General features: G+C 70.4%; 38 protein-coding genes (1 of these 38 running past the window's edge). 36 read left to right on the top strand and 2 right to left on the bottom strand.

From position 1 onward, the window contains the following. The 7 genes from PKE79_RS06695 to PKE79_RS06665 form a co-directional block, all read left to right on the top strand. A protein-coding gene (locus PKE79_RS06695; RefSeq protein ID WP_271172905.1) for a discoidin domain-containing protein crosses the window boundary here: on the top strand, nt 1-1,798 show its 3' portion. 995 nt of this gene lie to the left of the window's left edge; only the last 1,798 of its 2,793 coding nucleotides appear in the window; the start codon falls outside the window, past its left edge; the stop codon is at nt 1,796-1,798. Nucleotides 1,799-1,989: 191 nt separating this feature from the next. After that, nucleotides 1,990-2,925, top strand: a complete 936-nt coding sequence (locus PKE79_RS06690) for an ABC transporter permease (protein WP_271172904.1) — start codon at nt 1,990-1,992, stop codon at nt 2,923-2,925. Further along, a complete protein-coding gene (locus PKE79_RS06685; protein ID WP_271172903.1) occupies nt 2,912-3,901 on the top strand; it encodes a carbohydrate ABC transporter permease in 990 nt (329 codons plus the stop codon). The genes PKE79_RS06690 and PKE79_RS06685 overlap by 14 nt, the downstream gene beginning before the upstream one ends. A gap of 45 nt (nt 3,902-3,946) precedes the next feature. Then, nucleotides 3,947-5,497, top strand: coding sequence for an ABC transporter substrate-binding protein (locus PKE79_RS06680; protein ID WP_271172902.1), 1,551 nt, complete (start codon nt 3,947-3,949; stop codon nt 5,495-5,497). A 78-nt stretch (nt 5,498-5,575) separates the two neighbouring features. Beyond that, a complete protein-coding gene (locus tag PKE79_RS06675) occupies nt 5,576-6,217 on the top strand; it encodes a YesL family protein (protein ID WP_271172901.1) in 642 nt (213 codons plus the stop codon). 4 nt (nt 6,218-6,221) lie between these two features. Continuing rightward, nucleotides 6,222-8,603, top strand: coding sequence for a glycoside hydrolase family 2 TIM barrel-domain containing protein (locus PKE79_RS06670; protein WP_271172900.1), 2,382 nt, complete (start codon nt 6,222-6,224; stop codon nt 8,601-8,603). Between the two features lie 91 nt (nt 8,604-8,694). Beyond that, complete coding sequence (locus tag PKE79_RS06665; RefSeq protein ID WP_271172899.1) at nt 8,695-9,927, top strand: ROK family transcriptional regulator; 1,233 nt, start codon at nt 8,695-8,697, stop codon at nt 9,925-9,927. A 188-nt stretch (nt 9,928-10,115) separates the two neighbouring features. Here the strand turns inward: PKE79_RS06665 and PKE79_RS06660 are convergent, their stop codons facing one another. After that, a complete protein-coding gene (locus PKE79_RS06660; RefSeq protein WP_271172898.1) occupies nt 10,116-11,138 on the bottom strand; it encodes a LacI family DNA-binding transcriptional regulator in 1,023 nt (340 codons plus the stop codon). Between the two features lie 179 nt (nt 11,139-11,317). Between PKE79_RS06660 and PKE79_RS06655 the strand changes: the two genes are divergently transcribed. The 28 genes from PKE79_RS06655 (at nt 11,318) to PKE79_RS06520 (ending at nt 55,789) form a co-directional block, all read left to right on the top strand. Continuing rightward, entirely contained in the window at nt 11,318-12,616 is a 1,299-nt protein-coding gene (locus PKE79_RS06655; RefSeq protein WP_271172897.1) for an ABC transporter substrate-binding protein, read from the top strand. 64 nt (nt 12,617-12,680) lie between these two features. Beyond that, nucleotides 12,681-13,589, top strand: a complete 909-nt coding sequence (locus tag PKE79_RS06650) for a carbohydrate ABC transporter permease (RefSeq protein ID WP_271172896.1) — start codon at nt 12,681-12,683, stop codon at nt 13,587-13,589. A 1-nt stretch (nt 13,590) separates the two neighbouring features. After that, nucleotides 13,591-14,490 (top strand): carbohydrate ABC transporter permease, encoded by a 900-nt coding sequence (locus PKE79_RS06645; RefSeq protein WP_271172895.1) that lies wholly within the window; start codon nt 13,591-13,593, stop codon nt 14,488-14,490. Between the two features lie 2 nt (nt 14,491-14,492). Continuing rightward, entirely contained in the window at nt 14,493-16,439 is a 1,947-nt protein-coding gene (locus tag PKE79_RS06640) for a glycoside hydrolase family 127 protein (protein ID WP_271172894.1), read from the top strand. Nucleotides 16,440-16,677: 238 nt separating this feature from the next. After that, entirely contained in the window at nt 16,678-17,721 is a 1,044-nt protein-coding gene (locus PKE79_RS06635) for a LacI family DNA-binding transcriptional regulator (protein WP_271172893.1), read from the top strand. Between the two features lie 111 nt (nt 17,722-17,832). After that, on the top strand, nt 17,833-19,182 hold the full coding sequence (locus PKE79_RS06630; RefSeq protein ID WP_271172892.1) for an ABC transporter substrate-binding protein: 1,350 nt from the start codon (nt 17,833-17,835) through the stop codon (nt 19,180-19,182). A 62-nt stretch (nt 19,183-19,244) separates the two neighbouring features. Continuing rightward, nucleotides 19,245-20,231 (top strand): carbohydrate ABC transporter permease, encoded by a 987-nt coding sequence (locus PKE79_RS06625; protein WP_271172891.1) that lies wholly within the window; start codon nt 19,245-19,247, stop codon nt 20,229-20,231. Further along, complete coding sequence (locus PKE79_RS06620; protein ID WP_271172890.1) at nt 20,228-21,106, top strand: carbohydrate ABC transporter permease; 879 nt, start codon at nt 20,228-20,230, stop codon at nt 21,104-21,106. The genes PKE79_RS06625 and PKE79_RS06620 overlap by 4 nt, the downstream gene beginning before the upstream one ends. Continuing rightward, nucleotides 21,103-21,807, top strand: a complete 705-nt coding sequence (locus PKE79_RS06615; RefSeq protein ID WP_271172889.1) for a hypothetical protein — start codon at nt 21,103-21,105, stop codon at nt 21,805-21,807. The genes PKE79_RS06620 and PKE79_RS06615 overlap by 4 nt, the downstream gene beginning before the upstream one ends. Beyond that, complete coding sequence (locus PKE79_RS06610; protein WP_271172888.1) at nt 21,804-23,891, top strand: glycoside hydrolase family 36 protein; 2,088 nt, start codon at nt 21,804-21,806, stop codon at nt 23,889-23,891. Before PKE79_RS06615 ends, PKE79_RS06610 begins: the two co-directional genes overlap by 4 nt. Next, complete coding sequence (locus PKE79_RS06605) at nt 23,888-24,781, top strand: family 43 glycosylhydrolase (RefSeq protein WP_271172887.1); 894 nt, start codon at nt 23,888-23,890, stop codon at nt 24,779-24,781. Before PKE79_RS06610 ends, PKE79_RS06605 begins: the two co-directional genes overlap by 4 nt. Further along, nucleotides 24,778-25,743, top strand: coding sequence for an NAD(P)-dependent oxidoreductase (locus PKE79_RS06600; protein WP_271172886.1), 966 nt, complete (start codon nt 24,778-24,780; stop codon nt 25,741-25,743). Before PKE79_RS06605 ends, PKE79_RS06600 begins: the two co-directional genes overlap by 4 nt. Before the next feature lie 142 nt (nt 25,744-25,885). Further along, nucleotides 25,886-29,407, top strand: coding sequence for a discoidin domain-containing protein (locus PKE79_RS06595; protein WP_271172885.1), 3,522 nt, complete (start codon nt 25,886-25,888; stop codon nt 29,405-29,407). Between the two features lie 106 nt (nt 29,408-29,513). Further along, the gene (locus tag PKE79_RS06590; RefSeq protein WP_271172884.1) at nt 29,514-30,533 is read left to right on the top strand and encodes a LacI family DNA-binding transcriptional regulator; all 1,020 of its coding nucleotides are present in this window, start codon (nt 29,514-29,516) and stop codon (nt 30,531-30,533) included. After that, nucleotides 30,530-32,068 carry a sugar ABC transporter ATP-binding protein gene (locus tag PKE79_RS06585; protein WP_271172883.1) on the top strand — a complete coding sequence of 513 codons (1,539 nt, stop codon included), beginning with the start codon at nt 30,530-30,532 and terminating at the stop codon, nt 32,066-32,068. The genes PKE79_RS06590 and PKE79_RS06585 overlap by 4 nt, the downstream gene beginning before the upstream one ends. A gap of 155 nt (nt 32,069-32,223) precedes the next feature. Next, nucleotides 32,224-33,207: an ABC transporter substrate-binding protein gene (locus tag PKE79_RS06580; RefSeq protein ID WP_271172882.1), complete on the top strand. Its 984-nt coding sequence runs from the start codon at nt 32,224-32,226 to the stop codon at nt 33,205-33,207. A 91-nt stretch (nt 33,208-33,298) separates the two neighbouring features. Beyond that, nucleotides 33,299-34,858: a sugar ABC transporter ATP-binding protein gene (locus PKE79_RS06575; RefSeq protein WP_271172881.1), complete on the top strand. Its 1,560-nt coding sequence runs from the start codon at nt 33,299-33,301 to the stop codon at nt 34,856-34,858. Further along, the gene (locus PKE79_RS06570) at nt 34,855-35,919 is read left to right on the top strand and encodes an ABC transporter permease (protein ID WP_271172880.1); all 1,065 of its coding nucleotides are present in this window, start codon (nt 34,855-34,857) and stop codon (nt 35,917-35,919) included. Before PKE79_RS06575 ends, PKE79_RS06570 begins: the two co-directional genes overlap by 4 nt. Continuing rightward, nucleotides 35,916-36,962: an ABC transporter permease subunit gene (locus PKE79_RS06565; RefSeq protein ID WP_271172879.1), complete on the top strand. Its 1,047-nt coding sequence runs from the start codon at nt 35,916-35,918 to the stop codon at nt 36,960-36,962. The genes PKE79_RS06570 and PKE79_RS06565 overlap by 4 nt, the downstream gene beginning before the upstream one ends. Nucleotides 36,963-37,106: 144 nt before the next feature. Then, nucleotides 37,107-39,998, top strand: coding sequence for an immunoglobulin-like domain-containing protein (locus tag PKE79_RS06560; protein WP_271172878.1), 2,892 nt, complete (start codon nt 37,107-37,109; stop codon nt 39,996-39,998). A 302-nt stretch (nt 39,999-40,300) separates the two neighbouring features. Then, a complete protein-coding gene (locus PKE79_RS06555; RefSeq protein ID WP_271172877.1) occupies nt 40,301-43,786 on the top strand; it encodes a family 43 glycosylhydrolase in 3,486 nt (1,161 codons plus the stop codon). Between the two features lie 251 nt (nt 43,787-44,037). Then, a complete protein-coding gene (locus tag PKE79_RS06550) occupies nt 44,038-48,387 on the top strand; it encodes a family 43 glycosylhydrolase (protein ID WP_271172876.1) in 4,350 nt (1,449 codons plus the stop codon). Between the two features lie 100 nt (nt 48,388-48,487). Then, nucleotides 48,488-49,099, top strand: coding sequence for a hypothetical protein (locus PKE79_RS06545; protein ID WP_271172875.1), 612 nt, complete (start codon nt 48,488-48,490; stop codon nt 49,097-49,099). Between the two features lie 109 nt (nt 49,100-49,208). Continuing rightward, on the top strand, nt 49,209-50,270 hold the full coding sequence (locus PKE79_RS06540; protein WP_271172874.1) for a WxL protein peptidoglycan domain-containing protein: 1,062 nt from the start codon (nt 49,209-49,211) through the stop codon (nt 50,268-50,270). Nucleotides 50,271-50,387: 117 nt separating this feature from the next. Beyond that, on the top strand, nt 50,388-52,115 hold the full coding sequence (locus PKE79_RS06535) for an ABC transporter ATP-binding protein (protein WP_271172873.1): 1,728 nt from the start codon (nt 50,388-50,390) through the stop codon (nt 52,113-52,115). Continuing rightward, a complete protein-coding gene (locus tag PKE79_RS06530) occupies nt 52,112-54,283 on the top strand; it encodes an ABC transporter ATP-binding protein (RefSeq protein WP_271172872.1) in 2,172 nt (723 codons plus the stop codon). Before PKE79_RS06535 ends, PKE79_RS06530 begins: the two co-directional genes overlap by 4 nt. Continuing rightward, nucleotides 54,283-54,924 carry a DNA-3-methyladenine glycosylase I gene (locus tag PKE79_RS06525; protein ID WP_271172871.1) on the top strand — a complete coding sequence of 214 codons (642 nt, stop codon included), beginning with the start codon at nt 54,283-54,285 and terminating at the stop codon, nt 54,922-54,924. Before PKE79_RS06530 ends, PKE79_RS06525 begins: the two co-directional genes overlap by 1 nt. 4 nt (nt 54,925-54,928) lie before the next feature. Then, entirely contained in the window at nt 54,929-55,789 is an 861-nt protein-coding gene (locus PKE79_RS06520) for an aminoglycoside phosphotransferase family protein (RefSeq protein ID WP_271172870.1), read from the top strand. Between the two features lie 46 nt (nt 55,790-55,835). Here the strand turns inward: PKE79_RS06520 and PKE79_RS06515 are convergent, their stop codons facing one another. Then, nucleotides 55,836-56,243, bottom strand: coding sequence for a RidA family protein (locus PKE79_RS06515; protein ID WP_271172869.1), 408 nt, complete (start codon nt 56,241-56,243; stop codon nt 55,836-55,838). A 61-nt stretch (nt 56,244-56,304) separates the two neighbouring features. Here PKE79_RS06515 and PKE79_RS06510 point away from each other — a divergent pair, with 61 nt between their 5' ends. Next, nucleotides 56,305-56,913, top strand: a complete 609-nt coding sequence (locus PKE79_RS06510; RefSeq protein WP_271172868.1) for a GrpB family protein — start codon at nt 56,305-56,307, stop codon at nt 56,911-56,913. Nucleotides 56,914-57,671: the final 758 nt, after the last annotated feature.

The raw sequence follows: 57,671 nt of genomic DNA, 5'->3' as shown, positions 1-57,671 counted from the left end.
CGCGCTCTTCCAGCACGGCGGCCGGTACTACGTGGTCGCATCGGGCGCGACGGGCTGGGCGCCGAACCCGCAGACGTACCACACGGCCGACACCATCCTCGGGTCGTGGATCCGCGGCGTCCAGGCCGACGACGCCTACGAGAACGTCGCGTACAACGCGATCCCCGAGGGCGGCGACGGCCTCCTCTCGGTCGGCGACGTGCGCCGCACGACGTTCGGCTCGCAGTCCACGAACGTGCTCGACCTGGGCGGTGGCCGCTTCGTCTACATGGGCGATCGCTGGAACTCCGGCGCCGCCGACTCGACCTACGTGTGGCTGCCGATCACCATCGGCGAGAACGGCCGGGCCGAGATGCGCAATCCCGCGACGGAGGACCCGGAGCGCTGGGGTGCGGGCTGGGATGCGTCGTACTTCGACGAGCACGGTCTGGGGGACGGCATCTGGTCGGTCGTCGACGACCGCCTGCCGGAGACCGTCGAGCCGGGGGAGGACTTCTCCGCGAAGCTGCCCGAGACCGTTCCGGTCGCCGTCGACGGTGCGACGGCCGAGGTCGCGGTGACCTGGAGCGCGACGTCGTTCGATGAGCGGGGCCCGCAGCTCATCACCGGCACCCTGGCGGCCGATGCGACGTTCACGGCGGGGCGCACGTTCACCCGCACGATCGAGGTCGCGACGCCCGGCATCGTGAACCTCGCGCTCGACGCCGCGGTGGCGGCATCGAGCCGCCAGGATCTCGCCGGCACGACGGCCGACGGCAACGTCAAGGGCAAGGGCTGGGACGACTGGGTCGGGGGCGGCGTGTACCCCAAGAGCAGCTGGCTGTCGTACACCTGGGCCTTCCCGCAGGACGTCGACGAGGTCGTCGTGCACACCTACAAGGACGGCGCAGGCGCGACGTGGCCGTCGACCATCGCCGCAGAGTACCTCGACGCATCGGGGGCCTGGGTGTCGGCGAACGCGAGTGTCGACCTCGCGCAGGACGCCTCGGCCACCGCACCCGTCGCGAAGCTCGACGTGTCGGGCATCCCGGCGACCAGCGGGGTCCGCCTGCAGCTGAAGACCGCGACGAACGTGTGGCAGTCGATCTCCGAGGTGCAGCTGTGGGGCGCCGAGGGAGTGCGGGATGTGTGCGGTGCCGACGGCACGACGGTCACGGCGAGCTTCCACCAGACGCAGTACGAGACGATGCCGCCCGCGAACGCGTGCGACGGCAGCGCCGCGACCTCGTGGTCGACGTGGGACAGCACGAAGCGCGACCAGGCGACGCTCACGATCGAGCCCGTCGAGGCCCACATCGTGGATCGGGTCGGCTTCACCAACCGCGAGGGCACCATCACGGGCGTGAGCGTCGAGTACCGCGACGCGCACGGCACCTGGCACCCGACGACCGCGCAGGACGTCGTCCCGAGCGCGAACGGCTCGCCGACGTCGTTCACCTTCAAGCCGGTCCTCGCCTCGGCTGTGCGTCTCGTCTTCGCGACGCCGGGCTCGTACCTCAAGATCCCTGTGCTCGCGGTCGGCGCGGTCGACGCCGCGGTCGAGCCCGCCGTGACGAGCCGCTGCGTGGGAGGCAAGGTCCAGCTCGTCGCGACCGCGCGCAACACGGCGGACGGCCCGGCGGATGTCGCGGTGCAGAGCGCGTACGGAGGGCGCGTCCTCGACGAGCTCGCGCCAGGACACGCGGCCTCGGCCGCGATCGCCGTCCGAGCCGCCTCGGCGACGGCAGGCGAGACCACCTTCACGGGAGCGGATGGCGTGCCCGTGACGGTGGGCTACCCCGCCGCCAGCTGCGGTTGAGCGCGCGGGTGCCCCGGCCGCGGCCGGGGCACCCGCGACCGATTCCGACCGCTTCCCGAAGGCGGCTCTTGCCAAGCCGGCAGGGGATCGCTACTGTCTTCCTAGTTTCATCGACGGTTAGATTTATCGTCGAAGAGACACCCGTCGGCGATGGAGCCGACGCTCCGACTGCAGAGAGGCAGAGGATGTCCGTGACGGACAGGGTGCAGCCCAGACGACGGCTGCTGAAGGATCTCAGGCACAGCAGGGTGCTCATCCTCATGTGCATCCCGGCGATCGTGTTCTTCGCGATCTTCAGCTATGCGCCGCTCCCCGGGATCTGGATCGCGTTCACCAACTTCAACTACCGCGACGGCATCTTCGGCAGCCCGTTCGTGGGGTTCCAGAACTTCGAGTTCCTCATCAAGTCGGGCCAGCTCTGGCTGCTCACGCGGAACACGATCCTCTACAACCTCGCGTTCATCGTGCTGGGGAACATCCTGCAGATCGCGCTCGCGATCATGCTCAGCGAGATCGCCTCGAAGTACTTCAAGAAGGTCACGCAGACGGTGATGTTCCTGCCGTACTTCATCTCGGTCGTGCTCATCGGCGTGATCGCGTTCAACCTGCTCAACTACGACACCGGCGCGCTCAACGCCCTCATCGAGTCGACCGGCGGCGACCCGATCAAGATCTACAGCACGGCGGGCGCGTGGCCGCTCATCATCATCCTCGTCCACCTCTGGCAGAGCACCGGGTACGGGTCGATCGTGTACTTCGCGGCGATCATGGGCATCGACCGGACGCTGTTCGAGGCCGCGGCGATCGACGGGGCCTCGGCGTGGCAGCGGATCCGCTACGTCATCCTGCCGAGCCTCAAGCCGACGTTCATCATCCTGCTGCTGTTCTCGCTGGGCGGGATCATGAACGGCAACTTCGGCCTGTTCTGGAACCTCATCGGCAACAACGCCGCCCTGTTCTCGACCACCGACATCATCGAGACCTCGGTGTACCGGATGGTCATGTCGCAGAACAACTTCACGACGTCGACCGCGGTCGGCCTCTACCAATCCCTCTTCGGTTTCGCCCTCGTGATGACGGCGAACTGGGTCGTGCGAAGGATGAACAAGGACTATGCAATCTTCTGAGACGCTCGTCCCCCCGCCCACGGTCACCGAGGCGGTCACGACCGCGAACGCGAGGAAGCGCCGCGGCGGCCCGACCGGGCGGCCGACGACCATCAAGCTCGCGAAGAGCGACTACACGCTCAAGGCGATCTCGTATGTGACGATCTCGCTCTTCTCGCTGTTCTGCGCGCTGCCGTTCATCCTCATCATCTCGGCGTCGTTCTCGAGCGAGTCCGAGATCATGAAGAGCGGGTTCGGACTGTGGCCGAAGGGCTTCACGCTCACGGCGTACGAGTACATCTTCAACTCGCCCCGGCAGATCCTCGGCTCCTACGCCGTGACGATCATCATGACGGTCGCGGGCACGGCGATCGGGCTCTTCATCATCTCGATGACGGGGTACGCCCTGTTCCGCCGGGACTTCCGGTACCGCAACGTCATCTCGTTCTTCATCTACTTCACGACGCTGTTCTCCGCGGGCCTCGCGCCGACCTTCCTCTGGGTGGGGCGTGACCTGGGGCTGCGCGGCAGCTACCTCGCGGTCTTCCTGCAGCTGCTCATGACGCCGTGGCTCATCATCCTCATGAAGAACTTCATGCGGACGGTCCCGTACGAGATCGTCGAGTCGGGCAAGGTCGACGGCGCGGGCGACTTCCGGATCTTCGCGCAGCTCACGCTCCCGATGATGAAGCCGGCCCTCGCGACGATCGGCCTCTTCCTCGCTCTCGGCTACTGGAACGAGTGGTACCTGTCATCGCTCTACCTCGGCAGCTCCGTGGAGTTCAAGCCGCTGCAGTACTACCTCTACAACGTCATCAACACCGCGAACGCGCTGCGCAACTCGGTCGCCGGCGACAACGTGGTGATCTCCGAGCTGCCGAGCAACACCCTCAAGATGGCGAGCGCCGTGATCGCGACCGGCCCGATCCTCCTCGTCTACCCGTTCGTCCAGAAGTACTTCGTCACCGGCATCACCGTCGGCGCCGTCAAGGGCTGAACCCGATCCCACCCCTCCACCAGGAATGAGCCGAAGGAGTCTCACATGAGAAGGAACATCGTCCGAGCGGGAGCAGCGCTGCTCGCCGTGGGCGTCAGTGCGGGCATGCTGTCGGCGTGCACCGCCGGCAACGGCGAGCAGTCGAGCGGCACCGCCGAGATCACGATGCTCGTGCTCGGCGACAAACCGACCAACGGGCGCGTCGAGGCCATGCTCGAGAAGCTCAACGAGCGCCTCGCCGAGGAGGTGGGCGCGACGCTCGACCTCTACTACGTCGAGTGGGCCGACTGGCAGACGCAGTACAACGTGCAGTTGCTCTCCGGCGACTCGAACATCGACCTCATCACCACGGCCACGGACTGGCTGTTCGCGTGGGAGAACGCGGAGAAGGGAGCCTTCCTGCCGCTGTCGGAGGAGATGCTCCAGGAGCACGCGCCGAAGACGTGGGAGCAGGTCGAAGCCGACGGGCACTGGGATCTCACGAAGCTCGACGACGGGCAGATCTACTTCATCCCCGAGGACAACTTCACCCAGTGGACGAACCACGGGTTCTTCTACCGCGGGGACTGGGCGGCCGAGGCCGGCTTCGAGAACGGCGAGATCACGGCCTTCGAGGACTTCACGACCTACTTCCAGTGGGTCAAGGAGAACAAGCCGGAGGCCTACCCGTGGGATGTCGCCGGCACGAACGAGGCCGCCCTCACGGGCTATCTGCAGGGGCACACCGACCTGCAGACGATCCAGCAGATCAGCGCGGGCATCTACTACCCGTTCCAGACGTCGGAGTCCGACCCGTACACGGTCACGTCCTGGTACATGGAGGGCGACGAGCTGCTCGAGGCCGCCGAGCTCGCCAAGGAGTGGAACGACATCGGGGTGTGGCGCGAGGACGCGCTCAACTACGACGGCGACACCCGCGAGCTCTTCTACTCGGGTCTGTCGGGCGCCGACCAGCACCACACCCAGACGTTCGTGGGCGGCATCGTGCACAACATGAACGAGCGCCAGCCCGGATCCGACCCCAAGTTCTTCTACTGGGGCCAGGAGAACGGCAACTACTTCCGCGACATCCTCACGCACGGCGCGATGGCCGTGAGCGCGACCTCGGCGAACCCGGAGAAGGCGCTCGAGGTGTACGACATGCTCCGCAACGACGAGGAGTCGTACCGCCTCATCAACTACGGCATCGAGGGCACCGACTACGTCATCACGGACGACGGCAAGCTCGACAACCCTGAGGGCTACGACCCGTCGACCGACGCGCTCGGCGCCAACTTCTGGGCCGGCCGCATGGACGAGTACGAGCTGCCGCGGGTCACCGACGCGGAGAACAAGCAGGAGCTCTACGACCAGCTCGACGCCGAGGCGAAGGACTACCCGTACTCGACCCTCCTGTTCAACAAGGACGCGATCGATCCGACTCTCGCCGCCATGGGCGCGGTGTTCTCGGAGTACATCCCGCAGCTGCAGTACGGCAAGTTCGACGACCCCGAGGCCGCGATCGAGGAGATGCGCCAGAAGCTCCGCGACGCGGGCTACGAGGACGCCCTCGCCTCGGTCCAGGCCGACACGGACGCCTGGGCGGAGAGCCAGTGACCGCAGGCGACTGAGCGCCTGCATCGGCAAGGGCGGGCCCGCGCACCGCGGGCCCGCCCGATCTCGAAAGGGGAGAGGATGAACGGCATCTTCGCGGCGGACTCCGCGCTCATGCGGTTTCTAACGCGCGTCGCCGACGCGATGATCCTCAACGGCCTGTTCATCGTGGCGTCGCTGCCCGTCGTGACGATCGGCGCATCGCTCACCGCGCTGAGCTTCACGGGGCGGAGGCTCGCGACGGGCGCGTGCGAATCGGTCACGGGCGACTTCCTCCGGTCCTTCCGGCGGAACCTCCGCCAGGCGACGGCCCTGTGGCTGCTCATGCTGCTCGTCGGCGCGGCGCTCGCCGCATGGTTCGTCGTCGTGAACGGCGTCGGGGTCCCGCCGATGCTCGAGTTCGCCCTCCTCGCGATCTGGTACGTCGTCGTGTTCTTCTGCGTCGCGTGGGCCGTCTACGTCTTCCCCTATCTCGCGACCTTCGAGGGGACCATCCCCGAGGTCCTCCGGAACGCGCGGCTCCTCTCCCTGCGGCACCCGCTCTCGACGTTCCTCATCCTGACCGTCCTCGTGCTGTCGGCGGTCGTCACGATCTTCTCCCCGCAGGCCACCGGCTACGGCCTGCTGTGGCTCCTCATCGGATTCGGCGGGCTCGCCATCGTCATCGGCAGCGTGCTCGACCGGGTCTTCAGCCGGTACATCGACTCTTCGAGCGAGAGGTAGGCGCGTGCGCGCGAACCCCATCATCCCCTGGCGCTTCCACCTCGGCGACGAGCCCGACGCGTGGAAGAAGGGCTTCGACGACACCGCATGGCGTGCCGTGAGGGTGCCGCACGACTGGAGCGTCGAGCAGGAGTTCTCGCGCGACTGCTCGAGCGGCACGGGATATCTGCCGGGCGGCGTCGGCTGGTACCGCGCCCACGCGCCGATGGGCGAGCTCGCCGACGCCCCGCATGTGCGCCTCGTGTTCCACGGGGTCTACAAGAACGCGCAGGTCTGGGCGAACGGATACCACCTCGGCGGACGGCCGTCGGGGTACGCCGCGTTCTCGTTCGACCTGACCGAGATCCTCTCGTACGCGCCCGACGACGACCTCGTGCTGAGCGTGCGGGTCGATCACTCCGACCTCTCCGACTCGCGCTGGTACAACGGCGCGGGGATCACCCGCGGCGTCGAGATCGAGGTGCACGAGGCCGTGCGCCTCCGTGAGCACGGCACAGCCTTCACGACCCTGTCGGCGGACGCCGACGAGGCCGTCGTGCGCGTCGTCCAGACCCTCGTCAACGACGGCCCCGAGCCGGTATCGGTGCAGGTCCGGCACGAGCTGCGCTCCCTGACATCGGGGCGCGTGCACGCCTTCGACGCGGCCGTCGAGGTGCCAGCGGGCGGCGCGGCCGACGTCGAGAGCGAGACGCGCGTGCCCGATCCCGAGCTCTGGTCCGACACCGATCCGCATCTGCACCGTCTGTCGACGACCCTCGTGCCCGATCGGGGGCCATCCGCCCGCTACACGCAGACCGTCGGGATCCGCACGGTCGCCTTCGACTCCGACGCGGGCTTCTCGGTCAACGGCGAGCCGCGCACGCTCACGGGCGTGTGCCTGCACGAGGACGCGGGGCCGTTCGGCACCGCCGTGCCTCCGGCCGTGTGGCTGCGGCGCCTGCTGCGGCTGAAGGAGATGGGCGCGAACGCCGTGCGCATGGCCCACAATCCGCACGCCCCCGAGCTGTACGCCCTCTGCGACGCGCTCGGCCTCTTCGTGATCGACGAGGCCTTCGACGAGTGGGAGAACCCGAAGAACAAGTGGTGGCAGGGGCACAACGTGTACCCGCCGCGGCACGAGGGCTACGCCAAGGACTTCCCGGAGTGGCACGAGCGCGACCTCGCGGCCATGATCGACGCGCATCGCGGCCATCCGTCGATCATCGCGTGGAGCATCGGCAACGAGATCGACTACCCGAACGACCCGTATGCGAGCCCCCTCTTCGACGAGATGACCGGCAACAACGACGCGAGCAAGCCCGCGGCCGAGCGCGTCTACGATCCGTCGCGCCCGGACATCCGGCGCCTGACGACGATCGCTCGGCGGCTCGCGGCGATCGTCCGCGCGAAGGACCCGACGCGGCCCGTGACGATCGCGGCGGCCTTCCCCGAGCTGTCGAGCCTCACGGGCTTCCTCGACGACATCGACGTCGTCGGTTACAACTACAAGGAGCACCTGTACGAGGCCGACCACGCGCGGTTCCCCGACAAGCCTCTGCTGGGCAGCGAGAACGGCCACGGCTACGCCGAGTGGCAGCACGTCGTGCGGGCCGACTACGTGGCGGGGCAGTTCCTGTGGACCGGCATCGACTATCTCGGCGAGGCCCACGGATGGCCCGTGCACGGCTCGGGGGCGGGGCTGCTCACGCTCGCGGGCTTCGCGAAGCACACGTGGCACCTGCGGCGCAGCTGGTGGACCGACGAGCCCGTCGCGCATCTCGTGACCCGGCCGGCAGGGGAGGGCCCGCGCAGCTTCTGGAGCCGTCCCGTCTCGCGCGCATGGGAGGGCGGGGAGCGGGTCGAGGTGCTCTGCTTCGCGGGCGGCGGCGAGCCGCGGCTCACGTGCGGAGGCGACGCGATCCCGCTCGCATGGGACGACGAGGGCGGCTTCTGGACGGCCGAGATCGACGTGCGCTCCGCGCCGCTCGTGCTCGAGATCGTCCGCGACGGCGCCGTCGTCGCACGGGACGAGCTCCGCGCGCGCGGGGCGGCCGCCCGCCTCGACGCGGTCGTCTGGGAGGCCCCGGAGCATGCGGCGCGCCGCTGCGCCGACGCCGGCCTCGCTCTCGACGGCGCCCCGTTCGACGGTCTCGTGCAGATCGAGTGCGCGCTGCGCGACGCCGACGGAGGATCGGCGCGGGACGAGCGGATGGTCTCAGTCGAGGTCTCCGGCGGCGAGCTGCTCGGGATCGAGAACGGCGACCTCGCCGACGTCACGCCCTACGCGAGCTCGCAGCGGCGGACCCTCGAGGGGCGGCTCGCCGTGTTCGTGCGCGCGGACGCCGGCGCCGTCGTGCGCCTCCGGGCCGAGGGGCTCCCCGAGACGATCGTGGAGTGCGGGCCGTGACATACTGGCGACGACCGGCGGGGGACCGGTCGCCGGGATCGCCCGCCGCGGCGGCGGACCCGATGCGGATGGCCGCGGTGCGGGAGTGAACATGGCTGTCTCGAGGCGCACGTCGCGCGACATCCGGAGCGAGTCGCGGCTCGACGTGCTGCATGTCCTGCTGTCGCAGGGCGAGACCACGCGCAACGAGATCGCCCGCACGACGGGACTCAGCCCGGCGACCGTCGCCACGGTGGTGGGCGAGCTCCTCGTCGAGGGCATCGTCGTCGAGACCAAGGTCACGGTCGGCCGGATCGGGCGGCCGACGGCGACACTCGCGATGAACCCCGATCGCGGCCGGGTGGTCGGCATCGACGTCGCCGAGACCTACGTGCGCGCCGAGCTGTTCGACACGGCGCTCACCCAGATCGCGCTCGTCGACGTCGAGCGCGACGAGCACCTCCTCGACCCCGACTCAGTCGTCGAGGCGATCGGCAGCGCGCTCGACCGCGTGCTCGAGCAGGGCGGCGTCGACCGGCGCGATGTGCTCGGCGTGGGGGTCTCGCTCCCGGGCCTCGTGCAGGCGCCCGCCGGCGTCTCGGTGCTCGTGCCGAACTGGACCTGGCACACCGTCGAGCTCGACCGCCTGCGCGAGCGGGTGGGGCTGCCGCTCGTCATCGACAACCCGCTCAAGGTCATCGCGACGGCCGAGCTGTGGCTCGGGCGCGGCCGGTCGCACTCGAGTCTCGTCACCGTGAACCTCGGCACGGGCGTCGGCGCCGCGATCGTGCTCGAGGGGCGCATCCTGCGCGGAGCGACGAATCTCGCGGGGGAGTGGGGGCACTCGCTGCTCGCGCTCGACGGCCGCGGGTGCCGCTGCGGCCGCCGCGGCTGCGTCGAGGCGTACGTCGGAGCGCCCGGGATCCGGCAGACGCTCCGCGAGATCGCCCCGGACCATCCGCTTCTCGCGCTCGACTCGCAGCGCGACTTCATCGAGGCGATGGCCGGGGCGGCGGATGGGCCCGAGCACGATGCGGCGGTCGACGGGACGATCGCGCGCACCGCCTGGTACCTGGGCTCGGCGCTCGCCGATCTCGTCGCGGTCGTCAACCCCGAGGTGGTGACGCTCACCGGCTGGACGGCCTGGGCGCTCGGCGACCGCCTGCTGCCGGCGACCCGCGAGCACCTGCGCGACCAGGCGCCCGGGACGGCCGGGGCCGACGTCGAGCTCGGCGTGTCGACGATCGGCGGGAGCACCGTGTCCACCGGCATCGCCGTCATCGCGCTCGAGCGCTTCCTCGCCGACGCGGGCCTTCTGACGAGTCGGACGCCGATCGCGCTCTGACGCCCCTGCATGTCTCACTCTTCTCGGTTCTGGCGGGCGCGAAGCCGCCGAGAGTGAGACATGCAGAGCCTGCCGCGGGCATCGGGGTGCGTGTGCGGGACACAGTGCAGGAGTTCTCGGCGGCCTGCGCTGCGGGAACCGGATTCCGGGGCGTGTCGGCCGCGGATCTCCTGCGTCGTGTCCCGCGCTCAGCCGACCGGGATGGTCGTTCCGCGCACGACGAGCTGGACGGGCGTGTGCAGGACGCCGCTCTCGATCCCGTTGTCGTCGAACGCGTGGAAGAGGTGCTGCGCGGCGGTGCGACCCAGCGCCTCGAAGTCCACGCCGACCGTCGTCAGGCGCGGACGCGAGTTCTCTGCGAGCACCGTCCAGTTGTCGAAGCCGATCACCGCGAGGTCGCGCGGCACGTCGCGTCCGAGGTCGCGCGCCGCGTCGAGCACGCCGCGCGCGATCTGGTCCGAGCCGCAGAAGACGGCGTCGATCTCCGGATCGCGCTCGAGCAGAAGGGCCGCAGCCGCCCGCCCCCAGTGCTCCGACCACTCGCCGAGCATCGGCTCCGCCGCGAAGGCCGTGCCGGCCGCGGCCAGCGCCTCCTGTGCTCCGCTCAGGCGATCCTGCGCGGCGGCATAGGAGGGGTCGCCTCCGATATGCACGATGCGGCTGCGGCCGCACGCGAGCAGATGGCGGATGGCCAGACGGCCGCCCTCGACGTTGTCGGGCGTGAGCGACAGGTCGCGCGGATCGCTGGACGGTGCATAGACGTACACCACGGGGACCGGCAGCGCGCGGCCGAGGCTCCTGCGGGGATCGGTGCGGTCGCCCACGACGATGATCCCGTCGACCCTGCGGCTGAGCAGCGCGCGCAGGTGATGCTGCTCCCGGACGGCGTCGCCGCGCGCGTCGCACAGGAACACGTCGATGCGCCCCGCGCCGAAGGCGTCCTCGGCACCCATGAGGATGGGCAGGACGAAGCGGCCGTCGAGGTCGCTCGTGAGGAGTCCCACCGTGCTCGTGCGCCCGGCGGTGAGGCCGCGCGCGACCGCGTTGGGGGTGAACCCGACCTCCTCGGCTGCCGCCAGCACGCGAGCCCTCGTCGCCGCTGCGACGTCGGTGCGGCCGTTGAGTGCCTTGGAGGCGGTCGCCGCCGAGACGCGCGCGCGCTGCGCGACGTCGTTCAGGGTGGCGGCCCGCCCGTTGCGCTCCGTGCTCATCGCTCTAGCGTGCCACAGTCTCGAAACCGTTACATGGATTTCTGCGCGGTCGTGCTTGACGGCCCGAAGTGTCGCCGCTAGATTCAACGAAAGCCGTTTCGAAAGCTTTCGTGCGGCGTGTCGAGCATCGGCGGCAACGGCGGCGTGCTCGCTCAACGAAGAGCCAGAGGAGCAGACACATGATCACGACCATCCGGCGCGGCACAGCGATGCGCGCCGCAGGACTCGCCGTCGCGGGCGCGCTCGCGGTGGGCCTCACGGCGTGCTCGGGCGGAAGCGGGGGCCAGGCCGCGGTCGACGAGATCCCCGCCGAGGGCGTCGACGACGGCTCCACCCTCTCGCTGTGGACGCGTGCGCCGATCGAGGCGCAGGCCAAGCTGCTCGTGGAGGAGTACAACGCCACGCACGAGAACCAGGTGGAGCTCACGGTCGTCCCGAACGACGACTACGTGGCGAAGGTCGGCGCGGCCGCGGGGTCCGGCGGGCTGCCGGACCTGTTCGCCGCCGACGTCGTCTACGTGCCGAACTGGGCGGGCCAGGGGCTCTTCCAGGACATCTCGCCGCTCGTCGAGCAGCTCGACTACGCCGACGACATCAACGCGGGCCACATGTCGGCCGGCACGATCGACGATGCCGAGTACACGCTGCCCTTCGTGCTCGACCTCTCGGTCATGATGTGGAACAAGGAGCTCGTCGAGCAGGCGGGCCACGACCCCGAGAAGGCCCCCGAGACGATCGCGGAGTTCGCCGAGATCGCGCGTGACGTCGACGCGCTCGGCCTGGACGGCGTCTCCGGCACCTCGACCGGCCTCAACTGCGGCGGCTGCCTGCTCTTCACGTGGTTCCCGTCGATCTGGGCGTCGGGTGAGGAGGTCCTCAGCGAGGACGGCACCGAGTCGCTCCTCGACGGCGAGGCGGCGCAGGAGATCTACCGCACGTGGAAGGGCCTCGTCGACGACGGCGTCGTCGCGCCCGGGTCCGAGGACGAGACCGGCGCCACGTGGGTCGCCGGCTTCCAGGAGGGCAAGGTCGGCATCATGCCGTACCCGGCGACGCTCCTCCCGGCCCTCGAGTTCGACGCGGGCGTCGCGGGCCTCCCCGCCGTCGACGGCGGCGCCTCGACCTTCGTCGGCGGCGACAGCATCGGCATCTCGAAGGACTCCGAGCTCTCTGCGCAGGCGTGGAACTTCCTCGCGTGGATGATGTCGGAGGAGACGCAGGTCGACGTCCTCGCGGCGAACGGCAACGTGGTCTCCCGCGGAGACCTCGCCGACAACGAGCACGCATCGGCCGACCCGCGCCTCGTGACGATCAACGAGGTCGCCGCCCAGGGCGACACCCCCGTGGCCGTCAACTTCCAGCAGGCCTTCAACGCCGCGGGAAGCCCCTGGCTCACCCTCGTGCGCAACGAGGTGCTCGGCGAGGGCGGAACCCTCGAAGAGGACAACGCCGCGATCACCGAGATCCTCTCGCAGTGACAGCCGCCGTCGGGGTGCTCCCCGCAGCGGAGCGCCCCGACGGCATCGGACAGAAGGATCCACGATGACCACCGCCGCCACGACCGCGCGACGTCCCGGGCGGACCCGCGCGCAGCGCGCGCACGCCATCCAAGGATGGCTGTACGCCTCGCCCACCGCCCTCTTCGTCGGCGTTCTCTTCGTCGTCCCGCTCGTCCTCGTCGTGGCCATGTCACTCGGCGACTGGCCGCTGCTCGCGGGCTTCCGGGGCTGGAACTTCCCCGACAACTACGTCGCCGCCGTCGACCACCGCCTGTTCTGGGAGGCCATCCGCTTCACGGTGATCTACACGATCGCCGCGACGGTCCTCCTCATCGGCCTCGGCCTCGGGCTGGCCCTGCTCGTCCAGGAGTCGTCGCGGTGGCGGTCGTTCCTGCGCACCGCCTTCCTCGTGCCCAGCGCCCTCGGCCTCGCCTCGGCGTCGCTCCTCTTCTATGTCCTGTACTCGCCGATCGCGGGTCCGTTCGCGGAGTGGATGGAGTCATCCGGCTTCACGATCCTCGGGACGCCGGGCGGCGCGCTCTGGGCGACGGTCTTCCTCATCGTGTGGCGCTTCACGGGGTTCTACATGCTGCTCATGCTCGTCGGCCTCCAGGCGATCCCGGGCGAGGTGTACGAGGCGGCGCGCATCGACGGGGCCTCGAAGCTGCAGACCTTCCTGCACGTCACGATGCCCCTCATGCGGCCCACCTTCGCGCTCACGATCGTCATGTGCGTCACGGGCTCGCTGCTCGCGTTCGAGCAGTTCTACATCCTCACCAAGGGCGGTCCCGACAACTCCACGATGACGGTCGTGCAGCTCATGTACTCCATGGCCTTCCAGGGGCAGAACGACCTCGGGATCGCGGGGGCGCTGTCGGTCATCGTGCTCATCGCCCTCGTCGTCATCAACGTCTTCCAGCTGCGGGTGCTCCGCGGCGGAGAGGAGAGCTGACATGACCGCGCTCGCTCCGACCGAGACCGAGGTCATCGTCACGGAGGGCCGCGGCGCGTCGCGCGCGCCGCGGCAGGGCGGATGGCGCCGGCTGCTCGCGAGGGCGCCGTTCGGCATCTTCTCGGCCGCGCTCGCGGCCGTCTTCCTCTACCCGCTCGTCTGGGCCGTCGTGTCGTCGTTCGCGCCGCGCGCCGGCACGAGTCAGACGGAAGGCTGGGGTCTCGGGAACTACGCGACGCTCGCCGAGTTCCAGGCGGGCATCTGGGTCTACCTCGGCAACTCGCTTGTCGTGTCGGGCCTCACCGTGATCCTCACGCTCGTGATCTCGTTCCTCGGCGGATACGCATTCGCCCGGTTCTCGTTCCCGGGGAAGACCGCGCTGTTCCTCACGACCCTCGCCATCCTCATGGTCCCGTACGCGACCCTCCTCATCCCGCTGTACGTGATCCTCAACGGCCTCGGCCTCGGCAACACGACCGTGGGCGTCGCCCTCGTGCTCACGATGTTCCAGCTGCCGTTCTCCACGTTCATGATGCGGATCTCGTTCGAGTCGATCCCGCGCGAGCTCGACGAGGCCGCCCTCGTCGACGGCTGCAACAGCTTCTCGGCGCTGTGGCGCGTGCTGCTGCCTGCGACCAAGCCGGGACTCATCACGGTGGGGCTCTTCGCCTTCCTCACCGCGTGGAACGACTTCATCGCGCCCCTCATCCTCATCAGCGACACGAATCGGATGACGCTGCCGCTCGCGGTCGCGAATCTGCGCGGCCAGACGATGGGCGTGATCGACTACGGCGCCACGCTCGCCGGGGTCGCTGTCCTCGCGCTGCCCTGCGTGCTCCTGTTCCTCGTTCTCCAGCGTCACTACGTGCAGGGCTTCATGTCCGGCGCCTTCAAGGGATGATCATGACACTCACCACATCGCACCGCGCGACCGCGGCGGCTGCCGCTCCTGTCCTGCCGAGCTCGGGCGCGCTGCGTCCCCTGGGGATCGAGGAGGTCGCGATCACGGGAGGGTTCTGGGGCGCTCGGCAGCGCGTGAACCGGCGCGCGACGCTCGCGCACATCGGCACGTGGCTCGAGCGCGAGGGCTGGATCCGCAACTTCGAGCTCGCCGTCGCCGGTGGGCTGCCCGAGGGGCGCCGTGGTCGCGAGTTCTCCGATTCCGAGGTCTACAAGTACCTCGAGGCGCTCGCGTGGGAGATCGGCCGTGCCCCCGATGACGAGCTCGAGCGCGTGTTCCGCGACGTCGTCTCGGTCGTGGGCGCGGCGCAGGAGCCCGATGGGTACCTGAACACGCGGTTCGGCCGCCCCGGTCAGGGCCCGAGGTGGTCCGACCTCGAATGGGGGCACGAGCTCTACTGCCTCGGGCACCTCTTCCAGGCCGCGGTCGCGCGGGCACGCACGAAGCCCGGCGCCGACGACGGGCTCCTCGAGATCGCGACACGCGCCGCCGACCTCGTCTGCGAGGTGTTCGGCGAGGACGGCATCCCGTCGATGTGCGGGCACGCGGAGATCGAGACGGGACTGGTCGAGCTCGGTCGCGTCACAGGCGAGCCCCGCTACATCGCGCAGGCGAAGCTCTTCGTCGACCGGCACGGCACGGGCGTGCTCGCGGACATCGAGTTCGGCCGCTCGTACTTCCAGGACGACATCCCGATCCGCGAGGCCGACGTCCTCCGCGGCCACGCCGTGCGCGCGAACTACCTCTCGTCGGGGGCACTCGACGTCGCCGTCGAGACGGCCGACGGCGAGCTGTCCTCGGCGCTCGTGCGGCAGTGGGACAACACGGTCGCCCGCCGCACGTACATCACCGGCGGGCAGGGCGCCCACCACCAGGACGAGGCGTTCGGCGCCGACTTCGAGCTGCCGCCCGACCGCGCCTACTCCGAGACCTGCGCGGGCATCGCATCGGTCCAGTTCAGCTGGCGTCTGCTGCTCGAGCGCGGGGAGGCGAAGTACGCCGACCTCATCGAGCGCACGCTGTACAACGTCGTCGCGACGTCGCCCTCCTCCGCTGGCACGGCGTTCTACTACGCGAACACGCTGCACCAGCGCACGCCGGGAGAGGTCGCCGACCCGGATGCGCCGTCCGCGCGTGCGGAGTCGTCGCTGCGCGCGCCGTGGTTCGAGGTGTCGTGCTGCCCGCCCAACGTCGCCCGCACCCTCGCCAGCCTCGCCGCGTACGTCGCGACCGTCGACGAGGAGGGGCTCCAGATCCACCAGTACGCTCCGGCCACGATCTCCACGACGGTCGCCGGGCACGACGTCGCACTGCACGTGGAGACGGACTACCCCGCGGCCGGCGACATCCGCGTCACCGTGGACGCCGCAGCGGACGCGGAGTGGACGCTCTCGCTCCGCGTGCCCAGCTGGGCGGTCGGAGCAGCGCTCGAGGTCCGTTCGGCGGACGGCGGGGTCCAGACGCTCGCGGCGGAACCCGGGTACGCGACCGTGCGTCGCGCGTTCTCCGCAGGCGATGTCGTGACGTTGCGCCTCCCTGTCGCCCCGCGGCTCACGCGGCCGGACGCGCGCATCGACGCGATCCGGGGCGCGGTGGCGGTGGAGCGCGGCCCCGAGGTGCTGGCGCTCGAATCGGTCGACCTCCCCGCGGGGATCGGCGTCGATGTCGTGGCGATCGATCCCGACGCGCCCCTGCGCGAAGAGGACGGACGCGTCGTCGCGCGCCTGGCCATCCGACGCCCCGTCGACCTGCCGTGGCCGTTCGGAGACCCCGAGGTCGCAGACGACGAGCAGATCGTCGACGTGCCGCTCATCCCGTATCACGAGTGGGCCGAGCGGGGCCCCTCCACGATGCGCATCTGGATCCCCGAGCGCCGCGCGGGGGCCTGACCCCGCCGCCCTTCCGCCCACTTCGATCCTGCATGTCTCACTCTCCGCGGTTCTGGCGGGCGCGAACCCGCCGAGAGTGAGACATGCAGAGTCGGGGACGCCGAGTCTCGGGGAGAGCGGATGGCCGGGGCCGCCTTCCGCCCGACCTCCACGCGACGCGAGCGCGATCGGGGGAGGGGGCGAATCGACATCGGGGCGTCGTGTGGATAGCGTTGTCTGGATCGATCGAGGGGGGCTCATGCCGAACGCCGACAGGCCGCCGACACTCACCGACGTCGCACGACTCGCGGGGGTGTCGGTGCCGACCGCGTCGCGCGTGCTGAACGGCGGCGTCCGCGGCAAGCAGAGCGGCTCCCCTGAGATGCGTCAGCGCGTGCAGGACGCCGCGCGGGCGCTCGGATACTCCGTGAGCCCCGCGGCGCAGGCGATCAAGGGCGGGCGGGCCCGCACGATCGCGCTCGTTGTGAGCGACATCGACGACTTCGGGTCGGCCACGATGATCTCGGGTGTCATGCACGCCGCCGAGAAGCGCGGCGTCTCGGTCGCCGTGCGCACGACGCGCGACGATCCCCTGCGCGAGATCGCCCTCCTCGAGGAGCTGCGCGGCGAGCGGCACCGCGCGATCGTGATCGGCACGAGCCGGACGACCGACGCGCGCCGCGAGGCGGCACTGGCTGCGCAGCTCGGCACGCTCGACGCGCACGGCACGCGCGTGGTGGTCATCGGCCACAGCGCCCTGCCCTTCCCATCCGTCACCGTCGACAACAGGGAGGCGGCCGCGGCCCTGGCCGAGGGCCTCGCGCTGGCCGGCCATCGTCGCTTCGCCGTCGTCTCGGGCCCCGACTTCGAGATCACCTCGCAGGACCGTGTCGCGGGGTTCCTCGAAGGTCTCGATCGGCACGGAATCAGCGTCCTCTCGGGCGACGTCGTGCATCGCTCGTTCTCGCGGGACGGCGGATACGCCGCCGTCGACGACCTGGCGACGCCCGTCGCGGAACTCGACGCGATCGCTGCGATGAGCGACGCGATGGCGGTCGGCGTGATCGCCCGGCTGCGCGAGCAGGGAGTCGAGGCCCCGGGTGACGTCGAGGTGAGCGGATTCGACCACGTGCCGATGCTCGGCGACGTGCTCCCGAACTTCAGCACCGTCGAGGTGCCGCTTGAGGCGTTCGGAGAGGCGGCACTCTCGCTCGCCCTCGACGACGGGGATCCGCAGCCCGACCAGCGCATCGCGCTGCGCGCGACCCCCATCGTGCACGGCGCCGCCGTCGCCCGGCGCTGACGTCGTCAGTCCGCGTCGTGCGGCCTCCGGAAAAAGAAGTGGCAAACGTTGTCCACTTTGCGTTACGCTCCTGGAGTCGGACGCGGTCCGATCCGAATCAAGGGAGATCACATGCAGAACGCACAGACGCGTGACGCCCGGCGCCGCGCATCCCGACGCGCCGCCGCATCGCTCGCGGCCACCGCAGCCGCGGTCGTCGTGCTCGCCGGGTGCGCGGGCGGCGCAGACGCCGGCGATGCGGGCGGGAAGACGACCATCCGCTTCCTGTACGCGACGGGCGACGAGACCTGGAACTCGGTCGTGGACGGGGTTGTGAAGGCCTTCAACGAGCAGAGCGACTCCACGGTCGTCGAACTCGATCCGCTCCCTGCGGGCAGCGACTACGCGACGGCCCTCAAGACCATGGACGCGACAGGCAACTGGCCCGCTGTCGTCGACATGCGCGACACGCTCACATACATCCAGGCGGGAAAGCTCGCGCCGATCCCTGAGTCGGTGACCGACCTGCTCGCCCCCGACGTGTACGGTGCCGCCGAGGATGGGAACGTCTACACGGTGCCCTCCTCGGCGCTCAACGGCGAGATCGGCATCAACATCGTCTACGACAAGTCGTACTTCGCGGACAACGGCCTCGAGGTCCCGGAGGCGTACGACGACTTCATCGCGCTGCTTGAGGAGATCCAGGCGAACGGCGATGTCCCGCTTGCGACGGCTGCTGCCGAGGTCTGGCCGAGCGACCAGCTCTGGAAGCCTCTCGCCGCGCCCGTCTTCGCCGAGTACTCCGAGCAGGGCTTCTGGAATGCGGTCGCCGAGGGGACCGCGTCCATGGAGGACCTCCGCGAGCCGCTCGAGCGCCTCGTGCAGATCACGGACGACTTCGTGCTCGAGGGATGGCAGTCCACGGCGGATGCCCAGACGACGACGCTTCTCGTCAACGGCCAGGCCGTCATGGCGACATCGTCGGCGGGCATCGGGCGATTGAACGACATCCACAAGGTCGATCCCGAGTTCGACGCGGGGCTGTTCATCATCCCCGCGGATGACGGCACGATCAACGTCCTCAAGAACTCGGTCGTGGGCGACACGGCGTCCGGCCTGGCGATCTCGGCGCAGGCGCAGGAGGACGGCGCGGAGTACGACTCCGCAGTCGAGTTCCTCGAGTACTTCTATTCGGTCGAGGCCGCCAACCTCATCGAGTCGCTCGGCTGGATCGCCCCGAACATCGCGGCGTCGGACGAGGTCGAGCGCAACACCGAGATCCCCGGAGCCGCGGACTACTTCGCGCTCCTGGAGGATCCGAACCTCAACTGGTACAGCAACGAGTCGTCGAACGAGGCGCTGAGCGCTTTCAACACGTTCTTCCGTCAGGTCCGCATCGAGATGCAGGACGGGCAGATCACCGTGGATGAGGCGATCTCGAAGCTCCAGGCCGAATTCGACAAGACGGTCGCGGCGGGCTGACGGCCCTGGGGTCGGGCGGTGACGCCCGGCCCCTCCGCCCCGCATCGCGACGAGGAGATGTCATGAGCGATTCCCCGCAGGCCACGGCGACCGTCGAGGTCGTCTCAGAGCCCGGGCTTCCGCCCCTCGCGGCGCCGCCCGTGCGCGCGCCGATCCGCCCGCCCCGCCGCGGGGGCCGACGAGGGCGCTGGGTGCTGCTCGGCTTCATCGCCCCGGCCCTTGTGGTCTACCTGCTGATGGTGATCATCCCGTCGCTGCAGTCGGTCGAGCTGAGCTTCACGGACTGGGACGGCATCAGCGATGACTACGCCTACATCGGCTTCGCGAACTATGCCGACATCTTCGCGAGCGGCCGGTTCTGGAACGCCGTCAAGAACACGCTGATCCTGGGGCTCGGCTCGGCTGTCATCATCAACGTGATCTCGCTCGTGGTGGCGCTCATGCTCGACAAGCTCGAGCACGGCCAGGGGTTCTTCCGCACCGCGGTGTACCTGCCGGCGCTCGTGAGCGCGTTCATCGCGGCGACGATCTGGAAGTACCTCCTGAACTTCAACTTCGGGTTCGTGAACACGCTGCTCCGCGACCTCGGCATGCCCGATGCCGCGCGCGATTGGCTCGGAGACAGCGGCATCGTCGTGTGGGTCATCCTCTTCCTCACCTGCTTCACGCTGGGCGGCAACACGACCCTCATCTACCTCGCGAACCTGCAGTCCGTGCCGCAGGAGCTGCTCGAGGCCGCGCGGATCGACGGCGCGAACCGGCGGCAGGTGTTCGCGAACGTCACCTGGCCGATGCTCGCGGGCGCGGTCACGGTCAACATGACCCTCGCGCTCATCGCCGGATGGACCATCTTCGACCAGGTCATGGTGCTCACCTCGGGAGGCCCGGGCTTCGTGAGCGAGACCATGGCGTTCTTCATCTACAAGGTCGGCTTCGGCGAGTACCGCGCGGGCTTCGGCAGCGCGGCCGCCATCGTCCTGTTCATCGTCGTGATCGTCAGCACGGTCGCCGCGAACACCTACATGCGCAAGAGGGAGATCCAGGCATGAGCGCCACGGAGGCTCTGACCACACGCCGCGAGCGGGCTCCCCGGGTGCGGAAGCGGTGGACGCCGAGCGAGATCGTCGTGATGGTCGTGCTGAGTGCGCTCGTGCTCCTCGTGTCGACGCCCGTGCTCTACGCGCTCGCGAACTCGTTCCGGTCCTACAGCGACATCACGCGCGATCCCATGGGGCTCCCGACGTCGTTCACGTTCGACAACTACGTCCAGCTGTTCCAGCAGACGGATTTCGCGGAGGCCGTGGGCAACACCCTCATCATCACGGTCGCGACCGTCATGCTGCTCGTCGCGATGGTCCCGATGGCCGCGTACGGCATCGAGCGCCTCGGCGGGCGCCTGGGCCGCGGGATCTATGTCCTCTTCATCGCCGGGCTGATGATCCCGTTTCAGGTGCGGATGATCCCGCTCGTCGAGGGGTTCGACGACGTGGGTCTCTACAGCACCCTGACGAGCGTCATCCTCGTCCACCTCGGCGGCGCGGCGTCCTTCGGCATCCTGCTCTACTGCAGCTTCATCAAGGGAATCCCGGTCGAGGTCGAGGAGGCCGCGCACATGGACGGCGCCGGCCGCCTGCGCACGTTCTGGCTCATCGTCTTCCCGATGCTGCTGCCCGTCACGAGCGCGTTCGTCATCATCCAGGCTCTCGGCCTCTGGAACGACTTCTTCATCCCTCTCGTGTTCCTCGACTCCTCGTCGGCGGGGACGATCAACGTCGCCATCAACCGGATGGTCGGCCTGCTGACCTCGCAGTGGCAGCTCATCTACACGGGTGCGATCCTCGCGATCATCCCGTCGGTCGCGATCTTCGCGGCATTCCAGCGCTACTTCATCAAGGGCATGTCGATCGGGGCGGTGAAGGGATGAGCGCCCTGCTGACTCGCACCGGGCAGCTGCTCGCGCACGACGGGCGCATCGCCGGATGGCTTCTGGCGATCTGGCGGTGCTTCCTCATCGGGGTCTCGTTCCTCGCGACCGCAGCGCCGCTGCTCGTGTTCCACGCCCTCGTCGGCTGGCAGGCGACGCACCTCGCGATCGCGCTGTTCGGGCTCGCCGTCGTGCCGCTCGTTCCCGGCGTCCACGCACTGCTCGTCGCGACGGAGCGGCTCCTCGACCTCGGTGGCGGAGCCGGCGCGGGTCGCGCTTTCTGGGCGGCGCTCCGCTCGGGTGCCCGTCGGCTCAGCGGCGCGGCGCTCGCGGCAGGTATCGCGGCGGTCGTGCTGTCATACGACATCGCGCTCGTCGGGCACGATGACGCGCTCCTCCTCGCCGCGATCGGCGCCACGCTGCTCGCGATCGCCGCGCTCCTGGCTGTGTCCGTCGCGGCTGCGCAGACCGACCTGCGCGGGGTCGCCCTCGTGTCGGCTGCGCTCACCGCGGCGTTGCGGCGCCCGCACATCGTGCTGTGCTGGCTCCTGCTCTCCGCGATCGGCGCCGCAGCGAGCGGTATCCCCCTCGTCGGCTCGAGCGTCGCGGTGTTCGCCCCGCCGCTGGTCGCCATCAGCATCCACATCTGCAACCGCGCGCTCGGCTTCGGTCGCGAGCGCCTCGAAACGGAGACGTCGTGACAGACACCGCCCTGAACATCCTCGACACCGCCGAGCCGGCCGGACCTGCGAGCGTCGAACTCGGCGCATTCACGCTGACCTGGTCAGACGACCGGCCCCTGAGCGTGCACTCGGAGATGTCGCCGCTCGCAGGCCGCCCCGGCACGGCGCTCGTCGAGGTCTTCACGGCGCGCGAGCAGCGCGAGCGCACGAGCCAGGCCTACTACCGTTCGGCCGTCGGGGCGCGACTGCGGGTTCAGGACGCGGCGCGCGAGGAGTCGGATGGCGCGGAGCGCGCGATCGTCATCCAGCGCGACGAGACGACGGGACTCGAGGCCCGAACGACGCTCACTGCGCCGAAGGGCGTCGACGTGCTGCGGGTCGAGACGAGGATCCGCAACACCTCGGCCGAAGCGGTCGTGCTCACCGCGGTCGGCTCGGCTACCATCGGCTTCGGACGCGACGCAGCTGACCTCGAGCGGATGGTCCTGCTCGCGGCACGCAGCGAGTGGCTCGCGGAGAACCGGTGGCAGACGACGCCGCTCGGCGAGCTGCTGCCCGCGATCGCGCTGCCGCTGCACGGGCAGGACGGGCGCGGGCACGCGGCGCTGTCGAGTCATGGTGCATGGTCGAGCGGGGAGCACGTGCCGGTCGGCGCACTGATCGACGGCGACCATGCGCTGGCCTGGCAGATCGAGTCCAGCGCGGGCTGGAACGTCGACCTCTGCCAGACGGCGGCGGGTGGCGTCCTCACGCTCACGGGGCCAACCGACCTCGAGAACCACTTCGCGCATCTGCTCCTTCCGGGGGAGTCGTTCGACGCCGTGCCGGTGGCCGTCTCCGTCTCTCGGGAGGGTGCAGAGGGCGCGATCGGAGGCCTGACCGGCTATCGCCGGTGGCTGCGCCGCCGGCACACCGGGCAGGCCCTGCCTGTCGTCTACAACGACTTCATGAACACGGTCATGGGGCAGCCCACGACCGAGGTGCTCCTGCCGCTCATCCGCGAGGCGGCCGACGCCGGATGCGAGGTGTTCTGCATCGACGCCGGCTGGTTCGCCGATCCCGACATCGGCGACTGGTGGGCCACGGTCGGGGAATGGCGGGAGTCGTCAGCGCGCTTCCCCGACGGCGGGCTGCGCCGGATCACGCAGGCGATCCGCAAGGCGGGCATGCGTGTCGGCCTCTGGCTCGAGCCCGAGGTAGTCGGCATCCGAAGCTGTGCGGCCGAGGCACTTCCCGATGACGCGTTCTTCCAGCGGTTCGGTGCGCGCGTGCGCGAGCACGACCGGTATCACCTCGACTTCCGGCACCCTGCGGCTCGGGCGCACCTCGATGCGGTCGTCGATCAGCTGGTGCGCGACCACGGCGTGAGCTATCTCAAGCTGGACTACAACATCAACCCGGGTGCCGGGACGGAGTGGCGCGCGGCTGCTCCGGGCGACGGGCTCCTCGGTCACACGCGGGCTTTCCGCGACTGGCTCGTGGCCGTGCAGGAACGCCATCCTGCGCTCGACATCGAGAACTGCAGCTCGGGCGCCATGCGCGCGGACTACGGGTTGCTGGCCGTGACGCACCTGCAGTCGACGAGCGACCAGCAGGATTTCCGCCTGTACCCGCCCGTGGCAGCGTCCGCGCCGGCGTCCATCCTCCCCGAGCAGTGCGGCAACTGGGCGTATCCGGCCGCCGAGATGAGCGTCGAGGAGACCGCGTTCACCCTCGTGACCGGCCTCAGCGGGCGCTTCTACCTGTCCGGCTTCCTCGACCGACTGAGCGAGGAGCAGCGGTCGGCCGTGCGCACCGCGGTCGCGCTGCACAAGCAGCACCGCGAGTCGCTCGCCGACGCCGTGCCGTTCTGGCCGCTCGGACTCCCGGCGTGGGACGCCGACGTCGTCTGCCTCGGGCTGCGCGCCTCGGGCCGCACGCTCCTGGTCGTGTGGGACCGTGCGGATGCGGCCGTCGAGATCGTGCTTCCCGGGATCACGGGCGAGGTCCAGCAGACCTTCCCCGCGAGCGGATGGGCAGTCTCGCGCGTCGACGGCGGCGTGCGGCTGAAGACGGTGCCCGGGCCGACCGCCCGCGTCCTGACGGTGGAGGAGCACGCATGAGAGGGACGATCCGACCGGGGCACGTCGTCATCGACGACCGCGGGCGCGTCGCCCAGCTGCACGGCATCGGCGTGCAGCGCGTGGGCGACCGCTGGTTCGCCTGGGGTGAGGACAAGACGGCGGGCTCGACGTTCACGGCGGTCGCGTGCTACTCGACCGACGACTTCGCGGAATGGCGATTCGAGGGGAACGCCCTTGAAGCGGGGGACGGCGATATCGGGCCCGACCGCATCGTCGAGCGGCCCAAGGCACTGCGCCGCCCTGACGGCATGTGGGTGCTGCTCCTGCACATCGACACCGTCGACTACTCCGCTGCGCGCGTCGGCTACGCGATCGCCGAGCGGCCGCAGGGGCCGTACCGCTATCTCGGAAGCGAGCGTCCGCTCGGCACGATCAGCCGCGACATCGGCGTCTACCAGGAGGACGGCGTCGGCTACCTCCTTTCGGAGGACCGTGAGAACGGCTTGCACATCCACCGTCTGCGTGACGACTACCTGGGGGCGGAGACGACCGTCGCGACGCTGCGCCAGGAGCGCCGACCGGAGATCGGGTACGAATCGCCGACGCTCGTGAAGCACGAGGGGCGCTACCACCTCTTCGGATCCGATCTCACCGGGTGGAGTCTCAACGACAACATGCACGCGACGGCTCCTGCGCTCGAAGGTCCGTGGTCGGCGTGGTCGGGATTCGCGCCCGATGGCAGCCGGACCTTCGACTCCCAGGTGAGCGTCGTCGTCCCCATGGGCGACGGGTTCATCTACGTCGGCGACCGCTGGCGGCCCGACGACCTGTTCCACTCGCCGACAGTCATCCTCCCGCTGCGGATCGTGGGTGAGACAGCGACGCTCGAGTGGCGGGACGCGTGGCGCGCAGGGGAGGAGCGCGGATGATCAGGGCCGCATTGCTGATGGAGGCGCACCTCGTCGGCTTCGTGTTCGGCGAGGAGGAGCGCCGCGCGCTCGAGGACGAGCTCGCCGTCGACTTCTCGTCGGCCGCGACTGCGGTCTCCGCGCTCGACGACCCGGCAGAGATCGAGCTGCTGCTCATGGGCTGGGGTGCCGAGGCGCCCTCCGCCGCCGACTTCGATGCCATGCCGCGCCTGCGCGCCATCGTGCACTGGGGCGGCGGCTTCGCGACCGCCGACGAGGCAGCGCGACGCGGCATCGCCCTCGCGTCCGCGAAGGCCGCGAATGCCGTTCCTGTCGCCGAGTTCACGCTCGCGATGATCACCCTTGCAGCGAAGGATGTCTTCTGGGCGGCGCGCCGGTACGCGTCGGAGCAGCGCTTCCTCGACCGGGAGGCGGAGTACGGGCACACGGGCCTCGGTGGCGCCCGGGTCGGGATCGTCGGCGCGTCCGCGGTCGGGGAGCTCGTCATCCGCGGTCTGCGGGATCGCGATATCGCGGTCGCCGTCTACGACCCCACCCTCTCGGTCCAGCGCGCCGCCGTGCTCGACGTCGAACTCATCGACGACCTCATCGCGCTCGCAGCAGGCAGCCGCATTCTCTCGATCCACGCACCGCAGATCCCGCGGACGATCGGCATGGTGTCCGCGGCCGTGCTCGCCGCGCTCCCCGACGGCGCCACGGTCGTCAACACCGCGCGGGGCGCGATCGTCGATCAGGACGCGCTCGTCGCCGAGCTCGCCGCCGGGCGGCTGCGCGCCGTCCTCGACGTGACCGAGCCCGATCCCCTGCCGCCGGGCCACCCGCTCTTCTCGCTCCCGAATGTCTTCCTCACGCCGCACCTCGCCGGCTCGATGGGAACCGAGCTGCGCACGCTCGGTGCCGTCGCGACCGCCGAGGCGCTCCGCTTCGCACACGGCGAGGCATTCGCCTATCCGATCGCCTGACAGACGGAGGAGACCGGCTTGATCGCAGACCGGTCGGCAAACGATATCCGAAAGGGGACGCGAGAGCACTGACACGGCGGCGACGGGGCCGTCCGCGGGCGAGGCCCGCGATCCGCAATGACGCAGACGAAAGGACATCGCGATGAAGCGATCGCACGCACCAGGAAGGGCGAGGGCTCTCGGGGCCCTCGTCGCCGCGACAGTCGGGCTCTCGGCGCTTGTCGGGCCACCCGCCGTCGCGCAGGAGACGGCGCCGCCCGCCCTGCCCGAGATCACCGAGACCACGAGTGCGGAGGGTTTCCTCCATCCCGGTACCGGCGTCACCGCCGACCAGCTCGAGACCGTTCAGGAACAGGTCGCTGCGGGTGTCGAGCCGTGGGCGAGCCACCATGCCGCGATGGCGCAGACGAAGTATGCGTCGAAGACCTACGTCGGGCAGAACCAGGGCGCGACGGATGAGCAGCCGAAGGATGCCTCGTACAACGAGACGCGGATGCGGTCTCGCGCCCTCGACGACAGCATCGGCGCGCTGACGCAGGCGATCATGTACGCCACGACGGGCGACGAGGTCTACCGGGCCAACGCCCTGCACGTGCTGCGCACCTGGAGCAGCCTCGATCCCGAGGGCTACGCCTACTTCTCCGACGCGCACATCCACACGGGCGTGCCGCTCTACTACTTCGTGACCGCGGCCGAGATCATCCGATCGACCGAGCCCGTGAACGACAGCCTCGAGGGGTATGACCTCCGATGGACCGAGCGCGACCAGCAGAGGGCGGAGGAGAACCTCGTCCGCCCGACGCTCGAGACCTTCCTCTTCTCCCAGAACCGTCTCTGGAACCAGCACACCTACGGCGTCGTCGGCATGATCGCGGCCGCGATCTTCCTCGACGACCCCGAGCTGTACGCGCAGCGTGTCGAGTGGTTCTCGGTCAACTCGACCTACGAGAGCGAGCACACCATCAACGGCGGTGACGTCAATGGAGGCCTGGCATCTCTCATCCGCCTCATCGACGCCGACGACCCGCGCAACCCCTACGGCGAGGACTTCGTCGAGCTGCTCGAGATGGCCCGGGATCAGGCGCACGCGGAGGGCGACATCACGACGCTGAGTGCCGCAGCGCGGATGATCCACAACCAGGGCACGCGACTCGACCCTGTCGAAGGCACTGTCTCCGACGAGGTTGACGCGGTCACGCCCTACGGCTTCCTCGACAACCGGCTGCTCGAGGGCGCCGACGCGTTCGCGCGCTTCATGATGGGCGACGAGCCGCCGTTCGTCGACACGTCGGGCGGAGCGAGCACGCTCTCCCAGGCGTACCGCGGACGGCTCCGCGACCTCATGAACGACCTGTACTACCAGTACACGTACGTCGAGGGCGTCGATGTCGAAGAGGAGGCCCCCTACGTCGCGCTCCTGCATCGGCAGAGCGACGGACCCCTGTACCGCTACGGCGCGCACGTCGAGAACTTCTGGAACCCGCGCGGCTCGGACTTCACCGACGCCGAGTACTGGCTCGCGTTCCCCGAGGAGCTCGCAGAGCAGGATGTGCAGATCCCGCAGCCCGCTGACACCGCGTGGGTGCCGACCGCGAAGTACGGGCTCCCGCTCGGCGCGGGAGCGAAGATCGTCACGGACGACGCGGGGGAGAGCTTCGCGCGACTCAACGCGAAGCGCGGCGACGCGACAGTCGCGGTCCGACGGATGGTCTGGGGCGCGAGCATGGGCATCCGCGTGCGCACGAACGGGCAGGCGACCCTGCAGGTGTCGGGGACCGCCGACGGCGCCACACCGTTCGAGGTCTCCCTCCCCGACACGAAGGGGGAGTGGACGCACGTCGGACTCGATCTCGGCGCCGTGCCCCCTGGCACCGTCGGCCACCACATCGTGTACCTGCGCGTGGCCGAGGGCGCCGCCCGCGTGGACGTGTCGGGTGTGCTCGGCGACGCGAAGGGCGAGCTCTCGCCCCCTGTGTTCGCGGACGCGCCCGAGCTGGCCTTCCTCGCGGTGGCGGGCGAGCCCATTCAGCGGGCGCTCGCGGTCGAGGACGCCGACTCCGAGCGCACGCTCTCACTCCAGGGGGCGCCCCGCGGGGCAACGATCGGGCAGGACGGCGCACTCACCTGGACACCGCGCGCCGCCGGCGAGGAGAGCCTCATCGTTGTCGCGCAGGACGGCACCTCGACCGCGACGCTGCCGGTGCGCGTGACCGTCGCAGCGGACCGCCCCGGAGCGATCGCGGCGGCTCTCGACGGACTCCAGGACGTCGCGGCATACACGAGCGAGAGCTGGGCCGCCGTCGCCGAGGCCGAGGCCGCGGCGCGCGAAGGGATCGAGGCCGACAGCGCGGGCTTCGCGGCGCTCCTCGAGGACCTGCGACTCGCGGTAGCCGATCTCGACCTGCTGAATCCGATGCTCGCCGACGGGACGCACGACTACTCGCTCACCGCCACCTCGCCCGAGCTGCCCATCGCGACCCTGCGCAACCTGGTCGACGGGTCGAACCAGACGACCTGGGGCGACCGCCGAGACGTGTCGGTCGAGCTCGACTTCGGCGTCGGATTCCGCATCCAGGCCGACCGGATCGGGTTCCTCGCCCGCGACACCTTCCCGAATCGTGCGGAGGGCACCAACGCCTACGGCTCGAACGACAACGAGACGTGGACGCTGCTGACGGAGCGCCCGAATGCGGGCGACGACACCGCGGTCGAGTACGTCGACGTGCGCGAGGAGGTCCGCGACGAGCGGTTCCGGTACCTCCGGCTGCAGATCGACGAGCCCGGTATCCCGACCGACCCGGCCTACCCAGGGATCTGGTCGCTCGCCGACGTGCGCATCGACGGCGTCCGCTCGGAGGCGACGCTCGAGGACCTGCTCGACGAGGCGCGGGAGGCCGACCTCTCGCAGTTCTCGCGCGCATCCGCCCTGCTGTTCACGCGGGAGCTCGAGGACGTCGTGGCAGCGGCGTCCGAGCCGGACGCCGACGACGCAGCGCTCGCCGCGCGCCTTCGGGCCGCATGGGAGCTGCTCGAGGCGCCGTCTGTCGAGACGAGCGCGATCGCGCACGACTGGGTCACGGCGAGCACACCGTCGTGGGATGGCACGCGTGATGCCGCGGGCAACGGCTGGGCGATGTTCGACGGCGACCTCGCGACGTACACCGACACGACCACCTCGTCGGGCTGGGTGACGGCGATCCCCGACGACGGCTCGGCGCTCCCGGTCGCCGCCGTGCGCTTCGCGCCGCGCGCGGGCCACATCGCGCGAGCCAACGGCATCCAGTTCCAGCGCTCGACGGACGGCGGTCGTACGTGGACGACGTTCGCGACCGTCGCGAACGCGGTCGACGGGTGGAATCGCCTGGATCTCGAGGCTCCGATCGAGACGGGCGCCGTGCGCGTGCTCGCGGCGTCGGGCAACACCAACCTCGCCGAGGTCGAGCTCGTCGCGAGCACGGTCGACCGCAGCGCGCTCCGCCTCCTCCTCGACGAGGCGGCCGAGCTCGTCGAGGAGGACTGGACGTCCGAATCATGGGATCGACTGCGCGCCGCCCGCGTCGGGGCGGAGACGGTGCTCGCCGATGCGTCGGCGGAACAGGCGGACGTGGACGCCGCGGCCGACGGCCTTGACGATGCCCTCCAGGGGCTCGAGGCAGCGCGCTGATGTTCCCGCTCACAGACCGCCGCGATCGCTAGGCTGAGGGGGCCGCGCGCCGCCGCGCGCGGCCCCGTCCCGCTCCCGGCGACGGCGAGACCGATGGAGGACTCCGGTGGCGAACACGAGCGCGGACAAGCCGAACATCCGGCAGGTCGCCCAGCTCGCCGGCGTCTCGCACATGACGGTCTCGCGCGTCCTCAACGACTACCCGTACATCAAGGAGGCCACGCGCCGCCGCGTGCTCGAGGTCATCGAGGAGCTCGACTACCGCCCCAACATGGCGGCGCGCGCCCTCGCGACGCAGCGCAGCCAGCGGATCGGCGTGCTCGTGGAGAGCGCGGTCGAGTTCGGCCCGACGAGCACGCTCCGCGCCGTCGAGTCGGCCGCGCGGCTGGCCGGATACTCCGTGAGCGCGATCGCGCTACGCGGCGGCGACGAGATCACGCCGCAGGAGGCCGTCGACAACCTCACGACCCAGGGGATCGACGCCCTGTGCGTCGTCGCCCCGCGCTCGTCGTCGATCGCCGCCCTCCGCAAGATCTCGATCGGCGTCCCGGTGCTCGTCGTCAAGCCCGACAAGGACCCGACATTCCTCACCGTCTCGGTCGACCAGCAGGAGGGCACGACCCTCGCGGTCGACCATCTCGTCTCTCTCGGGCACCGCGACATCCTGCACCTCGCCGGGCCGCTCGACTGGCTCGACGCCCGCGCACGCGAGCGCGCGTTCCATGCACGCGCCAAGGCGTGGGGCATCCGGGAGCGCCCGATCGTCGTCGGCGACTGGACAGCCGACTTCGCCTACGACTTCGCCAAGGGCATCCGCGAGCTGCCCGACTACACCGCGATCTTCGCGGGCAACGACGACATGGCGGTCGGGCTCATCCACGGGCTCGCCGACCGCGGATTCTCCGTGCCAGACGACCTCAGCGTCGTCGGCTTCGACGACGTGCCGCTCTCGGCGCACGTGCTGCCGCCGCTCACGACCATCCGGCAGAACTTCCACGCGCTCGGCGTCTCCGCGGTCGACATGCTGCGCGCGGCGATCGAGAAGCGCGAGATCCCTCGCGTGACGCGCATCCCCGCCGAGCTCCTCGTGCGCTCCTCCACGGCCGCGCCGCGGGAGGGGCGATGACCGCGCGTCAGCCCGTCGTGGAGATGACGGGGATCTGCGTCGAGTTCGCGGGGGTCCGCGTTCTCGACGACGTGGACCTCACGCTGCGCCCGGGAGAGGTGCACGCGCTCATGGGCGAGAACGGCGCCGGCAAGTCCACGCTCATCGGCGCGCTCACCGGAACCGTGCCCATCCGCTCGGGCGAGGTGCGCATCGACGGAGACGAGAGCGTTCCCGTGGGCGTCGCGCGCAGCCGGGCACAGGGCATCGCGACCGTGTTCCAGGAGACGCGTCTCAGTCCGCACCTCACGGTCGCCGAGAACGTCATGCTCGGCAACGAGATCCGAGGCCGCCTCGGCATCGACTGGAAGGCCAACCGCGCCCGCACCCGGGAGGTGCTCGCGCGGCTCGGCCTCGACGACGTCGACCCCCGCGCGCCGCTCACGGCACTGTCGCCCGCGGTCAAGCAGCTCGTCGCCGTCGCGCGAGCCCTCGTGCTCGAGCCGCGCGTCCTCATCCTCGACGAGCCGACCGCGAGCCTCGACGCGGCCGAGGTCCGCACGCTCCTCCGGGTCGTGCGGGGTCTGCGCGACCGCGGCGTCGCGATCCTCTTCGTCTCGCACTTCCTCGAGCACGTCTTCGCGATCGCCGACCGGATGACCGTGCTGCGCGGCGGGCGCGTAGTGGGGGAGTACGCCGCCGACGATCTCGACCGGGCCGACCTCATCTCGAAGATGATCGGCGAGGACATCGAGGCGCTCAAGGCGCTGCGCTCGGAGCGCCTGTCGCACCACTACGCGGCCTCCGGGGAGCCGACCCTGTCGGCCTCAGCGCTCGGCCGACGCGGCACGCTCGAGCCGACCGATCTCGAGCTCTCCCGTGGCGAGGTGGTCGGCTTCGCCGGGCTGCGCGGCTCGGGGCGGACCGAGCTCGCGCGCCTCATGGCGGGCGCCGAGCGCGCCGACAGCGGCGAGCTCTGGGTCGACGGACGGCGGGTGCAGCTCAGCAGCCCGGGCGCCGCGCTCCACCACCGCATCGCCCTCTCCACGGAGAACCTCCGCGACGAGGGGATCATCGGCGGGCTCACGGCGCGCGAGAACATCGTGCTCGCTCTGCAGGCGCTGCGCGGATGGTCGCGGCCGCTGTCGCGCGGCGAGCAGGACGCGCTCATCGAGACGTACCTCGAGGCCCTGCGCCTGTCGCCGTCCGACATCGACCGGCCCGTCGAGGAGCTCTCGGGCGGCACGCAGCAGAAGATCATGCTCGCGCGCCTCCTCGCGACGCGCCCGCACGTGCTCATCCTCGACGAGCCCACGCGCGGCATCGACATCGGCGCGAAGCTCGACATCCAGCGCAAGGTCGCTCAGCTCGCGGGGGAGGGCGTCGCGGTCGTCTTCATCTCGTCGCAGCTCGAGGAGGTCGTGCGCCTGAGCGATCGCATCGTCGTGCTGAAGGACCGCGAGAAGATCGGCGAGCTCAGCAACGGCCCCGGCGTGACGGTCGACACGATCGTCGAGATGATCGCCGCCGACCTCGACGGGGACCTCGGGGACTGATCCCATCACGATCCGATCTCGCCCTTGCACGGAACAAATTGTTCCCGGTAACATCTCGAGCACGGCGCACCACGCGTCACTGCAATCGGCAGCGGATCCACGACGGATCCGGATCGCCGGGCGGCCCTGCGCCCGGTGTCTCGAGGAGGAGAACCATGTCTGCACACAAGCGCGTCTTCCAGGTGCTCGGTCTCGCGACCGTCGGCGCCCTGTCGCTCGGTCTCGCTGCCTGCTCGGGCGGGGCGGCCGGCGATGACGACGTCACCACGATCGGCTTCGTCGCGGTCGGGCCCGAGGGTGCCTGGCGCGAGGCGAACGAGCAGAACATCCAGGACACGTTCACGGAGGAGGCGGGCTACGAGCTCAAGTACGCGCCCGCGACGAACCTCGACCAGAAGTCGCAGATCGACGCGTTCACGTCGTTCGTCGACGAAGGCGTCGACGTGATCCTGCTGTCGGCCACCGAGGCCACCGGCTGGGAGGACTCGCTCAAGCGAGCCCAGGAGGCGGAGATCCCCGTCGTGCTGCTCGACCGCGGCATCGAGCCCGACGACACGAGCCTCTACGTCACGCGCATCGCGCCCGACAACATCGAGGTCTCCACGGCGGTCGCGGAGTGGGCGGTGTCGGCCTTCCCCGACGGCGCGAACTACTTCGTGCTCGAGGGCCCGGCGGGCGTCTCGGTCGTGAACGAGCGCAACGAGGGCTTCGACGCCGTCGTCGGCGCCGAGTCGAGCTTCACGAAGATCGGCGCGCAGACGGCGAACTGGTCGACCGAGGAGGCCAAGGGCGTCGTCGAGACCGTCCTGAAGTCCAACGGAAACGACGTGCAGTTCATCTTCGCGCAGAACGACGAGATGGGCCTCGGCGCCGTCCAGGCCGTCGAGGAGGCGGGCCTCACGCCGGGTGAGGACGTCAAGATCGCCACGATCGACGGCACGCAGGGCGCCCTCGAGGCCCTCGCGGCCGGCGACCTCAGCTTCGTCGCCGAGTACAACCCGCTGTTCGGCGAGACCGCCCTCGACGTCGTCGAGAAGGTGCTCGCGGGCGAGGACGTCGAGCCGAGCATCGTCGTCCCGAGCGAGACCTTCGACTCGCCCGAGGCCGCCCAGACCGCGCTGCCCGACCGCAAGTACTGATCGGGCGCGCGCCCGACGTGCGGGGCCCTCGCGGGCCCCGCACGCTCAGACCACCCGCGGCACGCTCGCGGCGACAGATGTGGAGCATGCGATGACGCAATCGCGTCCGATCGTCGAGATGGAGGGCATCTCGATATCGTTCCCCGGCGTGAAGGCCCTCGACGAGGTGAGCTTCCGGCTCTTCCCCGGCGAGGTGCACACGCTCATGGGCGAGAACGGGGCCGGGAAGTCGACCCTCATCAAGGCGCTCACGGGCGTCTACCGGATCGACGAGGGCGAGATCCGCATCGCGGGCGAGCCGCGGCGGCTGACCGGCACGGCCGACGCGCAGAGCGCGGGCATCTCGACCGTGTACCAGGAGGTCAACCTCTGCGCGAACCTCACGATCGGCGAGAACGTCATGCTCGGCCACGAGGTGAAGGGCCCGCTCGGGATCAACTGGCGCGCGACGCACCGCCGTGCCGGGGAGACGCTCGAGAAGCTCGGGCTCGGCCACCTCGACCCCAAGCAGTCGCTCGCGACCCTGCCCCTGGCCATCCAGCAGCTCGTCGCGATCAGCCGGTCGATGGTGGCGCAGTGCAAGGTGCTCATCCTCGACGAGCCGACCTCGAGCCTCGACGCGAACGAGGTCGAGCAGCTCTTCGCGGTCATCCGCCGCCTGCGCGACCAGGGCGTCGCCATCCTGTTCGTCTCGCACTTCCTCGACCAGGTCTACGCGATCAGCGACCGCCTCACGGTGCTGCGCAACGGCCGGTTCGAGGGCGAGTTCCGCACGCGCGAGATCGACCGCGCGACCCTCATCTCCACCATGATCGGCAAGGACGCCCAGACGCTGGCGTCGCTCGACGCCAAGCCCGCACGGCGTGTGCGCGGCGACGCGCTGTACTCGGCCAAGGGGATCAGCCGCAAGGGCGCGATCGAGGAGGTCGACCTCGACCTGCACCGCGGAGAGGTCGTCGGGTTCGCCGGCCTCCTCGGATCGGGGCGCACGGAGCTCGCGCGCCTCGTCTTCGGCGCCGACCGCCCCGACACGGGCGAGGTCGCGCTCCGGGGCAAGAAGGCCGACATCTCGACGCCGGCGAAGGCGCTCGCCGAGCGCATCGCGTTCTCGAGCGAGAACCGCCGCGACGAGGGCATCATCCGCGACCTCAGCGTCCGCGAGAACCTCATCCTCGCCGTCCAGGCCAAGCGCGGCTGGGCGCGCCCGCTGCCGCGCCGCGAGCAGGATGAGCTCGTGAGGAAGTACATCTCGGCCCTCGGCGTCCGGCCGACCGATCCCGAGCGGCCGATCCGTCTGCTCTCGGGCGGCAACCAGCAGAAGGTCCTGCTGGGCCGGTGGCTCGCGACCGAGCCCGAGATCCTCATCCTCGACGAGCCGACGCGCGGCATCGACGTCGGCGCCAAGGCCGAGATCCAGGAGTACGTCGCCGCTCTCGCCGACGAGGGGCTGTCGGTCGTCTTCATCTCGTCGGAGCTCGAGGAGGTCGTCCGGCAGAGCGACCGCATCGTCGTCCTCAAGGACCACCGCAAGATCGCCGAGATCGACGGCGGCCCCGGCGTCTCCGCCGATTCCATCGTCACGATCATCGCCGAGGACGGCCTCGACGGTGCAGACGCGGATGGCGCCATCCGCGAGGAGGTCGCATCATGAGCGAGAGCGCATCCCGCTCCCGAGAGGTCCTGAGGGGACTGCTCAAGAGCCAGTACGTGTGGGGCGTCGTCGCCATCGTGCTCCTGCTCGCCGTCAACCTGGCGAAGGACCCCGGCTATCTCGCCGTCACGGTCGGCTCGTCGGGCCACCTCGTGGGCAACGTCATCGACATCCTGCGGGCCGCCGCGCCGATCATGATGATCGCGGTCGGCATGTGCCTCGTCGTCGCGACAGGCGGCATCGACCTCTCGGTGGGATCCGTGATGGTCGTCGCCGGCGCCGTGTCGATGGAGTTCCTCAGCGCGGCACCCGACACGCTCGGCTCGGCGTTCGCCGCGCTCGGTCTCGTGGTCGTCGTGAGCGCGGCGCTCGGCGCCGTGAACGGCGTGCTCGTGTCGGTCGTGGGCCTGCAGCCCTTCATCAGCACGCTCGTCATCATGCTCGCGGGGCGCGGTCTCGCGAAGGTCATCACGGGAGGCCAGAACACGACCGCCTCGAACGAGGCGTTCCGGTGGATCGCGAACGGGTATGTGCTCGGCCTGCCCGTCGTGTTCCTGCTCGCGCTGCTCATCGTGATCGCCGTCGGCCTGCTCGTCCGCCGAAGCGCCCTGGGCCTCATGCTCGAGGCGATCGGCATGGACGCCAAGGCCGCGCGCCTGGCCGGCGTCAACCGCCGCGCGCTGCTGTTCACGGTGTACATCGTCGGCGGGGTGCTCGCGGGCATCGCGGGCGTCTTCGCGACGGCGAGCGTGATGACCGTCGACGTGTCGCGCACGGGCTACCAGCTCGAGCTCGACGCGATCCTCGCGGTGGTCATCGGCGGCACGTCGCTCGCGGGCGGCAAGTTCAACGTCACGGGCGCCGTCGTGGGGGCCATCCTCATCGCGACGCTCGACAAGACGGTCGTCTTCCTCGGCATCTCGTCGTCGGCGACCCCGGCCTTCAAGGCCATCGTCATCGTCGCGCTCTGCCTTCTCCAGTCGGAGCGGGTGCGGCGCGTGTTCCGTCAGCGCCGGGCGCGCACAGCCCGCCCGGCCCAGCGAGAGGTCGTCGCGGCATGAGCGCTCTCACCACGCCCCCGGCTCCCGCACCCGCGCAGGAGCCCGGCCGCCTGAGCCCGATCCTCCAGCGGCTGTCCCTCCACCTCGACACGCTCCCGACCGCCGCGGCCGTCGTGATCTTCGTCGGGATGATCATCTACGGCGAGGCCGCGTACGGCCAGATCGTGCAGTTCAACACGCTGTCGAACCTGCTCATCAACAACGCGCACCTCATCATCCTCGCCGTGGGCCTCACGTTCGTGATCCTCACGGGCGGGATCGACCTCTCGGTCGGCGCCGTGATCGCGTTCAGCAGCGTCGCCGGCGTGCTGCTCATCAACGCGGGCTGGGACCCCTGGGTCGCGACCGTGCTCATGATCCTCATCGGCACCGTGTTCGGCGCGATCTCGGGCGTGCTCATCCAGTACTTCCACGTGCAGCCGTTCATCGCGACCCTCGCGATGATGTTCCTCGGCCGCGGTCTCGCGTCGATGCTCAGCACGGTGCCCGAGCGCCTCGCCGACGACTCCGCGCTGCGCACGCTGGGCACGCAGATCAAGGTCGTCGACGGGCCCAAGGTCAACGACATCGTGATCACCCCCGGCGTGCTCATCGCCGTGGTCGTCGTCGCGATCGCGTTCTTCGTGCTGCACCGCACCCGCACCGGGCGCACGGTGTACGCGATCGGCGGCTCGGAGCAGTCCGCCGCGCTCATGGGCCTGCCCGTGGCCGCGACCAAGATGTGGGTCTACGTCATCAGCGGCACCCTGTCGGGGCTCGCCGCCGTCGTCTACACCGCCCGTCTCGGCAGCGCCCAGAACATCACCGGCATCGGGTGGGAGCTCGACGCGATCGCGGCGGCGGTCATCGGCGGCACGCTGCTCACGGGCGGCGCGGGCTTCGTGCTCGGCTCGGTCGTCGGCGCCCTCGTGCTCGGTCTCATGAACGTGCTCATCACGCGCGACGGCGGCATCCCGCCGGAGGCCACGACCATCATCACAGGAGGCATCCTCCTCGTGTTCGTTCTGCTGCAGCGCGCCGTGCTCGCACGGCGTCGCGAGTAGCGCACCGACGCGCCGGCGCCTCATCGACCGATCGAGCGTGAGGCGCCGGCCGCGCCCCTTCGCCCTCGACGGGCGTTCCCCTGCGCCCTGCGCGCGACCCCGGCGCCGATGACGACGCCGTTCTCGACGACGAGAGGCACGACCTTGAGAAGAACGCTCCGACCCGCCGCGATCGGCATCGCGGCGGCCCTGACCGTCGGGCTCGCGGCGGCGACGGCTCCGGCCGCCGCCGAGGACGCCGCGCCCCTTCTGCACTACGCGTTCGACGCGGCCCCCACGGACGGCGTCACGATCGACGACCTCAGCGGCAACGGCAATCACGGCGCCCTGCGGCAGTCCGGCGCGGCCTTCGCCGACGGCGTGCTGTCGCTCCCGGGCGGGTCGGCCACGAGCTCAGCGGCCTACGTCGAGCTGCCGACAGACGACCTCGTCGGCCGCAAGGACCTCACCGTGTCGATGTGGGCCTCGCACCGCTCGGGGCCGGGGAACCTCGCCGCGGCGTTCATCGGCGCGCCCGTCGCGAGCGGCTCGTCGTACTCGAGCGGATACTGGCTCCTCAACCCGTCGAATCCGAGCGGCTACGTGAAGTCGGTCGTCACGAACACGGTCAGCGCGTCGGCGCCGTGGGGCACCGAGGTCGGCGCCGGCGCCACCGGCACGCCGACCGCGGGGGTGCGCACGCCCGCCGGGATGGCGCTCTACACGACCGTGATCGACGGGACGAACGGGCGGCTCACCCTCTACGTGAACGGCGAGAAGGCCGCCGAGCACGCCATCGCGCGCGACGTCGCGAGCTTCGGCAGCAGCCTCGTCGCCTACCTCGGCCGCTCCACCTACCGCGACCCCTTCTTCGCGGGAGACATCGACGATCTCGCGGTGTACGGCGAGGCGCTCGACCCGGCCGAGGCCGCCGCGCTCTACAGCGACGGCGCCCTCGATCGCGCGGTGGCGTCGGTCGATGTGCCCGCGACCGCGGAGGCCGACTTCGCGCTGCCGACGACCGCGTACGGCACGTCGATCGCGTGGAGCTCGGATGACCCCGCGATCGCGATCTCAGGCGGATCGGCGACCGTGGTGCGCCCCGCCCCGGGCGCGGGCGACGCGGCCGTGACCCTGACCGCCGTGTTCACCGCGGGAGAGCAGACGCGCACGGCGACGTTCGCCGTGACGGTCCCGGAGGACCTCACCGACGCGGAGAAGGCGGATGGCGACCTCGCGGCGATCGAGATCGCGAACGCCGCAGACGTGCGGACGAACGTCTCCGTGCCCACGACCGGCGCGCACGGCTCGGCGATCAGCTGGACGGTGCCCGAGGGCGCTCCGGTCTCGCTGCGCGACGGCGCGGCCGAGGGCACGCAGACCCTCGTCGTGGAGCGGCCCGCGGCCGGCGAGGAGGCGGTCGACGTCATCCTGACGGCGACAGCCCGCGTCGGCGACGCGACGCGAACCCGCGAGATCGCCCTGGCCATCCAGCCCCTGCCATCCGACACGGCAGGTGAGGAGGCGTACGTCTGGGCCTTCTTCACGGGCGAGGGCGACGGCGCCGAGCGCGTGAGCCTCGCCGCCTCGCGCGGCAACGACGCCCTCCGCTGGAACACGCTCAACGACGGGCAGCCGCTCTTCACGTCGACGCAGGGCACGCAGGGCCTGCGCGACCCGTTCATCATCCGTTCGGCAGAGGGCGACCGCTTCTACATGCTCGCCACCGACCTCAAGGTCGCGGGCCTGGCCGGCGGCTTCGACGCGGCCCAGCGCACGGGCTCGCTGCACATGGAGGTCTGGGAGTCGAACGACCTCGTGCACTGGTCGGAGCAGCGCCATGTCAAGGTGTCGAGCGACTTCGCGGGGAACACCTGGGCGCCCGAGGCGTACTGGGACGAGGAGCTCGACACGTACGTCGTGTACTGGGCCTCGAACCTCTACGACACGACGGATCCCGCCGACCGGACGGCCGTGACGTACAACCGCATGATGTACGCGACGACCGACGACTTCGTCACGTTCTCCGAGGCGCGCCCGTGGGTCGACGTGAAGCGCGGCGCCGGCCGCGGGACGATCGACGCGACGATCGCCAGGGTCGACGGCACGTACTACCGGTTCCTCAAGGACGAGGCGTCCATGACGATCCGCCAGGAGCGCTCGACGGACCTGCTCGCGACCGTCTCGGGCACCCTGCCGGACGGCGAGGGCGCGGCCGACGAGTGGACGCTCGTGAAGGACCAGGTCGCGACCGGGCTGCCGAACGGCGAGCCCGGCGGCACCTTCACCCAGGGCGAGGGGCCGAGCGTCTTCCCGGCGAACGACGGCGACGTGAACGGGTACGAGTGGTACCTGTTCATCGACCAGCCGTCGTACCACGCGGGGCCGAACTACTACATCCCGTTCGCGACCGACGACATCGCCGACGGCGATGCGTGGCAGCCCGTCGGCGCCACGCTGCGGGAGAACCTGCCCCAGAACGCCGACGGCGGCAAGCCGCGGCACGGCACGGTGCTGCCCGTCACCCGCGAGGAGTACGAGACGGTGCTCGAGGCGTTCGCGCCCGACCTCGCGGTGGCCGAGGCCGACGCGATCGCCGTGACGACGCCCGCGGGCACGGCGCCGGCGCTGCCCGGTGCGCACCTGACGATGGCGGATGGCTCGGAGCAGGATGTCGCGGTCGTCTGGGATGCGATCGACCCGGCCGCATACGCGCAGCCCGGCACGTTCACCGTGCGGGGCGTCGCGCAGGACGCGTCCCGCGCGCCCGTGGAAGCGACCGTCACGGTGACGGCGCCGCTCGAGGTCTCGGCGTCGACGCGCTGCGTCGGCGGGAAGGCGACCGTCGTCGTGAAGGCGACGAACGTCGGAGCCAAGGCGGTCGACGTCGCCCTGTCGTCGAGCTTCGGAGCGAAGACCCTTGCCGCGCTGCAGCCCGACGCGAGCGGCTCGGTCGCGTTCCCGACGCGCGCCGCGGCCATCCCCGCCGGCGTCGTCACCGCGGCGGCCGGCGGCGCCCAGATCGACGCGCCCTACGCCGCCGTCACTTGCGGCTGACCCCCGGCCGCTGCGGCTGACTGCCGGGTCAGCATGTCTCACTCGCCGCGGGAAAGACGCCCCCTTTCCCGCGGCGAGTGAGACATCGGGGACTGGCCGTCCGGGACCGGCCATGCGGGCCGGCCGTCCGAGATCCCGGACTGGCCGTCCGACATCCCGGACTGGCCACCCGAGACTGGCCACCCCCGACCCCGGACTCGCCGCCCCGACCCCACCCCCGAATCCGGGCCACCCGGCCGATGCCCGGCGACTTCAACTACCGCCCGCCGCAGCCGCGGCAATTTACAACGATGGAGAGTGCAATGAAGCAGACCTTCCGACGACGAGCGGCGACGGCCATGGCCGTCGGCGCGATGATCCTGGGGACGGGGGCGACAGCGGCGTTCGCCGACGCTCCGTCCGACGGGCTCCTCGCCCAGTACGCCTTCGGGCAGACGACCGGGGCGGAGGTGTCGAACACGGCGCCCGGCTCGCCGTTCGGAGCCGCGATCGTGCGCAACGTGCAGGACGCCGACTGGACCGGCGACGCCCTCACGCTGCGCGGAGGGGCGAAGGACGGGCCGGGCAACTGGGTCGAGCTGCCCGACGATCTGCTGAAGGGCGAGACCTCCGCGACGGTCGTCGCGGAGGTGAAGGCGTCGGAGGCGATGCTCGGCGGCTTCCACTTCCTCTGGAACATCGGCAACGAGTCCTCGGCGACCGAGTACTTCTTCGCGTCGCTCAACTGCGGCTCGGGGCGCTCGCCGCTCGTCGGCCTCAAGGCCGCCGGGGCCGAGCGGCTCGTGCAGTCGGGCTCATGCGGCGTCACGGCCGACCGGTGGGTCAACGTCGCCTCGGTCGTCGACGCCGACGGTACGGGGCGCCTCTACCTCGACGGCGCGCTCGTCGCCGAGGGCGCGCTCGGAGCGACCCCGGCCGACATCGTCGACCAGTCGCTCAACACGATCGGCCGCGCGCCGTGGCCTGACCCGCTCTTCCAGGGCGCGCTGTCGTCGTTCCGCGTGTACGACCGCGCCCTCACTGCGGCGGAGGTGGCCGACGTGTCGGCCGCTGACGCGCTCGTCCACGCGGACGAGCTGCGCGCGGAGGCGCAGGGAATCCTGGATGGCCTGGGCCTGTCCGATCTTGAGACGAGCGACGACATCGACCTGCCGACCGCGGGCGGCCAGGTGACGTGGACGTCGAGCGATCCCGCGATCGTGGCTCCCGACGGCGCCGTCACCCCGCCGCTCCAGGGAGAGTCGGCGGTCGAGGTCACGCTCACGGCCACGGTCGAGATCCGCGGTGCGAGCGCGAGCACCTCGATCGCGGTGACCGTGCTGCCCTCCGACGAGACCCCCGCGCAGCGCATCGAGCGGCTCGCGCAGCGGTTCGTCATCCCCTCGGTCGTCGCGTCCGGCACGGCCCTTCCTGCCGCACCCGAGGGCGTCGACATCGCGGTGACCGCGGTCAGCGAGGGCCTCACGGTCGACGAGGCGATCTCGACCGACGCCGACGAGCCGGTCGACGGGGAGATCTCGGTGACCGCGACCGACGCGGCAACGGGCGCCAGCGCCACGCGCACGTACGCGGTGCGCGTGCTCCCGGCCGATGCGTCGACGCCGCTGCTCGCCTACGACCGTCTGCCGACGACGGCCGCCGAGGCCAACAACGCCGACATCGCGCTGAGCATGCACCTCGCACTCGGACAGGATGGCGGATGGGCGCCGCTCAACGAGAACTACGGCGTCTTCTTCGCCAAGACCGCGCAGACCCCCGGGCCGAACGGCACGACCGAGGCCATCCTGCGGAGCCTGAGGAGCCCGCACCTGTTCTATCTCGAGGACGGCTCGTTCGGCATCGTGGCGACGCGGGCGGCGCGCGGCGGCGGATCCGACGGCACGCAGAGCGGGCGCATGCTCTTCGCGCGCAGCACCGACCTCCTGTCCTACGAGGAGGTCGGCCTCGTCGACCTCGGCGTGACGAGCGGCGTGAACGATCCGGCCGTGGTGTGGGACTCCGCGACGCGGCGGTACGTCGTCTCCTGGACCTCGGACGGCGGCGCCGCGATGCACACGACGTTCGCCGACCTCGCCGACGCCTCGACGCGCGGTCCGGTCGAGCGCGGGGCCGTGTCGGCGACGGCCGGCGAGTCCGAGACCGGCGTCGAGGACTACGCGAGCGGCAACGCGATCGCGGTGACGGATGACGTCGCGCGCGCTCTGCAGGTGCGCTTCGGGCGGATCGCCAACACGACCGTCGCGCCCCTCGACGGCGTCGACGTCGCCGCGGGCGCTCCTCTCGACGCGTCGGCGCTCCCGCCGCGCGCCGAGCTCGCCTACAACGACGGATCGACCGCGACGCGCGCGATCGACTGGGATCCTGCCTCTCTCGCCGCCGTGGACACCTCGACGCCCGGCACGTACGAGGTGACCGGGACGATCGCGCAGCAGGCCTATCCGACGCCCTTCGCGGACGAGCGCGCTGATCCATCCGTCTTCCGCTACGAGTGGAACGGCCAGACGAAGTTCCTCATGATCGCCACGGAAGACCTCCACATGAATCCGATCGACCCTGCGAACGGCCCGCACATGCCGTTCCGGATCGCCGACACGATCGAGGATCTCTCGGATGAGGCCATCCGCTCGGGGCGCAACACCGAGGTCGATCTGCTGCGCGACGGCGACCTCGACGCATACGGCAAGGCGATGACGGGGTGCTTCTGGGCTCCTGAGTTCCACGTCATCGACGGCACGCTGTCGATCCTCTTCATGCCCTGCTACGACGGCGCGAACGGGCGCCCCGACATGTGGACCGGGCGCTCCTCGATCCTCCAGCTGAAGAAGGACGCGCAGGGGAACGACCTCGATCCGGCGGTCCCGGCGAACTGGACGAAGGCCGAGCACGTCGTGCGCGCGGACGGGACGGCGCTCAACGCCGCCCAGGGCATCTCGCTCGACATGACGTACGTCGAGGACTCGGGGCAGTCGTACTACGTGTGGCAGATGCTCGGCTCCGTCTTCATCGCGACGATGGACCCGTCCGACCCGACGCGGATCACATCGGATCCGGTGCGGATCGTCGTGCCGGAGTACGCATGGGACAACGTCATCGCCGAGGGGCCCAACGTGCTCGCGCACGACGGCACGCTCTTCCTCATCTACTCGGGCTCGACCGTGGGCGACACCTACACCACCGGTCTTGCCACGGCGACGGCGGGGGAGGGGATCGATCTCACCGACCCCGCGGCGTGGACGAAGCTCAACTATCCGATCCAGAAGTCGGGGCCGTTCAACGGCGCATGGCAGCTGGGGACGGGGCACGGCATGTGGTCGACCGACGAGGACGGCAACCTGCTCTACGTCTTCCATGCGCGGACCGACAATCTCGGCCTCACGGGGCGCGACACGTTCGTGCGCCGGGTGCACTGGGCGGCCGACGGCATGCCCGTGTTCGACCAGGAGGCCGATGAGGAGGTCGCTCCTGCGAACCGTGCGGTGAGCGTCGAGGTGACGGTGGTGGAGTCCGCGCTCGCGCTGGGGGCCGAGGTGGGGGCGCGCTGCGTCGCGGGCCGCGTCGTGCAGACCGTCACGGTGGAGAACGAAGACGAGACCGTGCTCACCGCGACGGTGACGTCGCCGTACGGGGTGAAGACGAAGAAGGACCTCGGCCCGGGGGCGCGGGCGTCCGTCTCGTTCACGACGCGTCAGACGGCGATCCCGGCCGGCTTCGTCGAGGTCGCCGCCGAGGGTGCGGATGGCACCTCCGCCGTCCGCGAGATCGCCTACGAGGCCACCACCTGCGGCTGATCCCGCGCCATCCATGTCTCACTCGCCGCGGGATCGGCCCCGCCTTTCCCGCGGCGAGTGAGACACGGGGACGAGGGCCGGGGGTCCACCTGCCTGCATGTCTCACCCGCGGTGGGTTTGGCGCCGCCTTTCCAACGACGGGTGAGACATGAAGGAGGCCGGACACGAATCCTTGTCCCGGGCGAGTGGTGACGCTAACATCTGATACCGGTAACAACCCGACGTTGCCACGACCCCTCGAAGGAGAGCGCATGGTCGCCCCCACCCGCGCGCGCGGTCTCGCGCGCCGCGCCGTCCTCGCGACGGCGACGACCCTCGGCATCGTCGCGGCGGGCATCGCCCCCGTGCACGCCGCGGCCGCCGACGAGCACCTCGTCGCCCACTACGCCCTCGACGAGACGACCGGCGCGGTCGCCGTCGACAGCTCCGGCAACGGCCGGGATGCGGCGATCCTCGGCGGCGCGACCCTCACGGGCGGCGAGGGCATCCGCCTCGACGGCGTGGACGATCACGTCGAGCTGCCCGACGACATCCTCGCGGGCCTCACGTCGATCACGGTGAGCACCGAGGTGCTCGTCCGTCCCGAGCAGGGCACCCCCTACTTCATCTACGGCCTCGGCAACCCTGCGTCGTCGAGCTCGGGCACGGGCTACCTCTTCTCGACCGGCAACGCGTACCGCACGTCGATCACGACCGGCAACTGGTCGGGCGAGCAGACCGCGACGAGCGGCGCGAACCTCGCGCGCGGCGTCTGGAAGACGATCACCTACACGCTCGACGACGCGACCGACACGGCCGTGCTCTACCTCGACGGCACGGAGGTCGCGCGCAAGACGGGCGTGACCATCCAGCCCGGGCAGATCGGCGGAGGACGCACGTCCGCGAACTACCTGGGCCGCTCGAACTACTCCTCCGACCGCCATCTCGCGGGCAGCCTGCGCGACTTCCGGATCTACGACACCGCGCTCTCGGCATCCGAGGTCGCGGCGCTCCAGCCATCCGACCAGGTGAAGGCGCAGCGCGACGTCGACGCGCTCTCCCTCGGCGACCTCTCGAACGTCACCGCCGACCTCGCACTGCCGACGGCTGCGCCGAACGGATCCGCGATCACGTGGGCATCGAGCGACGAGTCGGTGATCTCGCCGTCCGGCAAGGTCACGCGGCCCGCATCCGGATCCGCGGACGTCACGCTCACGGCCACGGCCGTGAAGGGCGACGCGACCGCCACGCGTGCGTTCTCCGCCACGGTCCCCGCCGCGGGCGAGGCCGATCTCCGCGCGGACCTCGACGCGATCTCCATCCCGAACGCCGACGACGTCCGCGGCAACATCACGCTCCCCGAGACGGGGCCGGTGCACGGCACGCCGATCTCGTGGACCGCCTCACCCGAGGGCGTCGTGAGCACGAGCGCAGACGGCGAGATCGCCCCGGGCGTCGTGACCCGCGGCGCGACCGACCAGGACGTCGTGCTGACCGCGACGGCGGGCGGCCTCACGCGCGAGTTCTCGCTCACGGTGCGCGCCGCGCGCACGCAGGAGGAGTACGAGGGCTACGCGTTCGCGTACTTCACGGGCAACACGGTCGAGGGCGAGAACATCCACTTCGCCGCGAGCGACGGCAACAACGCCCTCGCCTGGAACGAGCTGAACGGCGGGCTGCCCGTCCTCTCGTCGCAGTACGGAGAGCAGGGCCTGCGCGACCCGTTCATCATCCGCTCGCCCGAGGGCGACACCTTCTACCTCATCGCGACCGACCTCTCGATCGGGTCTGGCACCTCGTGGGACACGTCGCAGCGCCAGGGCAGCAAGTACCTCGAGGTGTGGGAGTCGCACGATCTCGTGAACTGGTCCGCGCAGCGGCACGTGCGCGTCTCACCCGACACGGCCGGCAACACGTGGGCTCCCGAGGCGTACTACGACGAGGAGCTCGGCGCGTACGTCGTGTTCTGGGCCTCGAAGCTCTACGCGGAGGACGACCCCGGTCACACGGGCAGCACCTACAACCGGATGATGTACGCCACGACCCGCGACTTCGTCACCTTCTCCGAGCCGCAGATCTGGCAGGACGGGATGTCGCGGATCGACTCGACCGTGACGCGCTCCGACGGCGTCTACCACCGCTTCACGAAGGACGAGGGCGCCGGCACGACCGGGTGCTCCGACATCATCCAGGAGTCGTCGACCTCGCTGCGCGCTCCCCTCGAGGAGTGGACCATGATCGACTCGTGCATCGGGCGGGACGCCGGCACGAGCGCCGTCGAGGGCCCGACGATCTTCGAGTCGAACCCCGGCGACGTCAACGGCGGCGGCAGGCACTACCTGTTCGTCGACGAGTACGGCGGGCGCGGGTACATCCCGCTGGTGACCGAGGACATCTCGGCGGGCGGATGGTCGGTCGCGCCCGAGTACGACCTGCCGGCGAGCCCGCGCCACGGCACGGTCATCCCGGTCACGGCGGAGGAGCTCGCCGGCCTGTACGCCGGCAAGGATCCCGTCTCCTCGAACGCCGAGGGGGAGATCGTGCGCTACGACTTCTCGGATGGCGCGGGCGCGACGCTCACGGACGTATCGGGCAACGGACGCGATGCGGCCATCCACGGGGCGACGTGGACGGATGGCGCGCTGCACTTCGACGGCGTCGACGACTACGTCGACCTGCCGGATGATCTCCTGGCGGGCCTCGACGACATCACGGTGGACGCCGACGTCTGGGTCGACCCGGCGCAGTCCGGCAGCTACTTCATCTGGGGGCTCGGCACGACCGACGCCGCGGGAGCCGGTCGCGGGTACCTCTTCACGACGGGCGACAGCGCGTATCGGACGAGCATCACGACCGGCACCTACACGGAGGAGCAGACCGTGCGCCAGGGGTCGCCCCTGCCGCGCGGACGCTGGGCGCACCTGACCTACACGCTCGAGGGAGAGACCGCACGCCTCTACCTCGACGGAGTGCTCGTCGCGACCAAGGACGGGGTCACGATCGATCCCGGCGACATCTCGGGCGGCGAGACCTGGGCGAACTATCTCGGCCGGTCGCTCTACGAGCAGGACGCGCGCTTCACGGGTCGGTTCCGCGAGTTCGCGATCTACGACCGCGCCCTCACGGCGCGCGAGGTCCTCGAGACGGCGGGAGCCCCGGGAGCGATCGGCGAGGTGTCGCTCGCCGACCCCGCGGCGCTCAAGGTCGCGCCGATCGTCGACCAGGCCGAGCACACCGTCGTCCTGCCGGTCGTGCCGGGAACCGACGTATCCTCCCTCGCTCCGACGTTCGTCGCCGCCGGGGGTGCGACGGCGTCCCCGGCGTCGGGGGAGACCGTCGACCTGACCGAACCCGTGACGTACGAGATCACCGCCGACGGGCAGACCACGACGTGGACGTTCTCGGCGCAGGTCATGAGCAGCCCCGTGCTGCCGGGTCTGTACGCCGATCCGAACATCGCCGTGTTCGGCGACACGTACTACATCTATGCGACCAGCGACGGCTACGCGGGGTGGGGCGGCAAGGAGTTCTACGTCTGGAGCTCGAAGGACCTCGTGGAGTGGACGCGCTCGGAGGAGCCCATCCTGACCCTCGACGGCGCGAACGGCGACGTGCCGTGGGCGAGCGGCAACGCGTGGGCGCCGACGATCATCGAGCGCGACGGCAGGTACTGGTTCTACTTCTCGGGGCACAACACGGCCCTCGGTCGCAAGACGATCGGGGTCGCGGTCGCCGACAGCCCCACGGGGCCCTTCAGGGCGCAGCCGCAGGCGATGATCCTGAACAACGAGGCCGTGACCTCGGGTCAGGCGATCGATCCCGCCGCGTTCCGCGACCCGGTGTCCGGCCGGTACTACCTCGCGTGGGGCAACGGCGGGCCGTCGAACGGTCCGGTCATCGCCGAGCTCGGCGATGACATGGCCTCGCTCAAGGCGGGCACGCTGAGGCGCATCGCGGGTCTCACGGACTTCCGCGAGGGGCTGTTCCTCAACTACCGCGACGGGCTCTACCACCTGACGTACTCGATCGACGACACCGGCTCGGAGAACTACCGAGTCGGCTATGCGACGGCCACGAGCCTCGACGGCCCCTGGACGTATCGCGGCGTGATCCTGCAGAAGGACACCGCACTCGGGATCAGGGGCACGGGGCACAGCTCGATCGTCAACGTGCCGGGCACCGACGAGTGGTACATCGCGTATCACCGGTTCGCCATCCCCGGCGGGGACGGCACGCACCGGGAGACGACGATCGACCGGCTCGAGATCGGCGAGGACGGGCTGTTCCAGACCGTGACGCCGACCCTCACGAGCGTCGCCCCGCACGAGGTGCCCGCCCTCGGCCCCGAGATCTCGGCGACGGTCTCGCCGCGCTGCGTCGCGGGGAGGGTCATGCTGACGGTCTCGGTCCGCAACGAGAGCGAGCGGCCGGTGTCGGCGACGGTCTCGAGCGCGTACGGGGAGAAGACGATCGCGAGCATCGCGCCCGGCAGGGCCGCGTCGGTCGCGGTGACGACGCGTTCCGTCGAGATCGCGGCAGGTTCGCTGACGGTCACGGCGACGGATGGCCAGGGCGCGACGACCGAGAAGACGGTCGCGTACGCGGGCGCGAGCTGCGGATGAGCAGGCGGCGCCCGCCGCTGCGGCGGGCGTGAGATGGGGCGGGGCGCGAAGGGCGCGTCTCGTCGGTGAACCGATGGGAAGGAAGAGGCAGGTGGTTTCGATGATGAAGCAGGGTGTGAAGGCGCGGCTGGGTGTCGCGGCTGTGGGCGGCGTGCTGCTGGCGGGGGTCGCGGGTGCGGCGTTCGCGGAGGAGCAGGTGGGTTCGGGGGAGGTGGATGTGAACGTGCAGATCGAGGACACGGGTGCGGGGGTCCTGGCGATGAGCGTGGCGGGGACGTCGACGTCTCTGTCTGAGTCGGGGTCGTCGGAGCTGGTGCGCGAGTTCACGGGTGCTCTGCCGACGGTGACGGTGACGGATACGCGGACGGCGGAGGAGATCCCGGACGGGGCGTTCTGGTGGGTCGAGGGCACGGCGTCGAGCTTCGTGGGGGATGCGGGTCAGGCGGAGATCACGCCGGATCATCTGGGGTGGCGTCCTCATGTGGCCGATGACGGGTCGGGGGCTGTCGCGGTGGGGTCGGATGTGGACACGGTTCTGGATGAGGGGCCGAACAACGTCGGTCTGCAGGGGCGTGAGCTGCTGGCGATGGCGCTCACGAGCGAGGAGGCGGTGGGGTCGTGGGAGGCGACGGCTGAGCTCGTGCTGAAGGTGCCGGCCGAGACCGCACCGGGCGCGTACACGTCGACGCTGACCCTGTCGCTGTTCGAGTAAGCGGGACACGTCGCAGGAGATCCGCGCGGATCGAGGAGCGGGAACCGTGTTCCCGCCCCGTTCCGCGTCGGATCTCCTGCGTTCGGTCCCACCCGATCACGAAAGGCCGATGATGGCTTCCCCCACGACCCCGATCCGACGCGCCCTGCCGCGCGTCTCCGCCCTCGCGCTCGCGCTGCTCCTCGCACTCGGCGCGTCGGCGCCCGCGCTCGCGGAGGCGCAGGACGACGGGACGGTCACGTGGTCGGTGCGGCCGGCCGACGCGTCGGGCGAGGATGGCCGCGCCTGGGTCGAGCAGGAGCTGGACCCGGGCGCGAGCGCGACCGAGCATCTGGCCATCCGGAACTTCTCGGAGCAGGAGGTGACCTTCCGCATCACGACCGCGGACGCGTACTTCCAGGAGAACGGCCGCTTCAGCATGCTGCCGTCGACGGAGGGGTCCGTCGACGCGGGCACGTGGATCGACGTGGTCGACGAGGTCGTCGTCGGTCCGGGCGAGGTGGAGATCGTGCCGTTCACGACGACGGTTCCCGAGAACGCGACCCCCGGCGACCACGCCGCGGGGATCGCCGCGTCGATCCTGTCGCATCAGGTCGGCGAGGACGGCTCGTCGGTGGGCGTCGAGTCGCGCGTCGGCTTCCGCGTCATGACGCGGGTGGCGGGGGAGCTCACGCCGTCCGCATCCGTGGAGGCGGTCTCTTCCGAGTACGACGTGTCGTGGAATCCGCTGGCCCCGGGCGACGCGGTCGTGCGGTTCGAGGTCGTGAACTCGGGCAACACGCGGCTCATGGTGACGGGCACTGCCGCCGCGGGAGGCCGCGAGTCGGCGTTCCCTGGCCCCGACGAGATCGACCAGGAGCTGCTGCCGGGCGATCGGCGGACGTTCACCGTGCCCGTGGACGACGTGTGGCCGCTCTTCTCCGTCCCCGTCGAACTCGAGGTCGTCCCGACCGTGGTCGGCGAGGGCGAGGGCACGCCCGTCGACGCGGTCCGCGTCGAGGCCGGGATGTGGGCGATCCCGTGGTCCCAGCTGGCCGTGCTCGCGGGCATCGCGCTCATCGTGGGATCCGGCGTGTGGGGCCGTCGTCGCTCGCGCCGCCGCATCGAGCGCCTCCTCGCGCAGGCGCGCGAGGAGGGCCGCCGCGAGGCCGCCGCGCCGACGGGGGACTGAGGGAGCCGACGGCCGGCCTCGCTCAGCCGGCCCCCGACATCCGGATCTGTTCCGCTGTCAGCGGATATCCCCCTTCAGGAGGATGCCGATGTCGGAGGTCGGTGGCATCCTTTCCAGGTGCTTCTCAAGCTGCTCATCCGCTACCTCGGTCGATACCGATGGCTCCTGGTCGGCGTCCTCGTCTTCCAGCTGGGCTCCGCGCTCGCGGCGCTCTACCTTCCCACGCTGAACGCCGACATCATCGACAACGGCGTCGCCCGCGGCGACACCGGCTACATCATCCGCACGGGCATGTTCATGCTCGCCGTCTCGCTCGGCCAGATCCTCGCGTCGATCGTGGCGACCTACTGCGCCGCGCGCGCCGCCATGAGCGCGGGCCGCGACATCCGCCGCGACGTGTTCGGCAAGGTGAGCGCGTTCTCCGAGCGCGAGGTGTCGCAGTTCGGCGCCGGCTCGCTCATCACGCGCAACACGAACGACGTGCAGCAGATCCAGATGGTGTCCATGATGAGCGCGACGATGCTCGTCCAGGCGCCCATGCTCGCCATCGGCGGCATCATCATGGCGCTCCGGCAGGACATCGGCCTCAGCTGGATCCTCGCGGTCTCGATCCCGACCCTGCTCATCGTCGCCGGCCTCATCATCGGCCGCATGGTGCCGCTCTTCCGCGCCTACCAGGAGAAGCTCGACGGCGTGAACCGCGTCATGCGCGAGCAGCTCACGGGTGTGCGCGTCGTCCGCGCCTTCGTGCGCGAGGCGATCGAGGAGGAGCGCTTCCGCCTCGCCAACACCGACATCATGGTCGTCGGCCGCAAGGTCGGCTCCCTCTTCGTGCTGATGTTCCCGCTCGTCATGCTCGTGCTCAACGTGACGATCGTCGGCGTCGTGTGGTTCGGCGGCATCCAGGTCGACGCGGGCGAGACCCAGATCGGCACGCTGTTCGCCTTCATGCAGTACGTCGGCCAGATCCTCGGCGGCGTGATGATGGCGAGCTTCATGACGATCATGATCCCGCGCGCGGCCGTCTCGGCCGACCGCGTCGGCGCCGTCCTCGAGAGCGAGTCGACCCTCCTGCGCCCCGACAGGCCCGTGACCGAGTTCCCGCGCCGCGGGTCCGTCCGGATGCAGAACGTCGCGTTCACCTATCCGGGCGCGGAGTCGCCCGTGCTCGAGGGCATCACCTTCCACGCCGAGCCGGGGGAGACCGTCGCGATCATCGGATCGACCGGATCCGGCAAGACGACCCTCGTGTCGCTCATCCCTCGTCTGTTCGACGCGACCGCCGGGCAGGTGCAGGTGCAGGGCGTCGATGTGCGCTCGGCCGACCTCGAGAGGCTGTGGAGCGGCATCGGCCTCGTGCCGCAGCGCCCGTTCCTGTTCAGCGGCACGGTCGCCAGCAACCTGCGGTTCGGCCGCGAGGACGCCACCGACGAGGAGATCTGGAAGGCGCTCGAGATCGCGCAGGCGAAGGACTTCGTCGAGGAGATGCCGGATGGCCTCGACTCGCGGATCGCGCAGGGCGGCACGAACGTGTCGGGCGGCCAGCGGCAGCGGCTCTCGATCGCGCGCGCGATCGTGCACAACCCCGACATCCTCGTGTTCGACGACTCGTTCTCCGCACTCGACCTCACGACGGACGCGCGTCTGCGGCAGGCGCTGTGGCGCGAGCTGCCGCACGTCACGAAGATCGTCGTCGCGCAGCGCGTGTCGACGATCACGGACGCCGATCGCATCATCGTGCTCGACGACGGGAAGATGGTGGGCTCCGGCACGCACGAGGAGCTCCTCGCGACGAACCGCACCTACCGCGAGATCGTCGAATCGCAGCTGGGAGTGGAAGCGTGAGCGACAAGAAGACGCAGGCCGAGATCGACGAGCAGCTCGAGCTCGAGCTCGCCGAGCAGGCGCGCCTGAATTCGGGGGACTGGGACTCGGTCGCCCCCGGCAAGGCCGCCGACTTCGGCAAGAGCTTCGGCCGCTTCATCGGCCTTCTCCGCCCCTACGCGTGGGTGTTCGCGCTCGTCTCGCTCCTCGGAGCGGTCGGCGTCGTGCTCGCCGTGATCGCGCCCAAGGTGCTGGGCGAGGCGACGAACATCGTCTTCGAGGGCGTCCTCTCGCTGACGCTCGCCGACCAGTTCCCGGCCGGCGCCTCGCAGGACGAGGTCGTGGCCGCTCTGCGCGCCGCAGGGCAGAACGACCTCGCGAACGTCGTCGCGGCGATGACCCACTTCGAGCTCGGAGCCGGAGTCGACTTCGACGCGCTCCGCGTGGTCATCGTGTGGGCGCTCGCGATCTACGTCGTGTCGTCCCTGCTGCAGTGGATCCAGGGCTACGTGATCAACGTGATCATGGTGCGCACGATGTTCAACCTGCGCGAGCAGGTCGAGCGCAAGATCAACAGCCTGCCGCTGGCCTACTTCGACCGCGTGCAGCGAGGCGAGCTCATCTCGCGCGTCACGAACGACATCGACAACATGACCCAGACGCTCCAGCAGGCGCTGTCGGGAGCCATCACGTCGCTGCTCACCGTGGTCGGCGTGCTCATCATGATGTTCTCGATCTCGTGGCAGCTCGCGCTCGTCGCCCTCGTCGCGCTGCCGCTCATCGCGTTCATCATGCTCGGCATCGGGCCCGCCTCGCAGAAGGCGTTCCAGACGCAGTGGCGCAAGGTCGGCCGTCTCAACGCCCGCGTCGAGGAGTCGTTCTCGGGTCACGCGCTCGTGAAGGTCTTCGGTCGCGAGCGCTCCACGGCCGCCGCCTTCCAGGAGGAGAACGAGGAGCTCTACCAGGCCGCGTTCAAGGCGCAGTTCCTCTCGGGCATCATGATGCCGAGCATGCAGTTCGTGGGCTCGCTCACGTACGTCGGCATCGCGGTGCTCGGCGGCATCATGGTCGCGAGCGGCCAGATCCGCATCGGCGACGTGCAGGCGTTCGTGCAGTACTCGCAGCAGTTCACGCAGCCGCTCACCGAGCTCGGCGGCATGCTGCCGGTCGTCCAGTCGGGAACGGCCTCGGCCGAGCGCGTGTTCGCGCTGCTCGACGAGGAGGAGCAGGAGCCCGACGCCGAGAACGCGCCCGCCGTCCCCGACGGACGCGGCGTCATCGAGTTCCGCAACGTGTCCTTCTCCTACTCTCCCGAGAAGCCGCTCATCCGCGATCTGTCGTTCCGGGTCGAGCCGGGTCAGACCGTCGCGATCGTCGGGCCCACGGGTGCGGGCAAGACGACGCTCGTGAACCTCATCATGCGGTTCTACGAGCTCGACGGCGGCGCCATCCTGCTCGACGGGCAGGACATCTCGGAGCTCACGCGCGAGGATGTCCGCTCGCGGACCGGAATGGTCCTGCAGGACCCGTGGCTGTTCGCGGGCAGCATCCGCGACAACATCCGCTACGGACGCGAGTCGGCGACCGACGAGGAGATCCTCGCCGCCGCGAAGGCCACGTACGTCGACCGGTTCGTGCACTCGCTGCCCGACGGGTACGACACGGTCCTCGATGAGGACGCGGCGAACGTGTCGGCGGGCGAGCGCCAGCTCATCACGATCGCGCGCGCCTTCGTGCGCCGACCGAGCGTGCTCATCCTCGACGAGGCGACGAGCTCGGTCGACACCCGCACCGAGCTGCTGCTGCAGCACGCGATGGCGGCGCTGCGCGAGGGCCGCACGTCGTTCGTGATCGCGCACCGCCTCTCCACGATCCGCGACGCCGATCTCATCCTCGTGATGGAGCACGGCGACATCGTCGAGCAGGGCACGCACGACGAGCTCATCCGCAAGGAGGGCGCGTACTGGCGGCTGTACCAGTCGCAGTTCGAGCACGCTGTCGTCGACCTCGACGCCGCGGAGGCCGAGCCCGCGGAGGCGGAGGTCGACGCCGCGGATGCGGACTCGGCTCCGGCCCCGGGCGGGGTGAGCCCCGCACCGGTCGTCGCGGGCAGCGTCTCGGTCGTGACGGGCGCGATCCCGACGTCCTCTCCGGAAGGCGAGGACGACGGCGAGGGTCGACGACCCTGATGGCCGACGCGCACACCGGGGCCGGCCTCGCGGCCGGCCCCGGTGCCGCCTCAGCGGATCTCGTCATCGGGCCGGATGGTCTCGGCCGCCCGCGCTGGGCGGCTTCCGATGAGCTGATGCGCGCGTACTACGACACGGAATGGGGCATGCCCGTCCGCGACGAGACGGGCCTCTTCGAGCGGCTGAGCCTGGAGGCGTTCCAGTCCGGGCTGTCGTGGGCGACCATCCTGCGGAAGCGGCCGGCGTTCCGCGAGGTGTTCGCGGGCTTCGATCCGGATGCCGTCGCGGCCTTCGACGAGTCCGACGTCGAGCGGCTGCTGGGCGATGCCCGGATCATCCGCAATCGCGCGAAGATCCTCGCGACCATCGGCAACGCACGCGCGACCGTCGAGCTGCGCGCGGAGGGCGGACTCGTCGATTTCATCTGGAGCCACCGGCCCGCGCAGACGCCCGCGCCGACCTCGTACGCCGAGATCCCGACCACCTCGCCCGAGTCGATCGCGCTGTCGAAGGCGCTCAAGAAGCGCGGCTTCCGCTTCGTCGGCCCGACCACGATGTTCGCGCTCATGGAGGCCGTGGGCATCGTCGACACCCACCTCGTCGGCAGCCATCGCCGCGGTACGAGCGGGGTGTGGGCGTAGTCACGTGACCGGCGGCTGGTGGAGCGAGGCGCTGCCGACCCGAGCGCAGGCGGCACTCGTGGAGGCGTGGCTCCCGACCAGCGCGCTCATCGCAGACCTCTCGTGGGGGCAGGTCGACACTCGGGTTCTCCACGTGCGGGCGGAGCAGGGCGAGTTCATCGTCAAGGCCGCTGGCCTCGGGAACCACCACATCGGCCGCGAGATCACGGCGCACGAGCGGGCGACGGCTCCGCTCGTGCGCCGGGGCGCGGCGGCACCGCTCGTGGCCGCGGACCGCGACGCGAACGTGCTCGTGACGAGGTACCTCGAAGGCCGGCTCGTGCAGGGAAGCGGCGCCGAGTTCGCTCCGGACGTGCACCGGCAGGCCGGACGGCTGCTGCGTGTCTTCCACGCGGAGGCGCAGCACGATGGGGCCGGCTACGCGCAGCGGCAGACCGAGCGAGTGCTGGCGATGCTCGAGCAGCCGCATCGAATCGAGGCGGCCATCGTGCGGCGCGCGCGTGCCGTGCTGCGGTCATCCGCGCCGGCGCATGTGCCGCTCATCCCGACGCACGGCGATTGGCAGCCCCGCAACTGGCTCGTGGACGCCACGGGGAGCGTGCGCATCATCGACTTCGGGCGCTTCGATCTGAGACCTGCCGCAACGGACCTCGCTCGCCTCGCGGTGCAGCAGTGGCGAGACGAGCCCGCCCTCGAGGGCGCCTTCCTCGAGGGGTACGGGGCGGACCCGCGCACGGAGCCGGACTGGTCGCTCACCCTCCTGCGCGAGGCGATCTCGACCGCTGTCTGGTCGCACCGGGTCGGCGACGAGCGCTTCGAGCGGCAGGGACTCCGGATGCTCGACGAGGCTCTCGCGCGATTCTGACGCCGACGCGCGTGATCTGGGCGAGGTGGCCGAGCCCGCGCACCGATCAGTCCACGACGGCGGCGACGGCCTCGATCTCCACGAGCTGGTCGTCGTAGCCGAGGACGGTAACGCCGAGGAGCGTGCTCGGCACATCGTGGTCGCCGAACGCGTCTCGGACGACCTCCCACGCGGCCACGAGGTCGCTCTGGCAGGAGGACGCGACGAGCACGCGCGTGCTGATCACGTCACGGAGCGTCGCGCCCGCGTCGGCGAGCGCGGTCGTCAGCGTCTCGACACAGCGGGCGGCCTGCGCGACGTAGTCTCCGGGAGCGACAGTGGCGCCGTCGTCATCCAGCGGGCAGGCTCCGGCGAGGAAGATCAGGCGAGCGTCCTTCGGCGCGGTCGCCGCGTAGGCGTACTCGGCGACGTCGGACAGCGAGGACGAGCGGATGAGCCGGACAGCGGAGGCCATGTGATCATTCTCGTGCGCGGCGGGCCCGTGCCGGATCCCGCGCGCGGGGGAGAATCGGGTCATGCCCCGGTCTGATGCAGGCAACCCTGCGCGTCTTGTCGCGCATGATCCGTCGTGGTCTCTGATCGCACAAGAGGAGCTCGCCGCGGTCGCTCAGGCGCTTGAGGATGTCGAGGGCGGGTCCGAGGCCGTCCTCGATCACATCGGCTCGACGTCGGTGCCCGGGCTCGCGGCGAAGCCGTTCGTCGACCTGCAGGTGCGGATCTTCCCGCTGCCGGCGGAAGGGGCGCTGGACGCCGCGTTCGCTCGGATCGGGTATCGGCGAGCCCACGGCTCACGGCCGGATTCGCCCGGCGTGTACCGAGACCTGCCCCGCGGCAGCGAGGTCGTCGCGGACGAGGTGTGGGAGAAGCGGCTCTTCGTCGGGCGCGACGGGACGACGATCCTCCATGTGCGTCGGATGGACTCCCCCTGGGGGCGATACGCGGTCTGGTTCCGAGACTGGCTCCGCGCCCATCCCGACCAGCGCGATCGCTACGAGCAGGTGAAGCGCGGTCTCTCGGCGGAGAACCGCGGGAAGGCCGACTACGACGACTACACGCGCGGGAAGACCGCGTTCTTCGACGAGGTCCAGGCGGCCTTCGAGGCCTGGGGACGCGCCCGCCCGTAGGGGAGGGGTCCCGTGCGCCGTGCCGGGCATGGCTTCGCTCGTCGAACGGGGCGGGTTCCGCCTTCTCGGTCGTTGAACGGAGCCAGGTTCACCCCCTCGGTCGTTGAACGGAGCGAGCGCCAGCGAGCGCAGTCGAAACGCCGCGAGCCGACCCCGGGAGCCGCGCCGCGGGCTTCGTCTCGGTAGCCGAGTGGAGCGTGTAGGTTCGCCACCTCGGTCGTTGAGCGGAGCGAGCGCCAGCGAGCGCAGTCGAAACGCCGCAAGCCGCCCCCAGGGAGCCGCCGCCTCGAGACGGCCGCGGACGCAGGACACGCGCGAACGGAGCGAGCGGGTCGGGATTCACCCCCCTCGGTCGTTGAGCGGAGCGAGCGCCAGCGAGCGCAGTCGAAACGCCGCAAGCCGCCCCCAGGGAGCCGCCGAGCCGAGACAGCCGCGCGCACGCAGGCACGCGCGAACGGAGCATGTCTCAACCGCGATAGCCATAGGTAAGCAGTCCACTTACCTGCATGAATCAATGTCGGTGCTTCACGGTAAGGCTCCGATACGGGTTGGCGGGCGTTCGCGGGATCTTGCGGGCGAGAAATCTTCGAGGAATCTTCGATGAATACCTTGCGTCTGGTCGTAGTTGTGTTCTATCATGGGGTATGGCCTTCCCATGGGTGCCCGATGAGGGGCAGGATGATCCGGCCGGCGCGGTGTGCGCCGCGGTCGGGCTGCTGGACGGGCTGTTCACACGGGTGGGAGAGGTGGCGTCGGGC

This window comes from Microbacterium barkeri, assembly GCF_027921765.1.
Classification (GTDB): domain Bacteria; phylum Actinomycetota; class Actinomycetes; order Actinomycetales; family Microbacteriaceae; genus Microbacterium; species Microbacterium barkeri.
This window is presented reverse-complemented; position numbering and strand designations above follow the sequence as displayed.

Excerpts from the sequence above, each read along its gene's own strand:
- PKE79_RS06570 (WP_271172880.1), top strand. The coding sequence starts at position 34,855 with ATGAGCGAGAGCGCATCCCGCTCCCGAGAGGTCCTGAGGGGACTGCTC.
- PKE79_RS06680 (WP_271172902.1), top strand. The coding sequence starts at position 3,947 with ATGAGAAGGAACATCGTCCGAGCGGGAGCAGCGCTGCTCGCCGTGGGC.
- PKE79_RS06525 (WP_271172871.1), top strand. The coding sequence starts at position 54,283 with ATGGCCGACGCGCACACCGGGGCCGGCCTCGCGGCCGGCCCCGGTGCC.
- PKE79_RS06575 (WP_271172881.1), top strand. The coding sequence starts at position 33,299 with ATGACGCAATCGCGTCCGATCGTCGAGATGGAGGGCATCTCGATATCG.
- PKE79_RS06585 (WP_271172883.1), top strand. The coding sequence starts at position 30,530 with ATGACCGCGCGTCAGCCCGTCGTGGAGATGACGGGGATCTGCGTCGAG.
- PKE79_RS06580 (WP_271172882.1), top strand. The coding sequence starts at position 32,224 with ATGTCTGCACACAAGCGCGTCTTCCAGGTGCTCGGTCTCGCGACCGTC.
- PKE79_RS06640 (WP_271172894.1), top strand. The coding sequence starts at position 14,493 with ATGACACTCACCACATCGCACCGCGCGACCGCGGCGGCTGCCGCTCCT.
- PKE79_RS06635 (WP_271172893.1), top strand. The coding sequence starts at position 16,678 with ATGCCGAACGCCGACAGGCCGCCGACACTCACCGACGTCGCACGACTC.
- PKE79_RS06600 (WP_271172886.1), top strand. The coding sequence starts at position 24,778 with ATGATCAGGGCCGCATTGCTGATGGAGGCGCACCTCGTCGGCTTCGTG.
- PKE79_RS06685 (WP_271172903.1), top strand. The coding sequence starts at position 2,912 with ATGCAATCTTCTGAGACGCTCGTCCCCCCGCCCACGGTCACCGAGGCG.
- PKE79_RS06650 (WP_271172896.1), top strand. The coding sequence starts at position 12,681 with ATGACCACCGCCGCCACGACCGCGCGACGTCCCGGGCGGACCCGCGCG.
- PKE79_RS06630 (WP_271172892.1), top strand. The coding sequence starts at position 17,833 with ATGCAGAACGCACAGACGCGTGACGCCCGGCGCCGCGCATCCCGACGC.
- PKE79_RS06540 (WP_271172874.1), top strand. The coding sequence starts at position 49,209 with ATGATGGCTTCCCCCACGACCCCGATCCGACGCGCCCTGCCGCGCGTC.
- PKE79_RS06645 (WP_271172895.1), top strand. The coding sequence starts at position 13,591 with ATGACCGCGCTCGCTCCGACCGAGACCGAGGTCATCGTCACGGAGGGC.
- PKE79_RS06625 (WP_271172891.1), top strand. The coding sequence starts at position 19,245 with ATGAGCGATTCCCCGCAGGCCACGGCGACCGTCGAGGTCGTCTCAGAG.
- PKE79_RS06655 (WP_271172897.1), top strand. The coding sequence starts at position 11,318 with ATGATCACGACCATCCGGCGCGGCACAGCGATGCGCGCCGCAGGACTC.
- PKE79_RS06565 (WP_271172879.1), top strand. The coding sequence starts at position 35,916 with ATGAGCGCTCTCACCACGCCCCCGGCTCCCGCACCCGCGCAGGAGCCC.
- PKE79_RS06620 (WP_271172890.1), top strand. The coding sequence starts at position 20,228 with ATGAGCGCCACGGAGGCTCTGACCACACGCCGCGAGCGGGCTCCCCGG.
- PKE79_RS06660 (WP_271172898.1), bottom strand. The coding sequence starts at position 11,138 with ATGAGCACGGAGCGCAACGGGCGGGCCGCCACCCTGAACGACGTCGCG.
- PKE79_RS06615 (WP_271172889.1), top strand. The coding sequence starts at position 21,103 with ATGAGCGCCCTGCTGACTCGCACCGGGCAGCTGCTCGCGCACGACGGG.
- PKE79_RS06515 (WP_271172869.1), bottom strand. The coding sequence starts at position 56,243 with ATGGCCTCCGCTGTCCGGCTCATCCGCTCGTCCTCGCTGTCCGACGTC.
- PKE79_RS06595 (WP_271172885.1), top strand. The coding sequence starts at position 25,886 with ATGAAGCGATCGCACGCACCAGGAAGGGCGAGGGCTCTCGGGGCCCTC.
- PKE79_RS06550 (WP_271172876.1), top strand. The coding sequence starts at position 44,038 with ATGGTCGCCCCCACCCGCGCGCGCGGTCTCGCGCGCCGCGCCGTCCTC.
- PKE79_RS06665 (WP_271172899.1), top strand. The coding sequence starts at position 8,695 with ATGGCTGTCTCGAGGCGCACGTCGCGCGACATCCGGAGCGAGTCGCGG.
- PKE79_RS06605 (WP_271172887.1), top strand. The coding sequence starts at position 23,888 with ATGAGAGGGACGATCCGACCGGGGCACGTCGTCATCGACGACCGCGGG.
- PKE79_RS06555 (WP_271172877.1), top strand. The coding sequence starts at position 40,301 with ATGAAGCAGACCTTCCGACGACGAGCGGCGACGGCCATGGCCGTCGGC.
- PKE79_RS06510 (WP_271172868.1), top strand. The coding sequence starts at position 56,305 with ATGCCCCGGTCTGATGCAGGCAACCCTGCGCGTCTTGTCGCGCATGAT.
- PKE79_RS06545 (WP_271172875.1), top strand. The coding sequence starts at position 48,488 with ATGATGAAGCAGGGTGTGAAGGCGCGGCTGGGTGTCGCGGCTGTGGGC.
- PKE79_RS06675 (WP_271172901.1), top strand. The coding sequence starts at position 5,576 with ATGAACGGCATCTTCGCGGCGGACTCCGCGCTCATGCGGTTTCTAACG.